50 protein-coding genes, 1 tRNA gene and 1 riboswitch (1 of these 52 only partly in view) are annotated in these 56,616 nt (G+C 66.6%); of the genes, 30 read left to right on the plus strand and 21 right to left on the minus strand.

All coding sequences use genetic code 11. The annotated features are described in order from the left end of the window. Nucleotides 1–158: 158 nt before the first annotated feature. Nucleotides 159–947, plus strand: a complete 789-nt coding sequence (locus tag EWE75_RS01365; RefSeq protein WP_130154916.1) for an SDR family NAD(P)-dependent oxidoreductase — start codon at nucleotides 159–161, stop codon at nucleotides 945–947. A 57-nt stretch (nucleotides 948–1,004) separates the two neighbouring features. Here EWE75_RS01365 and EWE75_RS01370 read toward each other — a convergent pair whose 3' ends face one another. Then, entirely contained in the window at nucleotides 1,005–1,976 is a 972-nt protein-coding gene (locus EWE75_RS01370; RefSeq protein ID WP_130154917.1) for an SDR family NAD(P)-dependent oxidoreductase, read from the minus strand. Between the two features lie 140 nt (nucleotides 1,977–2,116). Here EWE75_RS01370 and EWE75_RS01375 point away from each other — a divergent pair, with 140 nt between their 5' ends. After that, nucleotides 2,117–2,692: a TetR/AcrR family transcriptional regulator gene (locus tag EWE75_RS01375; protein ID WP_206364651.1), complete on the plus strand. Its 576-nt coding sequence runs from the start codon at nucleotides 2,117–2,119 to the stop codon at nucleotides 2,690–2,692. Here the strand turns inward: EWE75_RS01375 and EWE75_RS01380 are convergent. The 4 genes from EWE75_RS01380 to EWE75_RS01395 form a co-directional block, all read right to left on the minus strand. Continuing rightward, on the minus strand, nucleotides 2,679–3,056 hold the full coding sequence (locus EWE75_RS01380; RefSeq protein WP_130154919.1) for a DUF1801 domain-containing protein: 378 nt from the start codon (nucleotides 3,054–3,056) through the stop codon (nucleotides 2,679–2,681). The genes EWE75_RS01375 and EWE75_RS01380 overlap by 14 nt on opposite strands. Further along, nucleotides 3,053–4,174: a DNA polymerase IV gene (gene dinB, locus EWE75_RS01385; RefSeq protein WP_130154920.1), complete on the minus strand. Its 1,122-nt coding sequence runs from the start codon at nucleotides 4,172–4,174 to the stop codon at nucleotides 3,053–3,055. Before dinB ends, EWE75_RS01380 begins: the two co-directional genes overlap by 4 nt. A gap of 197 nt (nucleotides 4,175–4,371) precedes the next feature. Beyond that, a complete protein-coding gene (locus tag EWE75_RS01390; protein ID WP_130154921.1) occupies nucleotides 4,372–5,622 on the minus strand; it encodes an aminotransferase class V-fold PLP-dependent enzyme in 1,251 nt (416 codons plus the stop codon). Between the two features lie 64 nt (nucleotides 5,623–5,686). Beyond that, nucleotides 5,687–6,337: a glutathione S-transferase gene (locus tag EWE75_RS01395; protein WP_130154922.1), complete on the minus strand. Its 651-nt coding sequence runs from the start codon at nucleotides 6,335–6,337 to the stop codon at nucleotides 5,687–5,689. A gap of 57 nt (nucleotides 6,338–6,394) precedes the next feature. Between EWE75_RS01395 and EWE75_RS01400 the strand changes: the two genes are divergently transcribed. Further along, nucleotides 6,395–7,660 (plus strand): polyhydroxyalkanoate depolymerase, encoded by a 1,266-nt coding sequence (locus EWE75_RS01400; RefSeq protein WP_427915758.1) that lies wholly within the window; start codon nucleotides 6,395–6,397, stop codon nucleotides 7,658–7,660. 108 nt (nucleotides 7,661–7,768) lie between these two features. Continuing rightward, the gene (locus EWE75_RS01405; protein ID WP_130155115.1) at nucleotides 7,769–8,371 is read left to right on the plus strand and encodes a peptidylprolyl isomerase; all 603 of its coding nucleotides are present in this window, start codon (nucleotides 7,769–7,771) and stop codon (nucleotides 8,369–8,371) included. Nucleotides 8,372–8,479: 108 nt separating this feature from the next. Here the strand turns inward: EWE75_RS01405 and EWE75_RS01410 are convergent, their stop codons facing one another. The 3 genes from EWE75_RS01410 to EWE75_RS01420 all read right to left on the minus strand — a co-directional run bounded on the left by EWE75_RS01410 (nucleotide 8,480) and on the right by EWE75_RS01420 (nucleotide 12,042). Next, nucleotides 8,480–9,610 (minus strand): aminotransferase class I/II-fold pyridoxal phosphate-dependent enzyme, encoded by a 1,131-nt coding sequence (locus tag EWE75_RS01410; RefSeq protein ID WP_130154923.1) that lies wholly within the window; start codon nucleotides 9,608–9,610, stop codon nucleotides 8,480–8,482. Nucleotides 9,611–9,647: 37 nt separating this feature from the next. Beyond that, nucleotides 9,648–10,736 carry a catalase family protein gene (locus EWE75_RS01415; protein ID WP_130154924.1) on the minus strand — a complete coding sequence of 363 codons (1,089 nt, stop codon included), beginning with the start codon at nucleotides 10,734–10,736 and terminating at the stop codon, nucleotides 9,648–9,650. Between the two features lie 79 nt (nucleotides 10,737–10,815). Continuing rightward, nucleotides 10,816–12,042, minus strand: coding sequence for a flavin monoamine oxidase family protein (locus EWE75_RS01420; protein ID WP_130154925.1), 1,227 nt, complete (start codon nucleotides 12,040–12,042; stop codon nucleotides 10,816–10,818). A 177-nt stretch (nucleotides 12,043–12,219) separates the two neighbouring features. Here EWE75_RS01420 and EWE75_RS24870 point away from each other — a divergent pair, with 177 nt between their 5' ends. From EWE75_RS24870 to EWE75_RS01470, 10 genes are all read left to right on the plus strand, one after another. Then, nucleotides 12,220–12,510, plus strand: coding sequence for a DUF2934 domain-containing protein (locus EWE75_RS24870; protein WP_165388234.1), 291 nt, complete (start codon nucleotides 12,220–12,222; stop codon nucleotides 12,508–12,510). Nucleotides 12,511–12,574: 64 nt separating this feature from the next. Continuing rightward, the gene (glgX, locus tag EWE75_RS01430; RefSeq protein ID WP_130154927.1) at nucleotides 12,575–14,680 is read left to right on the plus strand and encodes a glycogen debranching protein GlgX; all 2,106 of its coding nucleotides are present in this window, start codon (nucleotides 12,575–12,577) and stop codon (nucleotides 14,678–14,680) included. Continuing rightward, nucleotides 14,677–16,458, plus strand: coding sequence for a malto-oligosyltrehalose trehalohydrolase (gene treZ, locus EWE75_RS01435; protein WP_130154928.1), 1,782 nt, complete (start codon nucleotides 14,677–14,679; stop codon nucleotides 16,456–16,458). The genes glgX and treZ overlap by 4 nt, the downstream gene beginning before the upstream one ends. Further along, entirely contained in the window at nucleotides 16,455–18,827 is a 2,373-nt protein-coding gene (gene treY, locus EWE75_RS01440) for a malto-oligosyltrehalose synthase (RefSeq protein ID WP_130154929.1), read from the plus strand. The genes treZ and treY overlap by 4 nt, the downstream gene beginning before the upstream one ends. Nucleotides 18,828–18,876: 49 nt before the next feature. Continuing rightward, entirely contained in the window at nucleotides 18,877–19,782 is a 906-nt protein-coding gene (locus EWE75_RS01445; RefSeq protein WP_130154930.1) for a LysR family transcriptional regulator, read from the plus strand. 131 nt (nucleotides 19,783–19,913) lie between these two features. Continuing rightward, the gene (locus tag EWE75_RS01450) at nucleotides 19,914–20,816 is read left to right on the plus strand and encodes a VOC family protein (RefSeq protein WP_130154931.1); all 903 of its coding nucleotides are present in this window, start codon (nucleotides 19,914–19,916) and stop codon (nucleotides 20,814–20,816) included. Continuing rightward, on the plus strand, nucleotides 20,816–21,265 hold the full coding sequence (locus EWE75_RS01455) for a nuclear transport factor 2 family protein (RefSeq protein ID WP_231708146.1): 450 nt from the start codon (nucleotides 20,816–20,818) through the stop codon (nucleotides 21,263–21,265). Before EWE75_RS01450 ends, EWE75_RS01455 begins: the two co-directional genes overlap by 1 nt. Nucleotides 21,266–21,277: 12 nt before the next feature. Beyond that, on the plus strand, nucleotides 21,278–22,435 hold the full coding sequence (locus tag EWE75_RS01460) for an alpha/beta hydrolase family protein (protein WP_130154932.1): 1,158 nt from the start codon (nucleotides 21,278–21,280) through the stop codon (nucleotides 22,433–22,435). Continuing rightward, nucleotides 22,432–23,211, plus strand: coding sequence for a cyclase family protein (locus EWE75_RS01465; RefSeq protein WP_130154933.1), 780 nt, complete (start codon nucleotides 22,432–22,434; stop codon nucleotides 23,209–23,211). Before EWE75_RS01460 ends, EWE75_RS01465 begins: the two co-directional genes overlap by 4 nt. Nucleotides 23,212–23,215: 4 nt before the next feature. Then, on the plus strand, nucleotides 23,216–24,193 hold the full coding sequence (locus tag EWE75_RS01470) for a fumarylacetoacetate hydrolase family protein (RefSeq protein ID WP_130154934.1): 978 nt from the start codon (nucleotides 23,216–23,218) through the stop codon (nucleotides 24,191–24,193). Between the two features lie 3 nt (nucleotides 24,194–24,196). Here EWE75_RS01470 and acs read toward each other — a convergent pair whose 3' ends face one another. After that, entirely contained in the window at nucleotides 24,197–26,137 is a 1,941-nt protein-coding gene (gene acs, locus EWE75_RS01475; protein WP_130154935.1) for an acetate--CoA ligase, read from the minus strand. A 134-nt stretch (nucleotides 26,138–26,271) separates the two neighbouring features. Between acs and EWE75_RS01480 the strand changes: the two genes are divergently transcribed. Both EWE75_RS01480 and mce read left to right on the plus strand, forming a co-directional pair. Next, nucleotides 26,272–26,799, plus strand: a complete 528-nt coding sequence (locus EWE75_RS01480; protein ID WP_130154936.1) for a hypothetical protein — start codon at nucleotides 26,272–26,274, stop codon at nucleotides 26,797–26,799. A gap of 22 nt (nucleotides 26,800–26,821) precedes the next feature. Continuing rightward, nucleotides 26,822–27,241, plus strand: coding sequence for a methylmalonyl-CoA epimerase (mce, locus tag EWE75_RS01485; RefSeq protein ID WP_130154937.1), 420 nt, complete (start codon nucleotides 26,822–26,824; stop codon nucleotides 27,239–27,241). 59 nt (nucleotides 27,242–27,300) lie between these two features. On the opposite strand, the gene EWE75_RS01490 is transcribed toward mce, so the two are convergent. Then, nucleotides 27,301–28,356, minus strand: a complete 1,056-nt coding sequence (locus tag EWE75_RS01490) for a sugar phosphate isomerase/epimerase family protein (RefSeq protein ID WP_130154938.1) — start codon at nucleotides 28,354–28,356, stop codon at nucleotides 27,301–27,303. A gap of 62 nt (nucleotides 28,357–28,418) precedes the next feature. Between EWE75_RS01490 and EWE75_RS01495 the strand changes: the two genes are divergently transcribed. After that, a complete protein-coding gene (locus EWE75_RS01495) occupies nucleotides 28,419–29,786 on the plus strand; it encodes an L-serine ammonia-lyase (RefSeq protein ID WP_130154939.1) in 1,368 nt (455 codons plus the stop codon). 12 nt (nucleotides 29,787–29,798) lie between these two features. Here the strand turns inward: EWE75_RS01495 and EWE75_RS01500 are convergent, their stop codons facing one another. After that, nucleotides 29,799–30,914, minus strand: a complete 1,116-nt coding sequence (locus tag EWE75_RS01500; RefSeq protein WP_130154940.1) for a Gfo/Idh/MocA family protein — start codon at nucleotides 30,912–30,914, stop codon at nucleotides 29,799–29,801. 103 nt (nucleotides 30,915–31,017) lie between these two features. On the opposite strand from EWE75_RS01500, the gene EWE75_RS01505 reads away from it, so the two are divergent. Together EWE75_RS01505 and EWE75_RS01510 are read left to right on the plus strand one after the other, a co-directional pair. Further along, nucleotides 31,018–32,226 carry an MFS transporter gene (locus EWE75_RS01505; RefSeq protein ID WP_130154941.1) on the plus strand — a complete coding sequence of 403 codons (1,209 nt, stop codon included), beginning with the start codon at nucleotides 31,018–31,020 and terminating at the stop codon, nucleotides 32,224–32,226. Nucleotides 32,227–32,229: 3 nt separating this feature from the next. Further along, a complete protein-coding gene (locus EWE75_RS01510) occupies nucleotides 32,230–33,138 on the plus strand; it encodes an alpha/beta hydrolase (RefSeq protein ID WP_130154942.1) in 909 nt (302 codons plus the stop codon). Between the two features lie 27 nt (nucleotides 33,139–33,165). On the opposite strand, the gene EWE75_RS01515 is transcribed toward EWE75_RS01510, so the two are convergent. From EWE75_RS01515 to EWE75_RS01545, 7 genes are all read right to left on the minus strand, one after another. Next, nucleotides 33,166–35,535, minus strand: a complete 2,370-nt coding sequence (locus EWE75_RS01515) for a beta-glucosidase (protein WP_130154943.1) — start codon at nucleotides 35,533–35,535, stop codon at nucleotides 33,166–33,168. After that, on the minus strand, nucleotides 35,532–36,098 hold the full coding sequence (locus tag EWE75_RS01520) for an NADPH-dependent FMN reductase (protein ID WP_130154944.1): 567 nt from the start codon (nucleotides 36,096–36,098) through the stop codon (nucleotides 35,532–35,534). The genes EWE75_RS01515 and EWE75_RS01520 overlap by 4 nt, the downstream gene beginning before the upstream one ends. Beyond that, nucleotides 36,098–37,195, minus strand: a complete 1,098-nt coding sequence (locus EWE75_RS01525; protein ID WP_130154945.1) for an LLM class flavin-dependent oxidoreductase — start codon at nucleotides 37,193–37,195, stop codon at nucleotides 36,098–36,100. Before EWE75_RS01525 ends, EWE75_RS01520 begins: the two co-directional genes overlap by 1 nt. A gap of 185 nt (nucleotides 37,196–37,380) precedes the next feature. After that, a complete protein-coding gene (locus EWE75_RS01530) occupies nucleotides 37,381–38,784 on the minus strand; it encodes an MFS transporter (protein ID WP_231708147.1) in 1,404 nt (467 codons plus the stop codon). Continuing rightward, nucleotides 38,781–40,475 carry a GMC oxidoreductase gene (locus tag EWE75_RS01535; protein WP_130154946.1) on the minus strand — a complete coding sequence of 565 codons (1,695 nt, stop codon included), beginning with the start codon at nucleotides 40,473–40,475 and terminating at the stop codon, nucleotides 38,781–38,783. The genes EWE75_RS01530 and EWE75_RS01535 overlap by 4 nt, the downstream gene beginning before the upstream one ends. A gap of 5 nt (nucleotides 40,476–40,480) precedes the next feature. Beyond that, nucleotides 40,481–41,113 carry a gluconate 2-dehydrogenase subunit 3 family protein gene (locus EWE75_RS01540; protein ID WP_130154947.1) on the minus strand — a complete coding sequence of 211 codons (633 nt, stop codon included), beginning with the start codon at nucleotides 41,111–41,113 and terminating at the stop codon, nucleotides 40,481–40,483. 13 nt (nucleotides 41,114–41,126) lie between these two features. After that, complete coding sequence (locus EWE75_RS01545) at nucleotides 41,127–43,433, minus strand: TonB-dependent receptor (RefSeq protein ID WP_130154948.1); 2,307 nt, start codon at nucleotides 43,431–43,433, stop codon at nucleotides 41,127–41,129. Nucleotides 43,434–43,840: 407 nt separating this feature from the next. On the opposite strand from EWE75_RS01545, the gene EWE75_RS01550 reads away from it, so the two are divergent. From EWE75_RS01550 to EWE75_RS01580, 7 genes are all read left to right on the plus strand, one after another. Further along, nucleotides 43,841–45,184: an MFS transporter gene (locus tag EWE75_RS01550; RefSeq protein WP_130154949.1), complete on the plus strand. Its 1,344-nt coding sequence runs from the start codon at nucleotides 43,841–43,843 to the stop codon at nucleotides 45,182–45,184. A 32-nt stretch (nucleotides 45,185–45,216) separates the two neighbouring features. After that, complete coding sequence (locus EWE75_RS01555; RefSeq protein ID WP_130154950.1) at nucleotides 45,217–46,167, plus strand: ThuA domain-containing protein; 951 nt, start codon at nucleotides 45,217–45,219, stop codon at nucleotides 46,165–46,167. 59 nt (nucleotides 46,168–46,226) lie between these two features. Then, nucleotides 46,227–47,876, plus strand: coding sequence for a DNA polymerase III subunit gamma/tau (locus EWE75_RS01560; RefSeq protein WP_130154951.1), 1,650 nt, complete (start codon nucleotides 46,227–46,229; stop codon nucleotides 47,874–47,876). After that, nucleotides 47,873–48,196 (plus strand): YbaB/EbfC family nucleoid-associated protein, encoded by a 324-nt coding sequence (locus EWE75_RS01565; RefSeq protein ID WP_069205322.1) that lies wholly within the window; start codon nucleotides 47,873–47,875, stop codon nucleotides 48,194–48,196. The genes EWE75_RS01560 and EWE75_RS01565 overlap by 4 nt, the downstream gene beginning before the upstream one ends. Nucleotides 48,197–48,283: 87 nt before the next feature. Further along, nucleotides 48,284–48,535, plus strand: a complete 252-nt coding sequence (locus tag EWE75_RS01570; RefSeq protein WP_130154952.1) for a hypothetical protein — start codon at nucleotides 48,284–48,286, stop codon at nucleotides 48,533–48,535. A gap of 73 nt (nucleotides 48,536–48,608) precedes the next feature. Beyond that, nucleotides 48,609–48,685: transfer RNA gene (locus EWE75_RS01575), tRNA-Pro, on the plus strand. Nucleotides 48,686–48,760: 75 nt separating this feature from the next. Continuing rightward, entirely contained in the window at nucleotides 48,761–49,975 is a 1,215-nt protein-coding gene (locus EWE75_RS01580; protein WP_130154953.1) for a carboxylate--amine ligase, read from the plus strand. Here the strand turns inward: EWE75_RS01580 and EWE75_RS01585 are convergent. Next, the gene (locus tag EWE75_RS01585; RefSeq protein WP_130154954.1) at nucleotides 49,959–50,507 is read right to left on the minus strand and encodes an arsenate-mycothiol transferase ArsC; all 549 of its coding nucleotides are present in this window, start codon (nucleotides 50,505–50,507) and stop codon (nucleotides 49,959–49,961) included. The genes EWE75_RS01580 and EWE75_RS01585 overlap by 17 nt on opposite strands. Before the next feature lie 93 nt (nucleotides 50,508–50,600). Here EWE75_RS01585 and EWE75_RS01590 point away from each other — a divergent pair, with 93 nt between their 5' ends. Further along, the gene (locus EWE75_RS01590) at nucleotides 50,601–51,563 is read left to right on the plus strand and encodes a polysaccharide deacetylase family protein (RefSeq protein WP_130154955.1); all 963 of its coding nucleotides are present in this window, start codon (nucleotides 50,601–50,603) and stop codon (nucleotides 51,561–51,563) included. Between the two features lie 2 nt (nucleotides 51,564–51,565). On the opposite strand, the gene EWE75_RS01595 is transcribed toward EWE75_RS01590, so the two are convergent. Beyond that, complete coding sequence (locus EWE75_RS01595; RefSeq protein WP_130154956.1) at nucleotides 51,566–51,772, minus strand: hypervirulence associated TUDOR domain-containing protein; 207 nt, start codon at nucleotides 51,770–51,772, stop codon at nucleotides 51,566–51,568. A gap of 119 nt (nucleotides 51,773–51,891) precedes the next feature. Then, nucleotides 51,892–52,117: riboswitch (cobalamin riboswitch) on the plus strand. A 223-nt stretch (nucleotides 52,118–52,340) separates the two neighbouring features. On the opposite strand from EWE75_RS01595, the gene EWE75_RS01600 reads away from it, so the two are divergent. Together EWE75_RS01600 and cobO are read left to right on the plus strand one after the other, a co-directional pair. After that, the gene (locus tag EWE75_RS01600; protein ID WP_165388235.1) at nucleotides 52,341–54,245 is read left to right on the plus strand and encodes a TonB-dependent receptor plug domain-containing protein; all 1,905 of its coding nucleotides are present in this window, start codon (nucleotides 52,341–52,343) and stop codon (nucleotides 54,243–54,245) included. After that, a complete protein-coding gene (gene cobO, locus EWE75_RS01605; protein ID WP_130154958.1) occupies nucleotides 54,245–54,853 on the plus strand; it encodes a cob(I)yrinic acid a,c-diamide adenosyltransferase in 609 nt (202 codons plus the stop codon). The genes EWE75_RS01600 and cobO overlap by 1 nt, the downstream gene beginning before the upstream one ends. Before the next feature lie 14 nt (nucleotides 54,854–54,867). Here the strand turns inward: cobO and EWE75_RS01610 are convergent, their stop codons facing one another. Further along, nucleotides 54,868–55,692, minus strand: coding sequence for an ABC transporter substrate-binding protein (locus EWE75_RS01610; protein ID WP_206364652.1), 825 nt, complete (start codon nucleotides 55,690–55,692; stop codon nucleotides 54,868–54,870). A 68-nt stretch (nucleotides 55,693–55,760) separates the two neighbouring features. Here EWE75_RS01610 and EWE75_RS01615 point away from each other — a divergent pair, with 68 nt between their 5' ends. Further along, nucleotides 55,761–56,616: the 5' portion of a FecCD family ABC transporter permease gene (locus EWE75_RS01615; protein ID WP_130154959.1), read on the plus strand. The gene runs 149 nt beyond the window's last position; only the first 856 of its 1,005 coding nucleotides appear in the window; its start codon is at nucleotides 55,761–55,763; its stop codon lies off the right edge, out of view.

Raw genomic sequence — 56,616 nt, forward strand, 5'->3', positions numbered from 1 at the left:
ATCTGGCACAACTTCGAACAACTCTCGAAAACCACGCACCTGCATCTCCCGGTCTTTCCAGAAGACGCTTCAGAATCCTTTTTCCTGCCCGGCGCTACTCCCTCCAGCTCAAATGCGATTCCCCTGCTTGTCAGGGAGGGGAGAAGAAGGATGAGATCATGGCTGAGAAATTCGCGATCATCACCGGCGCCTCGACCGGCATCGGCTTCGAACTTGCAACGCTCGCGGCGAAGCACGGCTATGACATCCTCGTCGTCGCCGACGAGCCGCTGATCGAAGCGGCAGCGACCGACTTCGAGCAGTTCGGCACCGACGTGCAATGGGTCGAGGCCGATCTTTCGACGATCGAAGGCGTAGATGAGTTGCTGGCGGCGGCGGGCGGCCGCCAGATCGACCTGCTGTGCGCCAATGCCGGGCGCGGGCTTGGGCACGCGTTTCTCGATCAGGATCTCGCCGAGTGGCGGCGCGTGGTCGATACCAACATCACCGGCACCGCCTATCTGCTTCAGAAGGTGCTCACGCCGATGGTAGCGCGCGACGAGGGCAAGGTGCTCGTCACCGGCTCGATCGCCGGCTTTATCCCCGGCGCGTTTCAGGCGGTCTACAACGGCACCAAGGCGTTCGTCGACAGCTTCACCGATGCGCTACGCAACGAGATCGAAGAGTCGAAGGGCGTCACGTTGACCACGTTGATGCCGGGGCCGGTCGAGACCGAATTCTTCGAACGTGGCGACATGCTCGACACGTCGGTCGGCGCAAGCGACAGCAAGAGCGATCCCGCCGATGTGGCGAAGGATGGCTGGGACGCGGTGATGGCGGGCAAGGCCAGCATCGTCTCGGGCTGGAAAAACAAGGTGCAGGCCGCAGTCGCGCACATCACGCCCGCGTCGGTGCTTGCCGAACAGCACCGCAAGATGGCGGAGCCGGGAACGGCCGACAAGGCGTGATGGCGAGAGGCCGCGCCCGCCGTCGCGTGACGGCAGGCGAGGCCTCCTCTCACATCGTCAGAACGTCTCGCCGACCAGTTCCTCGCTCTTCGCCCACAGCGCCCGGGCGTTGTCAGGGTCGATCGCATAGGGGCGCACGCCTTCGCTCATTACGCTGAGCGCGCCTTCGGTAACGTTGGTGGTGACGTGGCAATTTTCACAATACTTCCCGCCGATGTCGTCGGCGTCGCCGACCACGCCAGCCCAGACCGAGGTCGCGGCGCCCTGCGGTATCGTCTTCCAAGCAAAGGCCGGCTTGCCCTCGGCGGCGAGATCCGCGTTGATCTGCGCGGCCATCGCTTCGACCGTGCTATGGTCGAGGTGACGGCCGAGCTCGGTCTGGATGCCGCCGGGATGCACTGCCGCTGCGCGCACGCCACGGTCGCGGTGGCGCCGGTCGAACTCGACCGCGAACAGGATGTTGGCGGTCTTCGCACGGCCATAGGCCACCCACGGATCATAGTCGCCGCGCGTGAAATTGGGGTCCTCGAGATCGACGTTGGCGAAGCGATGCCCTGACGAAGCAAGCGCGACCACACGACCGCCCGGCCGCAGCAGCGAGGCGAGCCGGTTCACCAACACGAAATGGCCGAGATGGTTGGTGCCGAACTGAGTCTCGAACCCATCGGCGGTGCGGCCGAACGGCGCCGCCATCACGCCGGCGTTGTTGATGATGACATCGAAGGGTTTGCCCTCTGCCACCAGCGCATCGGCGGCGGCGCGCACGCTGGCGAGGCTGGCGAGATCGAGTTCGATCAACGCAAGGCTGCCGCCGTTGGCGGCTGCGGCGCGCACCACCTCTGTCGCGCGTTCGGCCTTGGCGAGATCGCGCGCGGCACCCACCACTTGCGCGCCGTGTGAGACGAGCGCCCGCGCGGTTTCGACGCCCAGGCCTGCGGAGACGCCGGTGACGAGGATGCGCTTGCCGGAAAGGTCGACCCCGGCGAGCACGTCGTCGGTGGTGGAGGTCGCGCCAAATTGCTGAGCCATATGCTGTTCCTTTGAAGGCGGGCGACGTTGCCTCTTGCGCTACGCTACGGTATCAGGAGGGCGTCTCCGTTTAAATGCGGAGGGTTCCTCCGTTTTCAAGGGTTCGGCGTAGAAAAGTGGTGATGTCGGCGCAACCGCCTGTGCGAAAACCGCGCGTCGATGCCGAACGCAACCGGCTCAAACTGCTCGCCACCGCGAAAGCTGTGTTCGCGAGCAAGGGCATGGACGTTGGGCTGGAAGAGATCGCACGCGAGGCCGGTTTCGGGATCGGCACGCTCTATCGCCATTTCTCGACGCGCGAGGCGCTGATCGTGCAGGTCTATCGCAACGAGGCCGACCAGCTTGCCGCCGCCGCAGAGCGGCTGGCGATCGAACAGCCACCCGTCGCGGCGTTGCGCGCGTGGATGCTGCTGTTCGTCGAGTATTTTGCGACCAAGCAGATCATCGCCGGCGCGCTCGCGACGATGGTGAGCGGGCGCGAACTCTATGCGACGTCGGGTGGACAGATCACCAAGTCGATGACCCTGCTCACCGACCGCGCCGTCGCCAGGGGCGAGATCCGGCTGACGGTCGAGCCGCTCGATCTGTTGCGCGCTGTGGCCGGCGTCGCCAATGGCGGCGCCGGGTCGGACTGGGAGGCGCATGCGCGCGCGATGGTCGATATCCTGATCGCGGGGCTGCGGGTTCCGGGCGGGGACGTGCCTACGTCCGGTTGAGTGCCGCTGCGGCTTGTATCAGTGCCTTGAACGCCTCGGCATCAAGCGTCTGCCCTTGCGCGATGTCGATCGCGCGGCGGACATTGCCGTCGAGGCTGGCGTTGAACAGCCCGGCGGGATCGTCGAGCTTCGCGCCCTTGGCGAAGGTCAGCTTGACGACGCTCTTGTAGGTTTCCCCCGTGCAGAGCATGCCGCCGTGATACCAGACCGGCACGCCGCGCCACTTCCAGTCTTCGGTCACGTCGGGCAGCGCTTCGTGGATCAGCGCGCGGACATGCGCGAGCATTGCGCCGCGCCAGTCGGCCAGTTCGGCGATGCGCGCATCGATGCGTTCGGAGGGATTGGCGCCTGCGATATCGGTCATGCCTCGTCTTCCGCTATTTCCGCAAAGGATACCGGCCGGGGATCGGGTTCGGCAAGCGCATCGAACAGCGGCAGCGCCTCCGCTTCGGCGCCATCGAAGTTCGAAACCGTCACGCCGACCAGCCGGATTCCCTTCGGCGTCGGCAGCACCGATCGCACCAAGGCGAGGCTGGCTTCGTGGAGGTCGGCGCGGGTGCGGATCGGGCGGGTGGCGCTGCGGCTGCGGGTGATCTGCTGGAAGTCCTGATATTTGATCTTCACCGTCACGGTGCGCCCGAACGCCTGTGCGCTTTCGCACCAGCGCCACACGTCTTCGGCCATTTCGAGTACGCCCGCTTCGATCTCGGCCGGGTCGGTAAGGTCGGTCCTGAAGGTCGTCTCGGAGCCGGAGGATTTGCGCACGCGATCCGGGTTGACCGGGCGATCATCGACGCCGCGCGCGATCGCGTAATACCAGTCCGCCGCGCTGCCGAAATGCTCGGCGAGGAACGCGCGCGATTTGGCGCGCAGATCGGCGCCGGTCTCGATGCCGAGCGCCGCCATTTTCCGCGCGGTGACCGGGCCGACGCCGTGGAAGCGCGACACCGGCAGCGTCTCGACCCAGGCGGCGCCCATGTCGGGCGTGACGGCGAACTGGCCGTTGGGTTTGCGATGGTCCGAGGCGAGCTTGGCGAGGAACTTGTTGTACGAGATGCCGGCGGAGGCGGTCAGCCCGGTTTCCTCGAGGATGCGCGCGCGGATCGCCTTGGCGGTCGCCCAGGCGGTCGGCAGGTTGCGCAGGTTGGCGGTGACATCGAGATACGCCTCGTCGAGCGACAGCGGCTGGATGATGGGGGTGAATTCGGCGAAGATCGCATGGATCTGGCGCGAGACCGATTTGTACACGTCGAAGCGCGGCCGCACGAACACCAGATCGGGGCAGCGCCGCAGCGCCGTGACCGAGGGCAGCGCCGATTTCACCCCGAACGTACGCGCCTCATAGCTCGCCGCCGCCACCACGCCGCGCGCCGAGGCCGAGCCGACCGCGACGGGCTTACCCCTAAGCGCCGGATCGTCGCGCTGCTCGACCGACGCGTAGAAGGCGTCCATGTCGATGTGGAGGATTTTCCGCACGTCCATGTGGCGAGGATAGCGGATAACGAACGGAAGGGGAACGTGGGTGTTGTCCAGCCGCTGCCGTCATCTCCGAGTCGCCCCCAAACGTCGTCCCGGCACCAACCCCAAACGTCATCCCAGCGGAAGCTGGGATCTTTCCGTGCAGGCCGCAGCGCCCGCCCCGGGGAGACCCCAGCTTTCGCTGGGGTGACGATCTTGGGCTAAGCCTTCCGCCCCGCGATCGTCTTCAACGCCACCACCAGCGCGTCCAGTTCCGCTGGCGCGGTATAGATTTGCGGGGTCACCCGCACGCCCTTCACCTCGCCGCGATCGATCGCGACGGTGTAGATGTTGTGGTCCTTGAGCAGCGTCTCCGCCAGCGCGGCCGGTGCAACGCCGCGCACGCCGACGTTGGCGATGGCGCAGGTCCGCTCGGGCGCGCGGGGGGTGTTCAGATATACGCCGGGGATCGCGCGTGCGCGGCTCGTCCAACTGTGCTGGAGGAAGCGCAGCCGTGCCATCTTGCGTTCCGAGCCGATCGCCTGATGGAAGGCGATCGCGCGCGGCAGCGTCAGGTCGCTGTGGATCGGGTGGGTGCCGCGATGGTTGAGCTTGCGGATATCGTCGTCGGCCATACTGGCATCGCCGAACATCGGCCACAGCCCGGCGATACGATCACGCCTGACCCACAGCACGCCGAGGCCGAGCGGCGCCGACAGCCATTTGTGCAGCGAAGCGCCGAAATAATCGCAGCGCAGATCGGCGATCTTGTAATCGAGATGGGCGAAGCTGTGTGCGCCATCGACCATCACCGGCACGCCGAGGCCATGCGCCATGTCGCAGATCGCCGCGACCGGCAGCACCTGTCCGGTGCCGCCGACGATGTGCGAGACCATCAGCAATTTGGTCTTGGGCGTGATCGCCTTGCGGTAGATTGCGATGATCTCGGCGTCGCTCGCCGGATCGAGCGGCAGTTGCACGATGCGGTTGACGATGCCGTGGCGCCGCGCCTGGAGCGCGAACATGTCCATCATCGAGCCATAGTCCTGCGTCGCCATCACCGCTTCGTCGCCGGGCTGCCACGCGATGCCGTTGATGATCGTATCGAGCGATTCGGTGGTGTTGCGCGTGACGACCAGTTCCTCGACCGGCACGCCCGCGAACGCGGCGAGGGCGGTACGCATCTTCACCACGTCGGTATCGAGCTTCGTACGCATGTAATGCGAGGCCTCGCCGTTGATCGCCCCGGCGTTGGCCACGAAGGCGTCGAACACGTCCTTCGGCTGGAAGCAGTAGAAGCCGTTTTCGAGATTGATGAAGCGGTTGTCGGTCGGGAAGTGGGTGCGGATTTCGGCCCAGAACGCTTCGTCCTGCGCAAGCTCAGCGGGCGCGCGCGCGGCGAAACCGGGCGAATCGAGCAAGGCGGCGAGCGACACCGCGCCGGCGGTCTTCAGGAAATCACGCTTGTTCATCGATTATGCCCCCCGGCTGCTTGCTGACCCCGTGATCGCCCCCGGCACCGCCGAGGGCGTGCCTTCAGAACTCCACTTCCAGTTCGATCATCTCGTCCGGCTCGGCGAGCGCGGCGGCGATCCATTCCTGCACCGGCTCCCATGCCAGCACCGTGTCGCGATATTGCGCGGCGAGCGCTGGCAGCGCCACGTTGTAGGTGACGAAGCGCGTCGCCACCGGCGCGAACATCGCGTCGGCGACGGTCGGCGTCGCGCCGAACAGGAACGGGCCGCCGTAGCGCGTCAGGCACTCCTCCCAGATTTCTATGATGCGCTCGATATCGGGTTTCGCGCCCGAGAAGACCTTGAAGCTCTCATGCCGCACGCGCAGATTCATCGGCAGCGCCGAGCGCAGATTGTAGAAGCCGGAGTGGATTTCGCCCGAGATCGCCCGGCAATGCGCGCGCATCGCGAGGTCAGCCGGGTACATGCCCGCATCGGGGAAACGCTCGTTGAGATAGCCGCCGATCGCCAGCGTATCCCACACGCTCACCTCGCCGTCGGTGAGGCGCGGCACGCGGACGGAGGGGGAGAGCAGCAGCAGTTCGGCGCGGGTATCGGCATCGACCGGCACCATCTGCTCCTCGACCTCCAGCCCGGCGAGCTTGCACAGCAGCCAGCCGCGCATCGACCAGGATGAGTAGTTCTTGCTCGAAAGCGTCAGAATCGCGGTCATGCATACCCTCCGCGCAGACAGTGCGCGTAATCACGCTATGGTGCAATGCGGCAAAGCATGGTCAGATGCGCCGCGACTCACAGGGCGGGGACGAAAACGTTGCCAGATCTCTACGGCACCTATCAGGCCTTCACCGACATGATGACCCCCGCGCGGCTGGGCGCGCGGATGCTGCTCGACCAGCGCTGGGCGTGGGAGAGTGAGCCGCTCGGCAGTCGCATCGCCGCGCTCGCGCATCTCGTCGCCGAGACGCAGGTGACGCACAGCGAGCCGCCGTATCGCATCACCGAAGTGATGTCCGGGAATCAGTTGCTTGATGTGGAAGACGCGGTGGTGCTGTCACTGCCGTTCTGCGAGCTGCGCCATTTCGCCAAGGACGACCGCATGAATGGGGGCGGCGCCAAGCCCAAGGTGCTGCTGGTCGCGCCGATGTCGGGCCATTTCGCCACGTTGCTGCGCAGCACGGTGGCGACGCTGCTGCGCGATCATGACGTGTACATCACCGGCTGGCGCAACGCGCGCGACGTGCCGTTGTCGGCCGGAGCGTTCGGCTTCGACGATTATGTCGAATATGTGATCCGCTTTCTCGAACATCTGGGACCGGGGGCCAATATCGTCGCGGTGTGCCAGCCGTGCGTGCAGGCGATCGCCGCCGTCGCGGTGATGGCGGAGGACGATCACCCGTGCCAGCCGCGCACGATGACGCTGATGGGCGGACCCGTCGATCCGCGCGTGTCGCCGACCGCGGTCAACGATCTCGCCATGTCGCAACCCTTGGCGTGGTTTCGCGATACGCTGATCTCGACGGTGCCGTGGCGCTATGTCGGGCGCGGGCGCAAGGTCTATCCCGGTTTCCTCCAGCTTTCCGCCTTCATGGCGATGAACCGGGACAGGCACGTCGCCCAGCATCTCAAGCTCTACCAGCATCTCGCCGAGGGCCGCGATGCCGAGGCGCAGACGATCCGCGATTTCTATGACGAATATTTCGCGGTGCTCGACATGACTGCCGACTTCTATCTCGAAACCATCGACAAGGTGTTCCAGCGCGCGCTGCTGGCCAAGGGCGAACTGACCTATCGCGGCAGCCCGGTCCGCCCCGAACTGATCCGCAAGACCGCTTTGCTCACGGTCGAGGGCGAGCGCGACGATATCTGCGCGGTCGGCCAGACGGCGGCGGCGCATGATCTGTGTGCGTCGCTGCGCCCGCATCTCAAGCGCCATCACCTCCAGCCCGGTGTCGGCCATTACGGCGTGTTCAGCGGCGGTAAGTGGGAACGGCAGATCTACCCGCAGGTCCGCAGCCTCGTGCTGGCGATGCAATAGGCGCGGGGACGAACTCAGCCGTCGTTCAGGTCGAAATCCTCAGGGGTGCCAGTGTTTTACAAATCGGAGTTGTGCGTGCGTTCTCTGTGTCTTGCGGGTGTTGCTGTGATGCTGGGCGCGGCGGCGCCCGCCGAACCGCCGGTGGTGCGGGTGCGGCTCGATACCACCGCCGGGCCGATCACGCTGGCGATCGATTATCGCCACGCGCCCAAGACGGCGGTCAATTTCCTGCAATATGTCGATGACGGCCGGCTCGACGGCACCAGCTTCTACCGCGCCTCGCGCAAGGCCGGGCATCCCGAGTTGGGCTTCGTGCAGGGCGGGATCGGCACCGACGCGCGGCGCAAGCTCGACATGCTGCCGCTGGAGCCGACCAGCCAGACCGGGCTGCGCCATGTCAGCGGCGCGATCTCGATGGCGCGCTATGCCAATCCGGCGTCGGGTTCGGCCAATTTCTCGCTGCTGGTCGGTCCGAGTCCCAATCTCGACGCCAAGCCGGGATCGCCGGGCTATGCGGTGTTCGGCCATGTCCTGAGCGGCATGGACGTGGTGAAACGCATGCTCGTGATGCCAACCGCGCCGGGTGGTGACGAGGACATGAAGGGGCAGATGCTGGTTCGCCCGATCACCATCGTCCATGCGGTGCGGCTGGATGGGACGCCGAAGCCGACCGGGCGGCCGAAGGTGTGGCTGATGTTCAAGGGGCTTTGAGCCGGCGCGCCATCGTCACCCCAGCGTAAGCTGGGGTCTTTGGCGATTAGCGCGGGACAGGAGCCGCGAGAGGCCCCAGCTTTCGCTGGGGTGACGTTCGGGGCCAGGCTATCCCCGCGCCGCGAACCACGGTGTCATCCGCCGCAGCGCCTCTTCGATGCGGTCGGTCGAGACCGCGAAGCTGAAGCGCATGAAGCGGTGCCCGTCGATGGGATCGAAGTCGATTCCCGGCGCGGTGGTGACGCCGGTTTCCATCAGCAGCTTCATGCAGAACGCCATGCTGTCGTCGGTCAGATGGCCGATGTCGGCGTAGATGTAGAACGCCCCGTCGGGCGGCGCGATGCGGCGCAGGCCGAGCGCGGGCAGGGCATCGAGCAGCAGCGCGCGGTTGGTCGCATAGGTGCGGATATGCCCCTCCAGCTCGTCGCGGCAGTCGAACGCGATCAGCCCGGCGTGCTGGGCGAGCGAGGGCGGCGTCAGGAACAGATTGCCCATTCGCGCGCGCGCCGCGTCGATCAGCGCGGGCGGCACCACCAGCCAGCCGAGCCGCCAGCCCGCCATGCTGAAATATTTGGAGAAACTGTTGACGATCAGCGCGTCCGGCTCGTCCTGCAACACCGATCGCGCCGCCGCGCCGTAGCTGAGGCCGTGATAGATTTCGTCCGAGATGATGCGGATGCCGCGCCGACGGCACACCGCCACGATCGCGGCGAGTTCGTCGGGCGCGATGATCGTGCCGGTCGGGTTGGCGGGGCTGGCGAGGATCAGCCCCTGCGGCGCGGGATCGAGCGCTTCGATCGCGGCGGCGGTGATCTGAAAGCGTTCGGCCTCGCCGCAGCCGATCTCGACGGGGTCGAGGAACAGCGCCTTGACCGTATTGCGGTACGAGACATACCCCGGACGGGCGAATGCCACCCGGTCGCCCGGCGCGAACAGGCAGGAGAGCGCGAGCACGAAAGCGGGCGAGGCGCCGCAGGTGAGGATCACCTGTTCGGGATCGACCGGCACGCCGTAGCTGTCGGCATAATGCCGCGCGATTCGGGCTTTGAGCGGGCTGCTCTCCCAATAGCCCATGCCATCGCTATCGAGGATGCGGTGTGCCTCGGCGATCGCCGCCGCCGGCGCGCCGGTCGAGGGCTGGCCGAACTCCATGTGGATCACCGAGCGGCCCTCGGCGGCGAGCTGGTGCGCGGCGCGGCTGATGGCGATGGCGTGGAACGGGTCGATCGTTGCGGTCATGCCGCCTGCTTAACGCGCGCCGTCGCCGACACAAACCCTAGTCGGACAGGTCTTCCAGCATCTTGATAGCGTGGATCGGGCATTGGTTGACGCGCGCGCGGAAGTCGGCCGAATAGTCATACACCTCGCGGCGCACGCGGTTTATCGCGCCGAGCGGCTGGTGCGCGGCGAGGCCGTGCCACGGGCTGTAGGAGAGCAGATCTTCTTCGGACTGGCTGACGCCGTTGCGCCACGATGTCTGCGGCGCGGCGGCGAAGGTGGCGACGGTGACGAATGGGCTTGCGGCTTCGTCCCAGCGCACGGTCGGGTCTTCGACCGGCATCGTCTCCAGATCGGCGCACAATTGCACGCGCACTTCCCAGGTGCCGCACTGCTCGATCATCACGTCGGCGATGTCCTCGCGCAGCGCGTCGGGGCGGTTGTGGACGTTGACGATCTCGCCGGTCCGCTCGGTGAGACTGGGCGAGACCGGCGCGAGCGAAAATTTCGCGATATAGGCGCCGTAGCGATAGGCAGTCTGCGAATAATAGGTCTCGCCAAGCGGATGCACCTCGGGCGCGCCACCGAGTTGTGTGATGAGGGCCGACTTGCCGCCAAGCGCCTCCAGCGCGCCCTCGACGACACGCAACGTTGCCGACAGCGCGACCTTGGCGCCTTCGGCACGGTCGGTCGTCGCGGCGAGCAGTTTGAGGTTCTTGGCGAAGGCGGCGGGGCTGCGCGCGCCGAACACGGGGCCGTTGACCATCAGGAAATCCTGCTCGCCGCCATGTTCGCCCTGGAGCCGCTCGCCTGGAACGCCGAGCACCTTGAGCGCCGCGCCGCGCGGCGAACTCACCGCATCGTCGAGGATGTCGCCGGGCGACGTCGACAGGCGGAGCACCGCTTCGTAGCTACCCGGTTGCGCGAACAACCCTTGCGCGAGTTCGGGCGGGAGGCCGGGCAGGACCGAGACCTCGCCCTTGATGATGCCGTGCCCCTTGGCATGCACGCCGCGCACGGCATGGCCGTAATCCTGCGAGGTCGTCTCAAGGATGTGCCTGAAGCTCGCCTTGAGCGAGGCGACCGCGTCGGCTTCGTCCGGGGAGAGTGTCTCGACCGACGGATCGAAGGGGACGAATGTGGTCACGGCGCGCTCCTGCAAGGCATCACCGTCAACTGCCGCAACGCCTGCCAGTTCCGGGGCATGGGACAAAGGTTGATGCGGATCAGATATTTCGCCGCGCCAGCACCTCCTGCGCCGCGCGGATGCCGCTTTCCCATGCGCCATGCGCAGTCGAGAAATCGGTGGCGTGCGTCGCTTCGCCAGCGAAGACAATGCGATCGCCGATCGGCCGTGCCAGTGTCGCGCGGGCGTGCGCCTGGCCGGGCAGGGCATGGCTGTACGACCCGTTGACCCATGCCGTTCGGCACCATGCGGAAGCGGCGATCGGCCGGAGGTGGCGGCGCACATCGCTTCCCAACAAGGCCGCGAGTTCGTCAGACGCGATTCGGAACGCCTCGGCGATGCCGCCGCGTTCGAGCAGGTCTGCGCCGGGGCCGCCGAAGAAGGCTTCGATCACCGGCTGGCCGAGCGGGCGGATATAATAGCTGCCGGTGTTGGGATCGCGCGGGTTGCCGATCAGGTGGGTCTCGGCTTCGAAATCGTGATCGCCGACCAGTTCGAAGAACAGCTTGTCGGCCAGCCCGAGGGGCAATTGCGTCGCGGCATGGAGATGATCGGTCGCGGCGGCATCGAACGCGATCGTACCGCTGGCGAGCACGTTGGTGGAGGCGGTGACGATCGCCGCGCCCGCCGTCACCGTGCCGCGATCGGTGTCGATCCGCACGCCACGCGGCCCGAGCGCGACGCGCCGCACCGGCGTCGCCAGCCGCAGATCGACCTGCGGCAAGCGCGCGGCGAGCAGCGCGCCATAGCCCTCGCGTACCCGCCAGTTGGCTTCGCTCGCGGCATCGTCATAGGCGAGAAAGTCGGTGATCGAGAGCCGGTCGAGATCGGCGCCGTTCATGTATCCGCTCAGCGCGCGGCAGAAGGGGTTCCATTCCGCGCCCGGCTCCAGCGCATCCGAAGCGCGGTCGCTCGCTGGCGGGGCGTGGTGGAACCGTTCGTCCAGCGCGGCCCAGGCATCGCCTGCGGCGGCTTGCTCCTCGGCGTTGAAGCCGAGACTGCGCCATTGCTGTTGCCATGCCGACGGGCCGCGATCGATCGTGAAGTTCGCGGCTTCGCCCTCGGCGACGAGCGGGTTGCGTTCCGCCGAATGCAGCCAGCCGCAGCCGAGATCGAGCGACATCCCCGCTACGCCGACAGTCCAGCCGCGCCCGCCGACGCGGTCGCTCGCTTCGAGGACCAGCACCGACTGACCCGCCGCGACCAGCGCACGCGCCGCCGCGATGCCAGCCGCGCCGGCGCCGATGATCGCGACGTCATGATCCATGCTGATGCTCCGCTTCGCAGGGCCGGGTATGGGGCCGGCTATATCGATCGCGCGGGAACGCTTGGCAATCGCCGGACGTACCGCGAAAAAATTCTGGATATGTCGGCGAAACGCGCATCTTTATGCGCCGCCGCGCATTGCAGTGAGCGAACCGTCAACACCATCAGGGGGACATTCATGGAACAGGATCGGATCTCGCAAGTCCGCCAGCGCGCGCATGCGATCTGGATCGAGCAAGGCCAGCCCGAGGGCGCCGCCGACCAGCATTGGGCACAGGCCGAAGCCGAGTTCGACACCGCTGAGGCCTCCGCGACGATCACGCCCGCGAGCGCGGACGTTGCCGCGCCTGAAGCCCCTGCCGAACCCGCGCCGGAAACGGTGGCGACGCCGGAACCCCCCGTCGCGGCAGCGCCGGCGGCCAAGAAGCCGGTGAAGCGCAGGGTGAAGCCGCTAACGCCGATCCGCTGAGGTCCGCCCGCGTGTGCGGGCATCCAGCCGTCCCACGCCATCCCGTTGACTGAGGGAGACTATCTTGCGTCCAACTGCCGACCGCCTCGATGGCGGTTCTCCGTATCCGCTTGGCGCGACCTTCGATGGTCTGGGCGTTAATTTCGCGATCTTCTCCGCCCACGCCGAAAAGATCGAACTGTGCCTGTTCGAACCGAGCGGCAAACGCGAGATCGCGCGCTACACGCTCCCCGAATGGACCGACGAGGTTTGGCACGGCTATTTGCCCGATGCGCGGCCGGGCTTGCTGTACGGCTACCGCGCCTATGGCCGCTATGCCCCCGAGGAGGGGCATCGCTTCAACCCCAACAAGCTGCTGCTCGATCCCTATGCGCGCCGGCTGTCGGGCGCGATCAAGTGGAGCGACGTGCTGCATGGCTATCCGGTGCGCGGCCGGCGCGCCGATCTCGGCTTCGACAAGCGCGATAGCGCGCCGGCGATGCCTAAGGCGATCGTCACCAACGACGCGTTCGACTGGTCGCGCGATGTGCGGCCCAATACGCCCTGGTCCGAGACGGTGATCTACGAAGCGCACGCCAAGGGGCTGACCAAGCTGCTCGATCTCGTGCCGCCGCGCGAGCGTGGCACCTTCGCCGCGCTGTCGCATCCGCATGTGATCGACCACCTCAAGCGGCTCGGCGTCACCGCGCTCGAACTGATGCCGATCCACGCCTTCACGCAGGATCGCTTCCTGCAGGAGCGGGGTTTGCGCAATTACTGGGGCTATAACAGCCTGAGCTTCTTCGCGCCCGAACCCGGCTATTTCTCCAGCGATTCGCATGACGAGCTTCGGCTGGCGGTGCGGCGGCTGCACGCGGCCGGGATCGAGGTGATCCTCGACGTCGTCTACAACCATAGTTGCGAGGGCAGCGAACTCGGCCCGACCCTGTCGTGGCGCGGCCTCGACAATGCGACCTATTACCGGCTGGTGCCCGATCAGCCGCGCTATTGCATCAACGACACCGGCACCGGCAACACCTTCAAGCTCGATCATGCGCGCGTCATTCAGATGGTCGCGGATTCGCTGCGCTATTGGGCGACCTCGTTCGGGATCGACGGCTTCCGCTTCGATCTCGGGCTGACGCTCGGGCGGACGGACACCGGCTTCGATCCCAACGCCGGCTTCTTCGATGTGCTGCGGCAAGACCCGATCCTCGGCCAGTTGAAGCTCATCACCGAGCCGTGGGACGTCGGCATGGGCGGCTATCAGCTCGGCAATTTCGGGCCGGGCTTCGCCGAGTGGAACGACAAATATCGCGATACGGTGCGCGGCTATTGGCGCGGCGATCCCGGCAAGCGGGGCGATCTCGCCGCGCGGCTGTCCGGGTCGGGCGATCTGTTCGATCGGCGCGCGCGGCGGCCGTGGGCGAGCGTCAACTTCGTCACCAGCCATGACGGCTTCACGCTCGCCGATCTCGTCTCCTATGAGGAGCGCCACAACGAGGCCAATGGCGAGAACAACAACGACGGCCATGACAACAACATCTCGCGCAACTGGGGCGCCGAGGGGCCGACCGACGACGACGCCATTCTCAAGACGCGCGGCACGGTGCAGCGTTCGATGCTGGTGACGCTGTTCGCCGCGCTCGGCACGCCGATGCTGGTGGCGGGCGACGAGTTCGGACGCACGCAGGGCGGCAACAACAACGCCTATTGCCAGGACAATGAGATAAGCTGGCTCGACTGGAATCAGGCCGACAGCCCCGAAGCCCAATCACTCTATGCCTTCACGTCGCGGCTGATCGCGCTGCGCAAGAAGCATCAGGTGCTGCGCTCGGCCAACTTCCTGTATGGCGAGAACTCGCCCGGTTACGGCATCAACGACATCGAATGGTGGGACGAGCGCGGCAATACGCTCTCGCCCGAGGATTGGGACAATCCCGAAGGCCGCGCGCTGGCGATGCGGCGTGCGGTCGCGCTCGACGATGGGCGGATCGAGGCGATCACGATGTTGATGAATGCGAGCGACGACGCGATCACTTTCCAGTTGCCCGCGCCCTTTTCGGATCGCGAGGTGCTGATCGATAGCGCGCAGCCCGATCTCGAACCGATCGCGATCGGCGATACCTATGCGGTGCAGCCGCATGCCGCCGTGCTGATCCGCTGGCTGGCGGACAAGGAAGACGCATGAGCCTGTGGGGACCGCGCGTTTCGGCGGATGGCGCCACGCTGTTCCGGCTATGGGCGCCCGACCGGGACGCGGTGACGCTGGAGATCGACGGCGCCGCGCCGGTGGCGATGCGCGCGCGCGACGGCGGCTGGTTCGAGGCCGATGCGACCGCGCCGGCGGGCACGCGCTATCGCTTCCGGCTCGACGCCGATCTGGCGGTGCCCGATCCCGCGTCGCGATTGCAGTCGGGCGGCGTGCATGGCTGGAGCGTCGTCGTGCCAACCCCGTTCGTGCCGAGTGCAGTCGAGGCACAGAGCGATGCGTCATCTATCAGTCCCTCGACTTCGCTCGGGACGAACGGTGTGGGGGCGGGGCCGTGGCAGGGTCGTCCGTGGGAAGAGGCGGTCATCCAGGAAGTCCATGTCGGTGTGCTTGGCGGCTATGCCGGTGTCGCCGAAGCGCTGCCGGCGCTGGCCGAGCTTGGCATCACCGCGATCGAACTGATGCCGGTCGCCGCGTTCGCCGGCTCGCGCAACTGGGGCTATGATGGCGTGCTGCCGTTCGCGCCCGCCGAAGCGTATGGCTCGCCGCACGATTTGCGCGCGCTGGTCGATCGCGCGCACGAACATGGGCTGATGATCCTGCTCGACGTGGTCTACAACCATTTCGGGCCGGACGGGAATTACCTCGGCGCGTATGCCGGCGATTTCTTCCATGCCGATCGCGATACGCCCTGGGGTGGCGCGGTGGCGGTCGACCGGCCCGAGGTCGCGGCTTATTTTGTCGAAAACGCGCTGATGTGGATCGCGGACTACGGCTTCGACGGGCTGCGTTTCGATGCCGTCCACGCGATCGGCAACACGGCGTTTCTCGACCGGATGGCGGCGGAGATCCGCGCGCACGTCGCCCCCGAGCGGCATGTCCATCTAGTCCTTGAAAATGAGTCCAACGATGCGGCGCGGCTTGGCGACGATGGCTTCGACGCGCAGTGGAACGATGATTTTCACAACGTCCTTCACGTCCTGCTGACTGGCGAGCGCGAGGGCTATTATGCCGATTTTGCGGAAGGCACGACGGAGAAGCTCGCGCGCTGTCTCGGCGAAGGCTTCATCTATCAGGGCGAGGGGATGCCGCATCAGGATGGTCGCCCGCGTGGCACGCCGAGCGCGCATCTGCCACCGACCGCGTTCGTCGCGTTCCTGCAGAACCACGACCAGATCGGCAACCGTGCGCTCGGCGAGCGGCTGACCACGCTCGTCGCGCCCGAGCGGCTGGCGGCGGCGACAGCGCTGCTGCTGCTCTGCCCGCAAATCCCGTTGCTGTTCATGGGCGACGAGGCGGGATCGCAGACGCCATTCTACTTTTTCACCGATTTCGACGACGCGCTTGCCGATATCGTGCGCGACGGCCGGCGCAGGGAGTTCGCGCATTTCGAGGCGTTCTCCTCCGAATCGGCGCGGGAGACGATTCCCGATCCCAACGCCCACGAGACCTTCGCAGCCTCGCGCCCGATCCCGCACGATGAGGCGGTCCGTTGGCGCGAGCTCTACCGTGAGCTGCTCGCGCTGCGGCATACAGCGATCGTACCCCGTTTGCGTGGCGCCACCGCTGACGGCGCCGAGGTACTGGGCGAGGGCGCGGTTCAGGCGGTGTGGACACTCGGCGACGGTGCGGTGCTGACGCTTGCGATCAACCTCGGCACCGAGCCGGTCTCTGTGCGGAGCGATACACCGCTCTATGCGATCGGCACGCCCGGCGCGCCGGCGAGCTTCGCCGCCTGGATCAAGGACGCCGCATGACCGACTTTCCGCCGCGCGCGACCTATCGCCTCCAGTTCAATCGCGACTTCCCCTTCGCGGCGGCCGAGGCGATCCTGCCGTATCTCGACCGGCTCGGCATCAGCCATGTCTATGCCTCGCCGATCACCGCCGCCGTCTCCGGGTCGCCGCACGGCTATGACGTGATCGATCCGACCCGGATCAACCCAGAACTCGGCGGCGAGGCGGGATTTCGCAGTCTCGTCGGCGCGCTCCGTGCGCGGGGCATGGGCATGGTCATCGATATCGTGCCCAATCACATGGGCGTGGCGGGTGGCGAGAACGCTTATTGGAACGACGTGCTGCGCCACGGGCAGGGCAGCCGCTACGCGCGCTGGTTCGACATCGACTGGAGCGAGCCGCTGCTGCTACCGATCCTCGGTGCGCCGCTTGGCGAGGTGATCGCGGCGGGCGACCTCAAACTGGTCGATGGCGCGCTCCGGTTGTACGGCGCGGACGGGCCGCCGCTTCGGCCTGACGTGGCGGTGGACGGCGATCTGCGCACGTTGGTCGAGGCGCAGCATTACCGGCCCGCCTCATGGCGGACAGCGAACGACCAGCTCAACTGGCGGCGCTTCTTCACCATCAACGATCTCGCTGGGCTGCGTGTCGAAGACCCTGAGGTGTTCGAGGCGACTCACGCGCTGTATTTCCGCCTGTTCGAACAGGGCATGATCGACGGCGTCCGCGTCGATCATATCGATGGCCTCACCGATCCTGCCGGCTATAGTCGCACGCTACGCGCACGCTTCGATGCGATCGGCGGCGGGCGGCGCGCCTATATCGTCGTCGAGAAGATCCTCGCCGAAGACGAGGCGCTTGCGCGCGACTGGGGGCTCGATGGCACCAGCGGCTATGACTTCATGCGCGACGTGACGGGCGTGCTGCACGCGCCGGAAGGCGAAGCGCCGCTCGGCGACCTGTGGGAGAGCATCAGCGACCGCCCCGCCGATTTCGCGGAGGAGGCGCTTGCCGCCCGTCAGCAATTGCTCGCCTGGCAGTTCGCGAGTCAGACCGACCGCTGCGTCGCCGCGTTCGTCGCACTCGCGCGTTCGGCGAGCGCCAGCCACCCTGCGTTCGAGGCGGTGACTCCGGCGATGCTGCGCCGCGCGATCGAGCGGTTGCTGTGGGTGTTCCCGGTCTATCGCAGCTACGGCCTCGGCAATCATGGCCCGGCGAGCGATGGGGCGCTGCTCGACCGCGCGCTGGCCGACAGCGCCGCCTTTTGCCCGCCCGGCGAGGCGGAGATCGCGCGCTATATCGTCGAATGGCTCGCCGGGCGCGGGCCGGGCGATGCCGCGCTTGCGGCGGAGGCGGTGCGCCGTTTCCAGCAACTCTCCGCGCCGATCGCGGCCAAGGCGGTCGAGGATACCGCATTCTACCGCCACGGCGTTTTGCTCTCGACCAACGATGTCGGTTTCGCGCCCGAACACTTCGCGCTCGACATCGCGCAGTTCCACGCCGCGACGGCGGCACGCGGGCGCGACTTTCCGCATGCGATGCTCGCCACCGCCACGCACGATCACAAGCGCGGCGAAGATGTCCGTGCGCGGCTTGCGGTGCTGAGTGGCGTGCCCGATCTGTGGGCGGAACGCGTCGCCGACTGGGTGGCGAGGAGCGGGTCGCACGGGGTCGATCCCGCCGATCGCTACATGCTGTTCCAGACGGTGTTCGGCGCCTGGCCGATCGATGCCGACCGCATCAAGGCGTGGCAGACCAAGGCGCTCCGCGAAGCGAAGCTGCGCTCGTCGTGGGAAGCGCCCGACGCGGATTACGAATCACGCTGCGCCGCATTGGTCGATACCTTGCTGGCTGACGCCGCGTTCATTGCCGATATGGAGGCGTTCGTGGAGCGGCTCGCGCCGGCGGCGACCGCCAATAGCCTCGTCGTCGCGGTGCTGCGCAACACTGTTCCCGGCGTGCCCGATTGCTATCAGGGGTCCGAGCTGGACGACTGGAGCCTGGTCGATCCCGACAATCGCCGCCCGGTCGATTATGCGGCGCGGTCCGCGCTGCTGGAGCGTGACGGCGATCCGCTATCGAAGCTGCATTTGATCGCGCGGCTGCTCGCGGCGCGGCGCGGCTCGCCGGCGCTGTTCGCGGAGGGCGCGTATCGGCCGGTCGAAGTCTCGGGCACGCGCGCCGGGCATGTGCTCGCCTTCACCCGTACCCACGGCGCCGAGCGGTTGGAGTGCGCGGTGGTGCTCAAGGCGGCGTCCGCGCAGATCGCGGCGGGGCGGGCTACACCCGACGCGGATTGGTGGGGGGACACGACCATCGACTTTGCCGACCCCGTGCCGGCTGCGAACCTGTTCGTCACCGCGCCATATCATATCCACATAGCCTCTTAGCGGCGGGGGCATATCGCTCTATGCACGGGCTTCGCAGCCGGAGCCTGTCGTGCGTTTCCAGAATTTCGACCTTAACCTGCTGGTCGCGTTACGCGCGCTGATCGAGGAACGCAGCGTCACCCGCGCCGCTGAACGTGTCGGTCTCAGCCAGCCGGCGATGAGCGCCGCACTCAAACGGCTGCGCGAGGCGCTCGGCGACGATATCCTCGTCGCCAACGGTCGCGCGATGATCCCGACCGCGCATGCGCAGATGCTCGCGCCGATGCTCGACGATCTGCTCGGTGGAATGCAGTCGCTGATCGCCGCCGCGAACGTGTTCGATCCGGCGACCTCGAAGCGGGTGTTCCGCATCGTCGCCTCGGATTACATCACGATGGTGCTGGTCGCGCCGCTGCTCGCCGAACTGGAACGCGACGCGCCGCAGATCGGTATCGAGATCACCCCCGCGCGGGTCGGCGCGGAACTCAAGCTGGCGCGTGGCGAGATCGACCTGATGCTCGGCCCCGAACCGTTCCTTTCGCCCGAACACCCGACCCGGCTGGTGTTCGAGGAACGCTTCGTCGCGGTCGGGTGGCGCGGCAATCCGCGGTTCGAGCACGGCCTGAGCGAGCGCGACTATCTCGATAGCGGGCATATCGCCGTCGAGCTGGGCGGCCATTCGACCAATTTTGCCGAATTCGAGGCGCATCGGCTTGGCTATGAACGGCGTGTCGAGGTGGTCGCGCCGTCCTTCCTCGTCGTGCCGTGGATGCTGCTCGGCACGCAGCGTATCGCGACGATGCATGAGCGGCTGGCGCGCAAGCTGGTCGCCGACCTTCAACTCGTCATCGCGCCGCTGCCAGTGGCTATGCCGCCAATGCTGGAAATGGCGCAATATCATGCCGCACGCGAACGCGATGGCGGGTTGCAATGGCTGATCGATCGCCTGGTAGCGCAAGCCGCTACGCTCGATTGATCCATCCGGCGGATGTTTAAACATCCATACAATCATTTGTTCAAATGGCCGCGACCCCGCTAAACCGACGCGACAACATTGGAGAGGCGCAGTTGCCGCGCCGTACCACTTGATTCGAGAGGGTTCCCGAGATGAGCCGTGTCACAGAAATTCGTTATGTCGGCTATGGCGTCGTCGATTTCGACGCCGAGCGCCGCTTCTATGCCGACGATTGGGGTCTCGCCGAAGTCGCCGCGACCGACGAGGCCGCCTGGTTCAAGACCCACGGCCATGACGAGCATCATGTCGTCCGGCTCCGCAAGGCGGACGTCAACCATGTCGACGTGATCGCGTTCGCAGCCGATACGCGCGGCGATGTCGATGCGCTCCACGACACGGTGGTGGCGGCCGGATGCAAGATCGTCCATGCGCCGCGCGATCTCGACGCGCCGGGCGGCGGCTATGGCTTCCGCTTCTTCTCGCCCGACGGCCTGCCGTTCGAGGTGTCGAGCGACGTCGCGCGCGGCGACGCCCGCGATATCGCGCGTTGGGACGCGCTGCCGGTCAACATCAGCCATATCGTGCTGCACTCGCCCGATCATAAGGCGATGGTGCGCTTCTTCGTCGAGGTGCTCGGCTTCCGCGTGTCGGACTGGCTCGGTGATTTCATGTGCTTCCTGCGCTGCAATTCGGCGCATCACCGCGTCGCGATCCTGCCGGGGCCGCCGTGCCTCAACCATGTCGCGTATGACATGCTCACGGTCGATGACATGATGCGTGGCATCAGCCGGTTGAAGAAGGCGGGCACCGATATCCGCTGGGGGCCGGGGCGACACACCGCCGGCAACAACACGTTCAGCTATTTCACCACGCCGGGCGGCTTCGCGGTCGAATACAGCTCCGAACTGGAGCATGTCGATTTCGAGACGCACGAGGACAAGGTCCACGCGCCCAGCCCGACCGTGATGGACCAGTGGGGCACCGGCGTCGGCGGTCCGCAGACGATGCCGCATCCCGCGCCCGATCCGTGCCTGTTCCAGCCGGCGGCGATGTAATGCGGCTGCGCGCCGGCATGGCCGCGATGCTGTGCATGGCGGCGGTTCCCTGCGATGCGCGCCCCGCCGCGCACGCGGGCGACCGCAACCGCGCGATCATGGCCGATTTCGCCCACCGCTTCTACGACTTGCATGATGTGCGCGGTGCGTTCGAACGCTACGTTGCGCCGGATTATGTGCAGCACAACCCGGGCATCGCCGACGGTCGCGCCGCCGCGGTCGCGGCACTGGCGCCGATGTTCGCCAAGCCGGGCGGTCGCTTCGAAGTGAAGCGCATCCTCGTCGATGGCGACATGGCGGCAGTTCACCTGCGCGGCAGCGCCGACCCGACCAAGCCGGGCGCGGCGGTGGCGGATTTCTACCGGCTCAGGAACGGCAAGATCGTCGAGCATTGGGACGTGATCCAGCCGATCGCCGCCAGCACGGCCAATCCTCACCCCTATTTCTAAGAACGGCAGGCAATGGCGCTTCTCGAACTCTTCCCCAATTACATCTGGAATCTGTCGGTCGCGATTGCGCTCGAAAGCGGCGGGCGCGTCGGCGAGATCGTCGATATGTGCCAGCCGATCCGCGATGCGGCGGCGAACGGCGCCGATGCCGGCACGCCTGCGTTCATGGCGCAGTGGGTGGCGATGGCGGACAAGCTGATCGGTCTCGCCGCCGAGGACGAGGCGCGCGGGCGTGGCTTCTCCGCCGCCGCCAAGCTCGATCGTGCGGCTTTGTACCTCATCACCGCCGAGCGGATGCAGGGCCACGGCCATCCCGGTCGCAAGGAAACCTACGCCAAGGCGCTCGCGACGTTCGACAAGGCGACGTTGCTGGGCAAGGCCAACCGGGAGCGGGTTGAGATCCCGCTCGAAACCGGCACGATGCCGGCGCTGTGGACGCGCGCGCCGGGCGAGGGGCCGCATCCCGCCGTCGTGTATTGCAACGGCCTCGATAGCTGCAAGGAACTGCTGTTCTGGTCGTGGCTGCCCGATGCGCTGGCGCGGCGCGGCATTTCGACGTTGTGCGTCGATCAACCCGGCAGCGGCGAGGCATTGCGCCTCCAGAATCTGTCGGTCGATCCGCACAGTGAGCATTGGGCGTCTAAGGCGGTCGATTGGCTTGAGATCCAGCCCGATGTCGATGCCAAACGGATCGGCATGACCGGCATTTCGCTCGGCGGCCATTTCGCGCCGCGCGCGGTCGCGTTCGAACCGCGCTTCGCCAGCGGTGCGGTATGGGGCGCGAACCACAATTGGGCCGAGGTCCAGCAGAAGCGCTTGCGGCGTGAGGGCGAGAACCCGGTGCCGCATTATTGGGCGCATGTGATGTGGGCGTTCGGCGCGACGGACATGGAGGATTTCCACGCCAAATCCGCCGCGATGACGCTCGACGGGGTGATGCAGCGGATCACCGTGCCGTTCCTCGTCACCCACGGCGAGAAGGACCGTCAGATCGCGCTCGATTACGCGCATCAGGCCTATGACCAGCTCACCAGCAGCCCGCAGCGCGAATTGAAGATCTTCACCCCGCGCGAGGGCGGCGTCGAGCATGTCGGCGCCGACAACATGGCCTATGGCCGCGACTATATCGCCGACTGGTTCGCCGATACGCTGGGAGGGCACACCGCATGAGCCGCCGTTTCGTCGATCTGTCGATCACGCTCGAAAACGACGTCATCACTGATCCGCCGTTCATGCGGCCCAAGATCACCTATCAGACGCACGGTGAGACCGTCACCGAACTCCAGCATTTCTTTCCCGGCGTGACGGCGGACCAGACGCCGGACGGCGCCGGTTTCGCGGCGGCGGAGATGGTGACGATGTCGACGCACAACGGCACGCACCTCGACGCGCCCTATCACTTCCACCCGACGATGGACGGCGGCGAACGCGCGATCACGATCGACGAAGTGCCGCTCGACTGGTGCTTCCGCCCCGGCGTAAAGCTCGATTTCCGCCATTTCGACGACGGCCATGTCGTGACGGCGGAAGAGGTGGAAGCGGAACTGGCGCGGATCGACTATGATCTTCAGCCGCTCGACATCGTTTTGGTCAACACCCGCGCGGGCGGCGCGCTCGGCGATCCCAATTTCGTCAACATCGGCTGCGGCATGGGGTACGAAGCGACGATGTACCTTACCGAGCGCGGCGTGCGCGTGACCGGCACCGATGCGTGGAGCTGGGACGCGCCGTTCAGCTACACCGCGAAGAAGGTCGCCGAGACCGGCGACACGTCGCTGATCTGGGAGGGGCATAAGGCTGGCCGCGACATCGGCTATTGTCACCTCGAAAAGCTGCACAATCTCGAGGCGCTGCCGGCGCACGGCTTCACCGTCTCGTGCTTCCCGCACAAGGTTAAGGGCGGCTCGGCCGGCTGGACCCGCGCCGTCGCGATCTTCGAGGAATAAGCGCATGCGCCTTGCCACCCGCCGCGACGGTTCGCCCGACGGCGAACTGATCGTCGTCTCCACAGACGGCGCGCGTTGCCGCTCCGCCGGACCGGATTTGCCCAATCTGGTTGCCGCGATCGAACGCTGGGACACGGCCGAGCCGGCGTTGCGTGCGCTCGCCGATGTGCTGGAGGCAGGCGAGGGCGATCCGCTCGATGCCGCGACCCTCGCCGCGCCGCTACCGCGCTCGTGGCAATGGCTCGACGGCTCGGCCTTCGCGACGCATGGCGAACTGATGCAGGTCGCGTTCGGCCTGGACCCGGTGCCGACCGATCGCCCGTTGATGTATCAAGGCATCTCCGATCGCTTCTACGGCCCGCGCGACGACGTACCGTTTCCCGATCCGGCGCTCGGCATCGATTTCGAAGGCGAGTTCGGCGTGATCGTCGATGCGGTGCCGATGGGCGTCTCGCCCGAACAGGCGGCGGCGCACATCCGGCTGATCGTCCAGATCAACGACTGGTCGCTCCGCGCGGTCGCGCCGATCGAGATGAAGACCGGGTTCGGCTGGGTGCAGGCCAAGCCACCGTGCAGCGTCGCGCCGTTCGCGGTGACGCCCGATGCGCTCGGCGCCGACTGGCGCGACGGGCGGGTGGCGATGGATTTGCTGGTCGATTGGAACGGCGAGCGCTTCGGCGCAGCCAACGGCGTGGAGATGCAGTGGAGCTTTCCTGAACTGGTCGCCCACGCCGCACGCACGCGCGATCTGGTCGCCGGGACGATCATCGGTTCGGGCACCGTCTCGAACGCGAATTATGCCGAGGTCGGCTCGTCTTGCATCTCGGAACGCCGCGCGATCGAGATCATCGCGAGCGGTGCGCCCGCCACGCGCTTCATGGCCGACGGCGACACGATCCGCATGGAAGCGCGCGCGGGCAATGGCGGCGCGCCGTTCGGGGTGATCGAACAGCGCGTCGCGGTGCGCGGACAAACAATCTAACCGTTATCCGACCCGGTTCGCCACCAGATCATCGACCACCGCCGGATCGGCCAGCGTCGATGTATCGCCGAGCGCGGAGACATCGCCTTCTGCGATCTTGCGCAGAATGCGGCGCATGATCTTGCCGCTGCGCGTCTTGGGCAGGCCGGGGGCGAATTGCAGCTTGTCGGGGGTGGCGATCGGGCCGATCTCGGTGCGGACCCATTTGACCAGATCGCGGCGCAGATCGTCGGACGGCGTCTCGCCGGCGTTGAGCGTCACATAGGCATAGATGCCCTGACCCTTGATCTCGTGCGGCATGCCGACCACCGCCGCCTCGGCGACCTGCGGGTGTAGCACCAGCGCGCTTTCGACCTCGGCGGTGCCCATGCGATGTCCGGACACGTTGATGACATCATCGACGCGCCCGGTGATCCAATAATAGCCGTCTTCATCGCGTCGGCAGCCATCGCCGGTGAAATATTTGCCGCGATAGGTGGTGAAATAGGTCTGGAAGAAGCGGTCGTGATCGCCCCAGACGGTCCGCATCTGGCCGGGCCAGCTCCGCGCGATGACGAGATTGCCCTCGGTCGCGCCGGTCAGCACCTGGCCCTCGGTGTCGACGATCTGGAGATCGACGCCGGGCATCGGCTTGGTCGCCGAGCCGGGCTTGAGCGCGGTCGCGCCGGGCAGGGGGGCGATCATCGCGCCGCCGGTCTCGGTCTGCCACCAGGTATCGATGACCGGGCAGCGGCCCTCGCCGACGATATCGTGATACCAGCGCCAAGCCTCGGGGTTGATCGGCTCGCCGACCGTGCCGAGCAGCTTGAGCGACTTTCGGCTGGTCTTGGTGACGAATTCGTCGCCGTCTTTCATCAGCGCGCGCAAGGCAGTGGGGGCGGTGTAGACGGTGTGGACCTGATGGCGGTCGCAGACCTCCCAGATGCGGCTCGCGTCGGGCCAATTGGGCAGGCCCTCGTACATCAAGGTCGTCGCGCCATTGGCGAGCGGGCCATAGATAACGTAGCTGTGCCCGGTCACCCAGCCGATATCGGCGGCGCACCACCAGACATCGCCCGCGCGATAATCGAACGCCAGTTCGTGGGTCAGGCTCGCCCACAGCAGATAGCCGCCCGAGGTGTGCAGCACGCCCTTGGGCTGGCCGGTGGAGCCCGAGGTGTAGAGCAGGAACAACGGGTCTTCGGCGCCCATCGGTTCGGGCGGGCAGACGGTCGATACGCTCGCCGCCGCCTCGTGATACCACACGTCGCGGCCCGGCTGCATCGTCACCGCGCCGCCGGTCGCGCGCACCACGATCACCTGCTTGAGGGCAGGCGCGTGCGCGGCGCAGGCATCGACATTGGCCTTGAGCGGCACGGCCTTGCCGCCGCGCCGGCCTTCGTCGGCGGTGATGACGATGCGGCTGTCGCAATCGGTGATCCGGCCGGCCAGCGCCTCGGGCGAGAAGCCGCCGAACACCACCGAATGAATCGCGCCGACTCGCGCGCAGGCGAGCAGGGCGAACGCCGCCTCGGGAATCATCGGCAGATACACGGTGACGCGGTCGCCCTTGGCGACGCCCTGCGCCTTCAGCACGTTGGCAAAGCGGCAGACTTCGGTGTGCAACTCGGCGTAGGTGAAGCGGCGCGGCTCGGCCTTGGGATCGTCCGGTTCCCAGATCAGCGCGATCTGGTCGGCGCGCTTGGCGAGATGGCGGTCGATGCAATTGGCCGCGACGTTGAGCTTGCCGTCGGCGAACCATTGGATGTGGAAATCGGCCTCGTCGAACGACCAGTCGCCGGCGATCTCGGGCCGCTTGATCCAGTCGAGCCGGCGCGCCTGTTCGAGCCAGAAACTGCCCGGATCAGCGAGCGAGCGGCCATAGAGCTTGTCATACCCCTCGGCATCCACGCGCGCGCGCTTCGCCCACTCTGCGGGCACGGGGTAAAGGCTCTGTTCTGACATACCGATCTCCTGAGCAGCCCTTTGCCGATGAGGGGGCCGCGTTGCAAGCAGCCGCGCGTGCGGCGGTCTTGTTTTGGCGCCGCGCATTTGCCAAGCGTGCGCCACCGCTATCGCGGGGGACGAAAGGGCGAACCATGATCCTGATGTTGTTGCTCCAGGCCGCCGTGCCGGAACCGGCCGGCTGGACGACCGTGGCGAAGATCGATCCGACGACGCATCTCGGCTCGACCTCGGTCTCGACGCACAGCGCGGATGGCAACGCGCGGCTGGTGGTGCGGTGCGACCGTAGCGCGCCCGGCACCAACGCGGTTTCGGTCCAGTTCATTCCCAAGCCGCCGTTCGCCAAGGCATCGCCGCGCCCGGTGACGATCACTGCCGACAATGGCCCGGCGCTCGGCATCAACTGGGAGTTTCCCGGCGGCGGCGCGTACACCGCGCAGGATGGGGTGGTGACGACGCTGACGGTGGCGATCGCGCATGCCAAGTCGATCAAGGTCCGCGCGATCGATCCCGCCAACCTGCCGGTCGATGCGGTGTTCGCCGGGCCGGGCAGCGAAGCGCCGATCCGCCAGACGGTCGAGGCGTGCGGCTATGTGTTTGGCCAAATGCCCGCGCCGCCGCCGCCACCGCCCGCCGCGAAGTCGGACGACGCTGACAATTGATTCATAAAACGGGGAGAGAGACATGAAGCTCGGACGGCTCAATCATATCGGCGTGGCGACGCCATCGATCGACGCGTCGATCGCGCTCTACCGCGACGTGCTCGGCGCGACGACGATCGGCGAACCGTTCGATCTGCCCGCGCAGGGCGTGAAAGTGTGCTTCGTCGATACCCCCAACGCGCAGATCGAGCTGATCGAGCCGCTCGGCGAAGCGTCGCCGATCCACGGTTTCATCGCCAAGAACCCGGCGGGCGGGCAGCATCATGTCTGCTACGAGGTGCCCGACATCCACGCCGCGAAGACCTGGTTCGAGGGCAAGGGCGCGCGCGTGCTCGGCGAACCGCGCATCGGCGCGCATGGCACCTTGGTGTTCTTCGTCCACCCCAAGGACATGGGTGGCGTGCTGACCGAAATCATGGAGACGCCCGCAGGCACGCATTGATCGGCGTGCCCGTTCCACGGTGATCCTGCGGGGTCACATGGAACGGGTTCGCCCCAGCGTTAGCCGATTCCCATGATCCGCGCGTTGAGCGCGCGGTCGCTGCCGCCGGCGGCGAAATCGTCGAAGGCGTGGTCGGTCACGCGGATGATGTGCTTGGCGATGAACGGCGCGCCCTCGGCCGCGCCTTGCTCGGGATGCTTGAGCGCGCATTCCCATTCGAGCACCGCCCAGCCGGCGAAATCATATTGCGCCATCTTCGAAAAGATCTGCGCGAAATCGACCTGCCCGTCGCCGAGCGAGCGGAAGCGACCGGGCCGATCGACCCAGCGCTGATAGCCGCCGTACACGCCCGAGCGCCCGTTCGGGCGGAATTCGGCGTCCTTGACGTGGAAGCACTTCACGCGCTCGTGATAGATGTCGAGGAAGGCGAGATAATCGAGCTGTTGCAGCACGAAATGCGACGGATCGTAGAGGATGTTGGCGCGGGGATGGTTGCCGACTCGCTCCAGGAACATCTCGAACGTGACACCGTCGTGCAGATCCTCGCCGGGGTGGATTTCATAGCCGATATCGACACCGTTCTCATCGAACACGTCGAGGATCGGCTTCCAGCGCCGCGCGAGTTCGTCGAACGCATCCTCGACCAGACCGGCGGGGCGTTGCGGCCACGGATAGATATAGGGCCAGGCCAGCGCGCCCGAGAAACTCGCGTGGGTGGTGAGGCCAAGCCGGCGGCTGGCGCGCGCGGCGAGATGCATCTGCTCGACCGCCCATTGCTGCCGCGCCACCGGATTGCCGCGAACATGCTCGGCGGCGAAACCGTCGAACTGCGCGTCATAGGCCGGATGCACCGCGACGAGCTGGCCTTGCAGATGGGTCGATAGCTCGGTCAGCGTCAGGCCCTTGCCGGCGAGCAGACCGAGCACTTCGTCGCAATAGTCCTGACTGTCGGCCGCCTTGGCGAGATCGAACAGACGCGCGTCCCAGCTCGGGATCTGCACGCCCTTGTAGCCGAGGCCAGCCGCCCAGGTGGTGATGCTGTCCAGCGTGTTGAACGGCGCGGCATCGCCCGCGAACTGGGCGAGGAAGATCGCCGGTCCCTTGATGGTCTTCATGCTGTGGTCCTCGTGTCAGAAAAGGGAAGCTTGTGGGGCGCCAAGCTGATAGGCGGCGCAGCATGGTCAGCAGCACCTTCGACCTGTTCAAGATCGGCGTGGGTCCGTCGAGTTCGCATACGATGGGGCCGATGCGCGCCGCCGCCGATTTCGCGCGCCTTGCGGGCGAGGGCACGGCGCGCGTCGAAGTGCTGCTGTTCGGCTCGCTCGCGCTGACGGGCAAGGGCCATGCCACCGATCGCGCGATCCTGCTCGGCCTTGCCGGGCATGTCCCTGCGACGATCGACCCCGATGTCGCCGATACCGAGGTCGCCGCGATCCGCGCCAACCGGCGGCTGATGCTCGGCGGCACCCGCGAGGTCGCATTCGACGAAGCCACCGACCTGCTGTTTCGCCCGCGCGAACGGCTCGATTTTCACAGCAATGCGATGACCTTCGCCGCGTTCGACGCGAGCGGCGCGGAGACGCTGCGCCGCACCTATTATTCGATCGGCGGCGGTGCGGTGCTCGATCAGGACGAGATCGGCCGCAATGCCGCGCCCGAAGGCGGCTGGGACGTGCCCAACCGCTTCCGCTCGGGTGACGAGCTGCTCGCGCTCGCCTTGCGCACCGGCAAGACGATCGCGGCGCTGATGCGCGAGAATGAGGAAGCCACGCTTGCGCCCGAGGAAGTCTCGGCGCGGCTGGCGGAAATCCGCGACGCGATGGCGGCGTGTATCGATCGCGGTATCCGCTCCGACATGGCCGAACTGCCCGGCGGCTTGCGCGTCAAGCGGCGCGCGCCCGGCATCCACCGCACGTTGGTCGCGCGGCAGGAACGCGCGCTCGCCGATCCGCTGACGGTGATCGACTGGATCAACCTGTGGGCGCTCGCGGTGAACGAGGAGAATGCCGCGGGCGGCAAGGTCGTCACCGCGCCGACCAACGGCGCGGCGGGAATCGTGCCGGCGGTGCTGCGCTATTACGAACGCTTCGCGCCGAGCGCGACGCCGCGCGGGGTGGAGGATTTCCTGCTGACGGCAGCGGCGATTGGCTTTCTGTTCAAGGAGAACGCCTCGATCTCGGGCGCCGAGGTCGGCTGTCAGGGTGAGGTCGGCGTCGCCTGCTCGATGGCGGCGGCTGGGCTGGCTGCCGCGCTGGGCGCGACCCCGGAGCAGATCGAGAATGCCGCCGAGATCGGCATGGAGCACAACCTTGGCCTCACCTGTGATCCGGTCGCCGGGCTGGTGCAGGTGCCGTGTATCGAGCGCAATGCGGTCGGCTCGATCAAGGCGATTGAGGCGACCCGGCTGGCGATGCTTGGCGATGGCACCCACCGCGTCAGTCTCGATCAGGTGATCGAGACGATGCGCCGCACCGGGCTCGACATGTCCGAACGCTACAAGGAAACCTCGCTCGGGGGCCTTGCCGTCAACGTCGTCGAGTGTTGAGCCGGGCATTGCTCAGACGCCGAATGGCACCCAGCCGGCGCGATCGCGGCTGGCGGCGACTGCGATCGCGATGAACGCCATGCCGCGCAGGCCATCTTCGATGCCGGGCAGCAGCGGTGCCGGCTCGCCGCGCAGCAGCGCCGCGAAATCCCGGTAGAGATTGGCGAACGCCTCCAGATAGCCCTCGGGATGCCCGCCCGGCGTGCGCGTGCGCGCCGCCGCGTCGGCGCCGAGCAACCCGGTGCCGGCGCGCACCACCGAGCAGCCGCCATCGAGATCGTAGAGCGTCAGGCTGTTCGGCTCTTCCTGCTTCCAGACGAGGCCGCCCCGGTCGCCATAGGCGCGGATGCGCAGGCCGTTGAGTTCGCCAACCTCGATCTGTGAGGCGAGCAGCACGCCGCGCGCGCCATTCTCGAAGCGCAGCAGCACGGTGCAATCGTCGTCGAGCGCGCGGCCCGGGACCACCGCCGCCAGATCGGCGAGCAGTTCGGTGACGCGCAAGCCGGTCACGAACTCGGCGAGCTGGAGCGCATGCACGCCGATGTCGCCGATGCAGCCGCCTTCGCCCGCGCGCGCCGGATCGACTCGCCACTCGGCCTGCTTGCCGCTCGCTTCGCCGGCCAGCCAGCCTTGCGGATATTCGACCACGACCTTGCGGATCGTGCCGAGCGCGCCCGCCGCGATCCGCGCGCGCGCCTCGCGCACCAGGGGATAACCCGAATAGGTGTAGGTAAGCGCGTAAGGGAGGCCGGCTGCGCGCACCACATCGGCCAGTTCGTGCGCTTCCGCCAGCGTTGCAGTCGCCGGCTTGTCGCTCAGCACCGGGATGCCGGCGGCGAGCGCGGCGCGCGCAGCGGGAAGGTGATGGTGATTCGGGCTGACGATCGTGACGAAATCGACCCCGTCCGCGCGTGCCGCCTCGCCCGCGATCAGCGTTGCAACGTCGGCATAGGCGCGACTCGGATCGATCCGGTATTGTTCGCCCGCCGCGCGCGAACGGCCGGCGTCGCTGGAGAAGGCGCCGGCGACCAGCTCGATCTCGCGGTCGAGCTCGGCGGCGATGCGATGGACCGGGCCGATGAACGATCCTGGGCCGCCGCCGATCATCCCCATTCGTAACCGTCGCATCCTTACTCTCCAAAGTTATATTTGTAATTCGTATTCTATTTTGTTAGCGCCAGGTTCGTCAAGCAGCGAGGCGGCATCAGTCCGTCCGATCGGAGGGATATAGATGCGCGCGATACGCTCCTTCTTCACAGGTCTCACGCTCCGTCCGCAAGGGGTTACGGTGGTGGCGGCGGGATTTCTGCCGATCTTCGCGATCGTCTCGATGTTCCCGATCGTCGCGGCGATGATCCAGCATTTCGCCGACGATCCCGACGCCAAGACCAAGGTGCCGCTGATGGTGACGGCGCCCGGCCTCACCATCGCGATCCTCGCACCGTTCATGGGCTTCTTCGTCGATCGCTTCGGCAGGCGGCCGCTGCTGCTCGGCTGCACCTTGCTCTACGGCGTGTTCGGCACCTTGCCGTTCTTCCTCCAGAGCCTCGATGCGATCCTCGCGACGCGGCTGATGCTGGGCGTGTGCGAGGCGGGCATCCTGACGATCGTCAACACGCTGATCGGCGATTACTGGGATGATCGCGGGCGGCGCAACTGGCTGTTTCTGCAAGGCATGGCTGGGCCGTTCCTGGCGTCGGGCGTGATCTTGCTGTCGGGCACGGTCGCCTCGATGCGGTGGAATGGCGGGTTCCTCGTCTATCTCGTCGCCTTCCCGATCTTCTTCGCGATGGTGCGCTATTTGTTCGAGCCGAAGCCGCCCGAAGCGACGGTCGACACGGCCGAAGCCCCGCCGGCGAGCGCGTTTCCGGTCGCATCGGCGGCGGTGGTCGCGGTGGCGACGCTGTTCTGCGCGGCGCTCTATTACGTGTTCATCGTCAACGGCAGCATCGTATTCCAGGAAATCGGTATCAACGATCCCGGCGCGGTCGGGCGGATGACCGCGATCCCCAGCCTGTTCATCATGCTCGGCGCGGTGATCTTCCGCTTGCTCTCCGGGCGCGGCAACGCCGTGCAGATCGCGACCTTCCTCGGGCTGATGGGGCTGGGCCTCGCCGGGCTAGGATTGGCGCGGACGGTTCCGGTGCTGTTCGCGTCGCTGTGCCTCCAGCAGACCGCCGCCGGTATGGCGGTGCCGACGCTGATCGCCTGGGCGCAGACCAAATTCCCGTTCGCGCATCGCGGGCGCGGCATGGGCATCTGGAGCAGCGCCTTCTTCCTCGGGCAGTTCGTGTCGCCGCTGATCGTCCACCGGCTCGATCTCGTCGCCGGATCGATGCAGGGCGCGTTCCTGATCACGGGCATCGCGTCGCTGGTGATTACGCTGGTCGCGCTCGCGGCATCGCTGCGCGGCCGTACGCCCGCGCTGGCGGCGCGCTGAGCGATGCGAGTCACGCTCGCGGCGCTCGCGCTGTTCGCCGCAGCGCCCGCGATCGCCGCCGATGCGGCCCCGGCGTTCACGATCGCGCTGGCACATCGTCCCGAGGTGCCGGCTGAAATCGCGCTTGGCACGCCAAAGAAACCCGCGATGCCGCCGGAACAATGGCAGTGGATCAACGGCGATCTCGGCGTCCGCAACGTTTCCGAGGCGACGCTGACCCCGGTGCTGCCAGCCGCCGGGGCCGAGACCGGCGCGGCGGTGATCGTCGCGCCGGGCGGCGGTTTCCTCGGCCTGGCGATCGATACCGAGGGCTACCGAATTGCGCATTGGCTCGCCGATCATGGCATCGCCGCGTTCGTGCTCAAATATCGCACGCTCGCGACGCCGGCCGATTTCGCCACCTATCGTCGCGAGATGATCGCGGTCCGTACCGGCACCGGCCCGGCGAGCTTTCGCCCACCGGCGGGCACGCCCCCGGAGGCGCTTGCCGACGGCATCGCCGCGCTGAAACTGGTTCGCGCCCGCGCCGCCGAATGGCGTGTCGATCCGGCCCGGATCGGTATGATGGGCTTTTCGGCCGGCGCCTTCACGACGCTGAGTGTCGCGCTCGCCGGCGATCCCGCCGCGCGGCCGGCGTTCATCGCGCCGATCTACGGACCGCTCGATGCCGTGCAGGTACCCGCTGGCGCGCCGCCCATGTTCGTCGCGTTGGCGAGCGACGATCCCTTGTTCTGGAAGGGTGGCACCGGCCTGATCAAAAGCTGGTCGAAGGCGCACGCGCCGGTCGAGTTCCACCTCTATCAGCGTGGCGGCCACGGCTTCGGGCTTGGCGCGGCGGGAACCACCACGACCGATTGGATCGAGGGTTTCCGGCGCTGGCTGGAAGCAAACGGGATGTTGCGGACACGGTGAAATCCTCCGCTCACGCGGAGGATTTGCTTACCGCGAGAGCGTAACTACCAGCCCAGCATCCTCGGCATCGCGGGCGACGCGCAGCGCGATCGCGCCGGTCATCTCCGTCCAGCCGTCATCACCCCACAGCCGCAGCAAGCGGGGTTCGATAGCGATCTCGACGGGCCGTTCCTCGCCCGGCGCGAGCGTTACCTTGGCGAAGCCGAGCAGCGCGCATTCGGGCGTGTCACGGTACACCTGCACGACGTCCGCGCCGGGGCGGTCGGACAGGTTGCGCACCAGCACCGAGGCCACATCGCCATCGACGCGCGCGTCCGACCAGTCGAACCGCGCATAGCCGAAGCCGCTGCCGAGCGCGTGGCGCGCCGGCGTGCCGTTGGCGATCAGCCCGCGATAGCCGAAGCGTGTGCCCTCATCATAGGCGAGCCGCCCGTCGGCATCGGGGGTGAGCGCATAGCCGCAATATTCCGACTCGGCGCGGGCGATGCTCACCGGCATGCGTCCGCCCGGCTCGCGGTCGCCCGCCAGCACGCTTGCGAGCGCGGGGGCGAAGCCCTGGCCCGGATACCAGGCCACCATCAGCGCGGCGACCTGATCGCCCCATTCAGCATCGAAGGCATGGCCGACGTTGACGATCGCGGCGGTGCGCGGGTTTGCAGCCGCCACTGCCGCGATCAGCGCGAGCTGCTCGGGCGCGAGTTTGGTGTCGGGGCGGTCCTTGCTTTCGACACTCGAATCGGAGGTTTCGCCGACGATCAGGAACACCGCGTCGGCGTCGCGCGCCGCTGCGACCGCACGGGCGAGCATCGCCGCCGGGCTGTCGGGGGTGCGGAGGCCGTACCACAGGCCATGCACGCGCGCCGGCGTATAGCCGAACTCGACGGTGACGATCACCTCCTGTCCGGCCGAAAGCATGACCTCGACGCTGTCGGCGTCGCCGCTTTTCAGCGCGCCCATCACGTCCTTGGCGGGCAGTTCGCGGCCGCCGCGCAGCACTTCGCGCCCATCGACGAGCAGCCGGGCGAGGCCGGTCGCGCCGAGGTAGAAACGATGCGCGCCATCGGCCTCGGCGCGGAACCGGCCGCTTGCGCGCACCGATCCGGGCTGATCGAACCGGCCCTGATCGTGGACGCCGACGAACCATACCAGCGAGTTGGTCGCGCGCGTCTCGCTGAAGCGGGGTTCACCCGAGCAATCTTTGCTGTCGAAATAGTCGAGCGTCATGCCGCTCGCGCAGCCGTCGCCGATGTCGCGCCCCGGTGTTACCGGCATGGCGGGCAAGCGCGGTTGCGGATCGACGCCGGGTTCGAACACGATCTCGCACTCAGCGCCGTAGCGCGCGCGGATCGCGGCGATCGGCGTGGGCGTGTCGGGCGAGACCGAGATCTTGGCGAAGGTGCCGCCCTGATAGCAAGGCGCGGCGGCGTTGGGGCCGATCACCGCGATTCGCTTCACCGCGTTGGGCGCGAGCGGCAGCAGATCGCCTTCGTTGCGCAGCAATACGAAGCCTTCGGCGGCGGCCCGTTCCAGAACCTCGGCGGCCTCTTCGGGCGCGGGCGGAGTCTTCGGCCCGGTCACGCGCCGCGCGGTCGCGGCGACGCGCGCGGCGGCATCCTGCACGCGCGCGGGATCGACGCGACCGGCGGTGACCGCCTCGGCGATCTTCGGCCCCATGAAGCGCGCCGGGCCGGGCATTTCCAGATCGAGTCCGCTGGTGATCGTGCCCTCGGTCGAATGCGTGCCGAACCAGTCGCTCATCACCAGATAGGGGAAGCGCCACTCGTCTTTTACGATGCGCGTGATGACGTGCGCCTGTTCCGAGCACCAGTCGCCGTTGACGCGATTGTACGCGGCGAGCATCCCGACGCAGCCGGCGGCGGCGGCGAGTTCGAACGGCAGCAGATACACTTCGCGCAGCGTGCGTTCATCGACGCGCACATCGACGAAATCGCGCCCGGTTTCGCTGTCGTTGCAGACGAGATGCTTGGCGACCGATCCGGTGCCGGTCGATTGCAGCCCGGTGATCCACGCCGCGCCGAGCACGCCCGCCAGCAGCGGATCTTCCGAGAAATATTCGAACGCGCGACCGGCAAGCGGGCTGCGCGCGAGGTTGATGTTGGGCGCGAGCACCGCATCGACCTTGCGCGCGACCGCGTCGCCGCCGATCATCCGACCGACTTCCGCGACCAGCGCGACGTTCCAACTCGCGCCGAGCGCGGTGGGGCAGGGGCTGAGCAGCGAGACTTCGCGCTCGTCGATCCGCCCGCTGGCGATTCCCATCGGTCCGTCGGCCATGCTGAACGACGGGATGTCCGCATCGGCAACCGCAACGCTCGTCCACATCGTCGCGCCCGCCGTCAGCGTGGCGGCTTCGGTCAGGGTCAATTCGCGGGTCATGCCGTTTCCGTTCGTCCGAATGTCATGATCTGGCGCGCCTGCAATGCCACCTGCGCGGCGATGCCGGCATCGACGAGCGTGCCATCCGCGCCGAATGGCTTCTGCTCGATCGAGTTGATCGCGATCCCGACCGGCGTTGGCCAGCCGCGCATCGCGTGGACAATGCCACGCAGCGCGGCGAGCGTGACACCGCCGGCCTGCCATCCCGCCGCCGAGACGATCAGCCCGATCGGCATTCCGTCGAAATAGACGCGCGCGTCGCCGCGCGTGTCTTCGAGCAGGTCGATCGCGTTCTTGACGAGGCCGGAGACGCCGCCGTGATAGCCGGGGCTGGCGATCACCAGCGCGTCAGCCGCGCGCACCGCCGCGACCAACGCTTGCTCGGCGGCGTTGCGGGTCGGCGCCTCGGGGTTGAAGTGCGGCAGTTCGCTCAGCGCGATACCGTCGAACATCACCGTCTCCGCGCCCAGCGCCGCACACTCCGCCAACACCGCGCGCGCGAGCATTTCGCTCGATGAGCGCGGCCTGAGCGTGCCGCCGATGCCGACGACCCGGCGCGCCATCAGGCGAACGCGGGCATGACCTTGCTCGAAAGCAGGTCAAGCGTCTGGTTGGCGAAAGCGAGCCGCTGCTCGGTGAGCGGGCCGGTGGTGGTGCCGCACAGCACGTTGCCGATGCCGAGTTCCTGATACGGCTTGAGGTGCTCGATCACCGTTTCGGGCGAACCGTACAGGCACCATGTGCCGATCCAGCCCTCGTCGAGCGCGTTGACGTTGACGTCCTTCTTCTTGTTGGCGTCGTCGGTTTCCGCGCGGCGGTTGAATGCGTTCTCGCGGTCGACCGCGTCCTGATAGCCTTTCAGGATGATCTCCAGTTCTTCGCGCGCCTGCTCGTCGGTCTCGGCGATGTGGACACACTGATAGGTGTGCGTCGTCCAGTCGAGCGCCGCCGTGATCTTGGCTTCGTCATGCCCGGCCTCATCGAGCAGGCGCCGATAGTTGCCGAAATGCTTGGTAACGTGCGCGAGCGGCTCGGTGCCGTAGATCTGCGGCGGGGTGAACGCAGGGATGAACGCCGGCCAGGCGTTCTCGGCGGCACGGCGCGCGCTCGATTCGCGGAACGCGACCGGCATCAGCCGGGCGTGGTGTTCGCCGTACGGCGTCGGGGTGATGCGCTGGAGCACGCGGCCCTGATACGGCCCGTTGTCGATCACCACGGCGGGATCGTCCATCCGCTTCGCCCAAAGCTGCTCGGCGGTCGCAAGGTTCTGCTCGGCGAGCGCGCTGGCTTCCTTGTAGTTGACCGCGAAGCCGATCATCTCCTCGGGCGTGGTGCCCGATCCGATGCCGACCAGCAGCTTGCCCTTGGTGAGATGGTCGAGCACGTTGACCCGCTCGGTGAAGCGCACCGGATGATGCAGCGGCACGGACACCACCGAGAAGCCGAAATACATCTCGGGCATCCGCGCCGCGAGATAGGCGGCGAGCAGGAAGCTGTCGCTCGCGATCGGCATGTAGCCGTTGAAATGGTGGTCTGGCATGAAGATCGCCGAGAAGCCGAGATCGCCAGCGCGTTCGGCGTGGCTGATCAGATCGGTGATGAGGCGACCGTCTTCTTCGGGCTTTGTCGAACGAGCGTTGAGGAACACCGAAAAGCGCATTTTTCCCCTCCTTCATTTTAGAATTAGCGTTCTTATTTTGATAGGGTCGGAGAGGCGCTTCTGTCAAGCGTTTGAAAGCAGGATGTTGGCGCTCAAATGCCGTTTTTCCTCAGCGTGATGAGAAGGTAATTCTAATATTCGAGAGGACGCGGATGCCCGGCCTGAAACGTGGAGAAGTTGCATCGTCAGGCCGGTTCGAAGATCGCGCGCGGCAGGCTCGCCGCGCACAGCGCGCACGCCAGCAACAGCACTTCGATGACGATGATCGCGCCGCCGAGGGTGCGTTCGCCGCCGATCGCGAAGAAGGCGCCGCCGACCAATGCCACGCCGAACGCGCCGCCGATCTGCTGCACGGTCTTGAGGATGCCGCTTGCCGCCCCGGCATGGTTGCGTTCGACCCGTGAGACCGCGATCGGCGCGATCGGTGCCGACACCATGCCCATGCCGACGCCCGCGACGAGCACCAGCGGCAACAACGTCCAGAGATCGTGCGTACCGCTCGCGATCCAGCCGAGCGTGCCGCCGTAGAACAGCGCGAGCAGCCCCGCGCCGCCGACGATCAGCCACTTGCCCGCGCGCCGTGCGTAGGTGCGCCCCAGCACCGCCATGCCGAACATCACGCCCGCGCTGAACGGTACGTGGATCAGCCCGGCCTGAAGTGGCGTGAACCCCGACAGTTTCTGGAGCGTGTAGGCGAACAGAAACAGAAAGCCGGTGTTGGCGGCGGAAAAGGCCAGTGCGATGCCGAGGCCGTTGCGGAACACCGCGTTCGACAGCAGCGCCGGATCGAACACCACCGGCAATCGGCGCGCCGCGCGCCGCTTGAGCAGCCGCCACATGAAAACGAGCAGCGCCACACCGCCGAGCAGCAACAGCGCGCTGCTCGCTCCGAAGGCGGCATGTTCGCTTTGGACGAGCGGAAAGAACAAAGCCGCCAGCGCCACGCCGAACAGCGCCGTGCCGATCAGGTCGATCCGCACGCGATCCTCAGCACGGTGACGCGGCAGCAGCCACCAGCCCGCGACGATCGCGAGCACGCCGACCGGCCCGTTGATGAGGAACACGGTGCGCCAGCCCAAGCCACCGATGTTCGCGGCGATCAGCACCCCGCCGAGGATCGGCCCCGAGATCGCCGCGAGGCCGCCGATCACCCCGAACCAGGCGAGGCGCGAGATGCGTTCGACTGGCGTGTACAGCAACTGTATCATCGTCAGCACTTGCGGCGCCATGATTGCACCGGCGGCGCCTTGCGCCACCCGCGCCGCGATCAGCGCGTCCGCGCTACCCGCCGCGCCGCATGCGAGCGAGGCGAGCGTAAAACCGGCGACGCCGAGCAGGAACATCGCGCGCCCGCCGAACAGATCACCCAATCGTCCGCCGAGGATCAGCAGAACCGAGAAGGCGAGCGCATAGCCCGCCACGATCCACTGCGCCGCCGCGCCATCGCCGCCGAAATCGCGCTGGATCGCGGGGAGGGCGGTGTTGACGATCGTCAGATCGACAATCTCCAGCACCAGCCCGATAACGAGCGTGAAGAACGCGAGGCTCTTCTGCCGCGGCGTCATCGCCGCGGGGTCGATCGCGCTCAAATCTTTCCTTCTTTCAGCATCGTCACCGCCGCATCGGCCGCGCGTGCGGTTAGCGCCATATAGGTGAGCGACGGGTTCTGGCACGCCGAGCTGCTCATCTGCGCGCCATCGGTGACGAACAGATTGGCGATCTGATGCGCCTGGCTCCAGCGGTTGAGCACCGAGGTCGCCGGGTCCCAGCCCATGCGCGCGCCGCCCATCTCGTGAATCGCGGTGCCGCCGGGGCCGGGGCGGTCGAAGCCGAACATCACCTGCCCACCGGCCGCGGTCAGCATCTCCGACGCCTCGGCCTTGGCCTGCGCGAGCGCGGCCATTTCTTCCTTGCCGAACGCGAAGGCGACGTTGAGCTGGGGGATGCCGTGGGCGTCGGTCTTGACGGGATCGAGCGTCAGCCGATTGGTGACGCGCGGCACACAATCGGCGAAGCCGACCAGCACCATCCGCCACGGCCCGACCTCGCGCATGCGGGCCTTGTAATCCTCGCCGATGCCGGCCTCGCGCTTGGCGCGTGTCCAGGTGCTTTGCAGCGCGCCGCCCTGAAACGAGAAGCCGCGCGTGTGGCCGATGCCGTCCATCACATCCATGTTGCGGTAGCGCGGGATGATCGCGCCGGTCGGACGGTTGCCGAAGCTGGTATGGCCCTCGAAGCCCGGCATCATCGCCGCCGCCGACAGCGTGTTGGCATGGTCCATGATATGCGTGCCGAGCACGCCGCTGCCGTTGGCGAGGCCGTGCGGCATCGCCTCACTGGTCGAGTTGAGCAGCAGATGGTTCGAGTTGAACGATCCGGCGTTGAGGAACACGATCCGCGCGGTCGCCTGCTTGCGCGTGTTGTCGGTGGTGTCGAACCAGCGCACCCCGGTCACGCGCTTGGTCGCCGGATCGTAGTCGATCTTCTCGACGATCGCGTCGGTGATGAGCGTGAGCCGCCCGGTTTTCTTCGCGGCGGGCAGGGTGCTCGACTGGGTCGAGAAATACGCGCCGTAGGAGCAGCCGCGCGCGCAGATGCTGCGGGAGTGGCAGGCGCCGCGCCCTTGGTCGGGCTTGGGCTCGGTCAGATTGGCGGTGCGGCCGATCGTCAGCACGCGGCCCGGATAGCGCTCTGCCAGCACGCCGCGCACATGCTGCTCGACGACATTGAGCGCCATCGGCGGCTGGAACTTGCCGTCGGGAAGCTGCTTCAGCCCCTCGGCCGCGCCCGACACGCCGATGAACTCCTCGACCTTGTCGTACCACGGCGCGAGATCGGCATAGCGGATCGGCCAATCGGTGCCGTGGCCGTCGCGCTTGTTCGCGCCAAAATCATAGTCGGACCAGCGGTACGATTGCCGCCCCCATGTCAGCGATCGACCGCCGAGCTGATAGCTGCGGAACCAGGTGAAATCGCTGCCCGGCGCGGTGGCATAGGGGTTTTCGGCGTCGTTGACGAAATGCCCTTGCGTGAATTCGGTGAAATGCCGGTTGAGCGCCTGAACCGGATATTCCTCGCGGTAGAGTTCCGCGTCGCCGAGGCCCCGGAACGGCATGTCCCACGGCGCCTTGGTCTCGGTCTCGTAATCGACCTGATGCTCGATCTTGCGCCCGCGCTCGATCATCAGCACGCGCAGGCCCGCTTCGGTCAGTTCCTTGGCCGCCCAGCCGCCGGTGATGCCGGAGCCGACCACGATCACGTCGAATTCAGGAGTGTTCATTTGGGTCATCCGAAATCGACCGCGCTCCAGTCGCTGGAAAAAGCGGGGGTGTGCGGGGCGAGCGGCACGTCCCCGTCGTAGCGACCGGGATCGAGCACATAGCGCAGTTCGCGCGACCCGCCCGCCTGCGAGGTGTAATAGCCGGTCAGGATCAGCGCCTTGATCGCGCGCCACGGGTGTTTGTCGGCGCCTTGCGCGAACGCTTCGGCATCGAGCCGGGCGAGCGCGGCGCTTTGTTCGGCGGGTGTGCGCGCCAGCCAGTCGCTGCGCCCGCGCGCATCGAGCGCATCCTCGAGCCAGTCGAGGAAACGAAGCGACCCGTCCGGTCGCTGGAAGCGCGCGACTTGCGGCATCCCGGCGGCGCCGCTCGGCGCGCGCGTGCCGTCGAGCCCGTGCGCCAGCGCGAGGATGACGAAATCGCCAACCCCCACGTCGGCCGCGCCCGGTGTCGCCGTGCGCGGGATGACGTGCTGGCTGGCGGCGGTGATGATCGCGCGCTGCCGGTCGGTCGGTGCGTCGTCTGGCGACAGTGCCGACAGCGACACCACCGCCGCCGGCACGCCGATCGCCGCAGCGAGCAAGGCAATGCCGCCGATCAGCTCACGCCGGTTCCACTGCTTCGCCTCACTCACGGTCATTTCTCCTGATCGATCAGAAGTCGATCGACAGCCGTGCGCCGTAGGTGCGCGGCGCGCCGAACTGCCAGACATAGATATCGTCCGTGCCGGCTGCGACATAAGACGAATAGACGAGCGGTCGGATGTTCTCCAGATTGCGCGCGAACACTTGCAGGCCGTATTTGCCATTGGCGGGCTTGTATTCGATGCTCAGGTCGGTCTGCGTGAAAGCAGTCTGTCGCGAGTCCCGGTAATTGTAGAAGTCGAGATAATAGTCGCTCTTGAAGCGCGAGTACGCCCGCGCGGTCAGACGGCCGGCCGGGCCGAGATCGAACACATGATCATAGCCGACGCCGATCACGACCTGCGGCGCTTGGGGCAGACGATTGCCCTTGAGATTGGCGTTCTCCGCCGTGCTTAATGCCGCATTGCCCGGATTGGTGGTATCGAGCACCGAATAGGACGCGATGAAAGTGTCGTAGCGCGCATGCAGATAGTTGAACGAGGCAGTGAAGGTGTCCCTCGGCGAGAGGCGGATCGTCGATTCAGCCTCAACGCCCCAAACGGTGGCGTTGCCGGCATTGAACGTCTGCGCACCGGTCACGTTGTTGAGCAGAACGTCGTTCTGAAGATCCTTATAGTCATAATAGAAGCCTGCCAGATTGAACGTGTTATGGCTGCTCGGGCCATAATTCAGCTTCAGGCCGCCTTCGTAGGCGGTGTTGCTTTCAGGCCGGAACGTCGCGCCGCTGCCGTCGAAGCCACCCCCCTTGTAGCCGGTCGAAACCTTGCCATAGATCAGCGTGTCGGCGTTGGGTTTGTAGTTCAGTCCGCCCAGCCAAGTGATCTTGTCGCCGGAATAGTGCAGCGGCACCGCAACCGACGGTGTGCCCGTCAGCTCGACGTAGCCCGAGTTGAACACGAAGCCGTAGTTGAAGAAGGTCGCGCTGCGCGTATCCTTGGTATAGCGCACGCCACCGACGGCGGTGAGCTGGTCGGTAAAGCCGTATTCCGCTTGACCGAACGCCGAGTAGTTCTGGCTGTTGGTCGGATGGACTGGATAGGTGATGTACGAGCCCTTGGTGTTGCCGGGCGGTCCGATGAACGGACTGTACAGGCCGCCGTTGGTGTTCTGCAGTTCCTTGAAATAGAAGCCGCCGAACTGCCACTTGAAGCGGCCTTCCTCGCCGTTCAGGCGCAGTTCGTGGCTCTGCGTCTTCACAGATGCGCCATAGTTGGAGAAGGCATAGGCTGGCGCGAGCGAGTTGAAGCCCGTGTTCGAGGTCTCGCGGTAGCCGCCGGTGTAGGTCAGCGTCGCCGGGCCGAAATTATAGGCGACGCGACCGCGGAAGGCGGTCGATTCCTGGTCGAACTTGCCGACGCCGGTCAGCGGCATGTCGTAATTGCCGCGGTTGATCTTGCTGAGGAAGTTGGTGTTCTGCGGAACGCACTGCACGCCCGGCGTGATCGGCCCAACCTCGACGAAGCCGCTCGCCGAGCAGCCGCCGGCGGCGTTGAGATCCTGATATGCCTGTACCGCCGGGATGATGTGCATCTCGTCGTGCTCGACCGAGGCGTTGATCTCGAGACCCGCAAGCGGCTCCAGCCGCAGCGAGCCACGCACGCCCCAGGTATTGTCGTTGCCACTGCGATGCCCGCCGTCGTTCGACTGGAATTGCGGCAGCGAGATCGGCGTGTTGGGGCTGTAGATATAGCCGTCGTGATAGGAATAGGTGCCCGACACGCGGAACGCACCGACATCGCCGAGCGGCACATCGACGCCGCCCTCGGCGATCACCGCATTGTAATTGCCGTAACTGACCGAGCCGTTGACGCGGAACGCGTCGCCGGGCTTGCGCGTGATGAAATTGACCGCGCCGGCGGTCGAGTTGCGGCCATACAGCGTGCCCTGCGGGCCGCGCAGCACCTCGACGCGTTCAAGATCGAAGATCGCCGCGTTCAGAATGGTCGGGCGGTTGATGTACTCGCCATCGACGTTGACCGCGACTGACTGGTCCTGCGCCTCGTTGTTGCTGAGCGTACCGATGCCGCGAACGCTGACGCGGGTGTTGGTGGTGTCGCTCGTCACCTGAAGCGCGGGCGAGACTTTGGCGACCGAGGTGAAATCGGTCACGCCCTGCGACTTCAGTGTATCGCCGCTGATCACCGAGATCGCGATCGGCACGTTCTGCACGCTCTCGGCGCGGTTCTGTGCGGTGACGATGATGTCCGGGACCGTTTCGTTGTCCGGCGAAGCGGTGGGCGCCTGTTGCGCCATCGCGGCGCTGCTCGCCAGCAGGCTTGCTCCAGCCATCAGAACCCGAATTGAGTTGTAGCGCATGTGAACCATCCTCCCCAAAAGCGATGACTGTCGTCATTCGAAATAAAATAATGGTTCCAATAATCCGCGATTCGCGAGGGTGTCAAGCCGGGGCGCAATGACATGGATCAAAAAGACGCAAAAGCGCGCCTTATGCTGCATTGCAGCAATTTTTGTGCGGGCGCGAAGTCGCTTTTCCGCTCGACATACAGAATTGAGGTTCTAATTATAAATGAGAGCGCGGCGCGGGCGGATCGGGCAAAATCGACCGGGCGCTGACACACATGTGTTGAGTGCCAAGCGCCAGGGGAGAGGTCGAATGACCATGCACGTTTCGCCGAAAGTATCGCCGTGTGTCGAGGGAATTTTCGCGGAAGACCATCCGGCCATTCCCGATCGTATCCGCGTGACGCTGGAGGGCTGAGCCGATGCGCGCGGTCGTGACGGGAGCGCCCAAGCTGGGGTTCGTCGAGAAGCTCAGCTACGGGTTCGGCGATTTCGGCTACAGCCTGGCCTATAATATGGTCAGCGCATTCCTGCTGTATTATTACACTGTCGTGCTCAAGCTGCCGGCGGCGGCGGTGGGAACGTTGTTCCTCACCGCGCGGCTGCTCGATGCGGTGATCGACATCGGTGTCGGCATCCTCGTCGATCGCACCCGCACGCGCTGGGGGCGGACACGCCCGTACTTCCTGTTCACGGCGCTGCCCTATTGCGGGATCTTCCTCGCCATCTTCCTGGTGCCGGACTGGGGCATGGATGCGCAGCTCGTCTGGGCGTTCGTCACCTTCAACCTGCTCGGCGTGCTGATGTCGTTCGGCTCGATTCCCTATACCGCGTTGATGCCGATGATGACCGAGGCGACCGACGAGCGCCTCAAGCTTGGCAGCATGCGTTCGATTGGCACGTCGGTGGCGGTGATCCTCGGCACGGCGGCGACGATGCCGCTGGTGGGCCTGTTCGGCGGCGGCAACGAACGGCGCGGGTTCCTGCTGGTCGCGGTGCTGTTCGCGGGCCTGTCGCTGGTCGCGCTGACCGCTTTGTTCCGCAATTGCCGCGAGCGCGTTCACGATGCCGCGCCGGTCGGCATGCCGGTGTTCACCGGCATCGGCGAGATGCTGCGCAACCGCGCCTGGTGGGTCTGCTTCCTGTTCGCCTTGCTGTATTTCGTTCGGTTCGGCGCGATGATCTCGGTAACGGCCTTCTTCGCGATCCATGTGCTCGGGCGGCCCTGGATGATCTCGGTGATGCTGCCGGCGATCTCGGGGCTGCTGCTGCTTTCGGCGTTCCTCGCGCCGCCGATCCTGTCGCGGGCCGGCATTCGTAAGGGCTGTTTCGGCGCGCTGGTGCTGTCGATCGCGCTGTTCGCGGCGCTGCCTTTCACCGAAGCGAACCCGGCGGCGTTCCTGTCACTCTATTTCGCCGCGTCGATCGCGACGTCGATGACGATCACCGGCATCTTCGCGATGGCGGCGGAGGCGGTCGATTACCACGAAGCGCGGTTCGGCGTGCGCAATGAAGGGTTGCTGTCCTCCGGGATCAGCCTCGCCACCAAGATCGGCATGGCGATGGGCACCGCCGCGATCGCCTATGCGCTCGCCTTCGCCGCCTTCACGCCCGACCATGTCAGCGATGCGGCGCGGGCGACAATCCGCTGGTCCTATTACGGCTGGCCGATTGTGCTGCTGGTGCTTCAGGCGGTGGTGATCCTGTTCTGGCCGATGAACACGGCCAGCGCGAAAGACCGCCAGCGCAAACCGCTTACCGCCTGAGTGTTGAACCACAAATAAACGGGAGAGACGGCATGAAGTACCGAATGATGACGGCTGCGTTACTGGCTTTTGGTGTCGTGCCTGCCGGCGCGCAGGTAATTGTCCACCCCAACTACCGCCCGCCGGAGACCGTGCAGCGCGTCGCCATCCCGGCCGACCCGACCGAAAAGCGCATCCGTGTGCTCATCATCAGCGGCCAGAACAGCTACGAGCATGACTGGACCGGCATCGACAACATGCTGCGCACGATGATGCAGGACACGGGCCGCTTCGACGTCCGCGTCAGCGAGGATTTCGACCAGGGCAATCTCGCGATGCTGAAAGGCTATGACGTGGTGCTGCTCAACTATTCGAGCCGCTGGGTGTATGACGATCAGAAGGAACACCGCTGGTCGCCCGAGGCCGAAAAGGCGCTGTTCGATTACGTCAAGCAGGGCGGCGGGCTGGTCGCCTACCATTCGTCCTTCACCTGGGGCTACAACTGGCCCGAGTATAAGGCGCTGGTCGGCGGCGTCATGGACCCGATCCACGGCAGCCGTCGTGCGCCGCCGGGCGCGTTTCCGATCCACATCGTCGACCGCGACAATCCGATCACGGCGGGGATGCGCGAGTATATCTGGACGTACAATGACGACATGTACACCAACATGAGCTTCGCCCCGGATGCCAAGATCCATGTCCTCGCCACCGCGCATGATTCGTCGGCGGCTTACGACCCCAAGCTGACCGGCCCCAAATATCCCGCCGCCGCCTACACGCCCGAAAAGCTCAAGGCGATGAAGGGCATGGACGCCGATCATCCGCAGGTGTGGACGCAGGATTACGGCAAGGGCCGCGTCTTCTCGATCACGCTTGGCCATGACGAGGTCTCGCTGCACTTCCAGCCGCTCCAGACGTTGCTGCTGCGCGGCACCGAATGGGCGGCGACCGGCAAGGTGACGCTGCCGGTGCTCGAAGAGGCGAAGGACTACCCGACCAAATGAGGTAACGCGGGGGCCACCAAAGCTTCGACAACGCACACGGCCGTGCCTACATAGCCGCCATGTCCGACTCCTTCGATCTTGGTGAACCCCCGCAGCCCAAAGCCGAGGCGTACCGCGTCCTCGCGCGGAAATACCGGCCGCAGACCTTTGCCGAGCTGATCGGCCAGGATGCGATGGTGCAGACGCTCGGCAACGCGATCAAGCGCGATCGGCTCGCGCACGCGTTCCTGATGACCGGCGTGCGCGGGGTCGGCAAGACATCGACCGCGCGGTTGATCGCCAAGGCGCTCAACTGCATCGGGCCGGACGGGCAGGGCGGACCGACGATCGACCCGTGCGGCGTGTGCGAGCCATGCCGCGCGATCGCGGAAGGGCGCCACATCGACGTGATCGAGATGGACGCGGCCAGCCATACCGGCGTCGACGACGTCCGCGAGATCATCGATGCAGCGCGCTACGCTGCGGTGTCGGCGCGGTTCAAGATCTACATCGTCGACGAAGTCCACATGCTCTCCAAGAACGCCTTCAACGCGCTGTTGAAGACGCTTGAGGAGCCGCCCGCGCATGTGAAGTTTCTGTTCGCCACCACCGAGGTCAACAAGGTGCCGGTGACGGTGCTCTCGCGCTGCCAGCGATTCGACCTGCGGCGCATCCCGGCCGAGAAGCTCGCCGAGCATTTCGCCTATGTGTCGCAGGCCGAGGGGGTTGAGGCCGAACCCGAAGCGCTGGGGCTGATCGCGCGCGCGGCGGAAGGGTCGGCGCGTGATGGGCTTTCGATACTCGATCAAGCGATTGCGCATGCCGGCCAGGAAGGCGGCGGCGTGCGCGCGGATGCGGTGCGCGACATGCTCGGCCTGTCCGATCGTGGCGCCACGCGCGACCTGTTCGCCTTGCTGCTCGCCGGCGATGGGGCGGGGGCGCTGGCGTCGCTGCGGCGGCAATATGATCTCGGCGTCGATCCGCTGAGCGTGTTGCGCGGGCTGCTCGAAACCGTCCACGGCGCGACGCTGGTCAAGCTCGGTGCCGGTATCGACGCGGGCCAGTCGGTTGAGGAGCGCGACGCGCTCGCGGGCTGGGCGAGCGGGCTGTCGTTCGCGGCGCTGCACCGGCTTTGGCAATTGCTGCTCAAGGCGCATGAGGAGGTCGGCCGCGCCGCGCTGCCGATCGAGGCATGCGAGATGGCGTTGCTGCGGCTGGTCCACGCCTCGACGCTGCCCGATCCGGGCGAACTCGCGAAGATGCTGGCGGAAGGCCGCGTCTCGATGGCGGCACCGGTCGCGCCCGCCGCCGCGCCAACGCTTGCCCCGGCCGCCGAGGCGGCGTTGCCGGACACGATCGCGGCGCTTAGGACGTATCTCGACGACAATGGCGAGCAGGCGCTCGCCTCGAAAGTCTATTTCAGCGCGAGTGTCGTCCATTTCGCCGCGCCCGAGGTTGTGCTCAGCTCGGCGCGTCCGATTTCGGCCGATCTGGTCCGCGATCTCAACATCGAGTTGAAGCGGTTGACCGGCAAGGTCTGGAAGGTGACCACCGCCGACGTGCCGGGCACGCCGACGCTGCGCGAGCAGGACGACGCCGACAAGGAGAAGCGGCGTCTCGAAATTCTGGCGATGCCAGTGGTAAAAGCCGCGTTCGAAGCGTTTCCCGGTGCGGAACTCCTGCCCGACGAACTCGATCGCATCATAGCCCTGCAACGGAGTGAAGCATGAACAATCTCGAAGACATCATGGCCATGGCGCAGAACGTCCAGGCCGAGCTTGAAAAGGCGCAGGCCGGCCTCGACACGATCGAAGTTCAGGGCGCGGCTGGTGGCGGTCTCGTCACGGTCACCGCCTCGGCCAAGGGACGGATCATCGGGCTGAATATCGATGAGTCGCTGCTCGCGGTGAGTGAGAAGCAGATGCTGGAGGATCTCGTCATCGCCGCGTTCAACGACGCGCGCGCCAAGGCCGACGCGGCATCGGGCGCGGCGATGGCGAAGATGACGAGTGGCATCCCGCTGCCGCCGGGCTTCAAGCTGCCGTTCTGATTGGCCTTTTCCGACCGGCCGGTCCGATTCGGGAACAATCGCGCGCGCCTCCTCGTTTTGTAAACACATAGGACGAGGAGCCGAGCGATGAGCGATGACCGTGTGACCGACACCCCGCATACCACCATCATCGAGCGACGCGGCAGCGGCGCGACGTGGCTGATCGCGATCGTTCTGGCGTTCGCGCTGGTGATCGGTTCGATGTTCCTGATGAACAAGAGCCGCAACGACACGATCCGCACCGATGCCGTCTCCGGCGCTGCCAAGGATATCGGCGATAGCGCCAAGAAGGTCGGCGATTCGGCCGCGAAGACCGCTGACGGCGCCACCCAGCCGTAAACAGTCCACAGCCGTTCGCGATTGAGCGCTTGCTCTTCGCGAACCGCTTCGCCTAAAGGGGCGCCTCCCGCGTCGGGGAGTGGCGCAGTCTGGTAGCGCGCCTGCTTTGGGAGCAGGATGTCGCAGGTTCGAATCCTGTCTCCCCGACCATTTTCTTAGTCCGTAGGGGCCTCTGTGCGCGGACCGGCTTGCCAAGCTTACGGGCGGGCGGCAGGGTCGATCGCGATGAGCCGCCCGCATCCTCTCCCGCCCGCGATCGTTCTGGGGGTGGATACTGCGATCGGGCTGACCGTTGTGCGTGAATTGGGGCGGTTCGGCGTGCCGGTCATTGCGATCGGGCGATCGGCCTATTCGGTCGGTGGCGCGTCGCGATACAGCTCGCGGTTCGTGCTGCGGCCCAAGGATCGCGCGCTGGCGGAATGGCTGCCCGATCTGATCGCCGAAACCGGCGCCGCTGCGCTGTTCTCGATCAGCGAGGGCGATCTGCTCGAACTGTCGAGCCTGCCGGAAACGATCGGCGCATGCCGGGTGCTGACGCCGCGCAAGGCCAAGCTCGACATCGTCCTCGACAAACTGAAAACGCTCGATGCGGCGCGTGCGGTCGGCATTCTCACGCCCGAAAGCTGGCAACCGCGTGTTGGCGAGCCGCTCGCCGAGCGGGCGGCGACGCTTGCCTATCCGGTGGTGCTGAAATGGAGCGATCCGCCGGCGATGTTCGCACGGCTCGACGCGGCGGGTATCGCGTTCGAGAAAGCGGACTATGCGCGCACGCCGGACGAGCTGTTGCGACGGCTCGCGCGCTACGAAGCGCTCGGTGACTATCCGATCGTACAGACTTGGGTCGGTGGCTATGGCTTCGGCCAGATGCTGATGATGGCGGACGGCGCGGCGCGGCTGCGCTTCCAGCATCGGCGTTTGCGGGAGTTTCCGGCGAGCGGCGGCGTCTCGACCCTGTGCGCGACCGTGCCGGCCGATCTGCACCGCGAGCAGATGGCGAAGTCCGAGGCGTTGCTCGCCGCGATCGGCTGGGACGGGCCGGCGATGGTCGAATATCGCCACGATCCCGCGACCGGGCGCTATTGGCTAATGGAGATCAACGGCCGCTTCTGGGGGAGCCTGCCGCTCGCCAGCCAGGCGGGCGCGTGCTTCGCGTGGGAGCAATATCGCCATGCCGTGCTGCGCGAACCCGCCGGTGGGACGATCACATATCGCCCGCGCCGCGCGCGCTATGCCATCCCCGACACCAAGCGGCTGGTCCAGATTCTGCGCGACCCCGACATCGCTGGTGCGGGGCGACCGCCGTTCAGCCGGTGGCGGGAGGCGGCGTCCTACCTTGCCGAGTTCCTCAACCCGCGAACCGGCTATTACATATGGTCATGGTCCGATCCCAAGCCGCTGCTGCGCGACGTGACCGGCATCCTCGCTAAGCTGAAGCGTTAGGGAAGGCGGCGGCAAGCACGGGGATCGCGGTGGCGATCCGCTCCAGGCAGACGCGCGTATAGGCGTCGCTGAGCTGATAGGGATCGTGCAGATGCGGCGTCGCGGGCCGCGTGTAGCGGCCGAGCAATGTGCGCGGCACTGCCGCCAGCGCCGGATCGACGGCGAGCTTGCGGAGATGTCGGGTTTCCATCGCGAGCAGCAGATCGCCCTCTTCGGGCGTGTAATCCTGCACCCGCAGCGAGCGGTGCGCGCCGAGATCATGTCCCATCGTCGCCGCCGCTTCCGCGACCGGAGGATGCGCGGGCTTGTCGTTCGCGGTCGACAGGCCGAACGAAGCGGTGGTGAGGCCGTGTTTGCGCGCCAGCACGTCGGCGAAGGCGCTTCGGCAGATGTTGCCGTGGCAGACGAACACCAGCCGGCGGATCGCGGCGGGATCGGGCAAGAACACGCCGCCGTCGCCGATCGCCAATTCGGCCCGCGTCAGCGCGAGCCGGACCAGCCCGCGAAACGTGCCGTAGCGAGTGTCGATCATCTCCATACAAGCGTGGCGGATAGCGCCGAGGCGTTAAGGAGCGGATAAGCGCACACGCGATGTTAACGCCGCGCTGGCATCGCTGGCGCACATATGGCCGAAGTCCTTGTCACGATCGACACCGAACTGTCCTCGCGCCTGCACCGGCACGGGGCGAGCCTTGCCGACAATCTCGATCGGTCGATCGCGGGGCGGGTCGGCGATGCGGCGTATGGCGTCGGTTGGCAAATGGACGAACTGGAGCGCGCCGGGTTGAAGGGCGTGTTCTTCGTCGATCCGATGCCAGCGCTCGCGCACGGCCCGGAGTTTCTCGCGCCGATGATCGCACCGATGCTCGCGCGCGGGCATGAGGTGCAATTGCACATCCATACCGAGTGGCTCGAATGGGCGTCGCACGCCCCGGTCGGCGGACGTGGGCGGAACATCGGCGATTTCGAACTGGCCGAGCAAATCACCTTGCTGACGCTTGCCCGCGACCTGCTCACCGCCGCCGGCGCGCCACGCCCGACGGCGTTTCGCGCGGGCAATTACGGCGCGGACGATCGCACCATCGCCGCGCTGGCGACGCTCGGCATGACGTGGGACAGCAGCGTCAACATCGGCTGCCCCGACGATAGCTGCCGGGTCAGCCGCAAGACGCACGCGCCGGTCGGTCTCGGCGGCGTGGTCGAACTGCCGGTGTCGGGTCTGTTCGACCGGCCTGGGCATTTCCGCCCGGCACAGATCTGCGCGCTGTCGGGCTGGGAGATGCGCGCGGCGCTGCGTCATGCCGCAGCGGGGGAGAACCCGTTCGTCATCGTGACTCACAGTTTCGAGATGCTCTCGCGCGACCGCAAGCGGCCCAACCGGATGGTGATGCGCCGCTTCCGCGCGATGTGCGAGGCGATCGCGCGCGATGCGGGCTTACGCAGCGCGGGGTTCCGCGATCTCGATCCGGCTGCGGTACTGGCGAACGCGAAGACGGCGCGACCATTGCTCGCGGCCAACCGGGTTCGCACTGCGGAGCGGATGGTGGAACAGGCGGTCGCCACCGCGCTCTACGAGCGCGCGGCCTGACCTTAATCGCGCTTGAGCGCCTCCGGCTTGTGCGCGGCTTGCTTGCCCGCTTCGGTTTCGACGATGAACTGTGGGTCGTCCTTGCTGGCGGCGACGTTATGACCCTTGATTTTGGTCTCGGTGGTCTGTTTCTTTACCACCGTGCCGTGCGCGGTGCCGCCGTGGCTCTTCCACGAGACTTTGTCGCCTTTCTTCAGATGAATCGCCATCGCGCCGCTCCTTGCTGTCGGTAAGACGGGGCAGGCGCCGCTTGGGTTCCACGCGATCGATTCCGGTTGGCGGCATTGGCTATCTGTCCTAAGCGCCGGGCCGAGCGGGTTGGTGACGATCCGCTCATGATCGCGTCGGTGCCCCGAGAGGGGCTGAAAACGGGAATATGGTGCGGGCCGCCCGGTCCAAATCCATAGCTGTCCCTGCAACTGTAAGCGGCGAGCGCGATGCACTGGCCCGGACACGTCCGGGCGGCCACTGGCGGATGCCAAACATCCGCTGGGAAGGTGTGCATCAAGCCCTGACCCGTGAGCCAGGAGACCTGCCGGCGTCGTGGTCGCTCTTGCCAAGGTCCAGGAACAGGCCGTGGCACGGTCCTCCGTCTGAGCGACGAACGGGTTCCGGCGAAGCATGGCTTTGCCGAACCCGGACCCTGCGGCCGGGGCCGCAAGGGTCGCGTGGTGTCAGGCGCCGATCGGCGTCCGCCTGACGCACATGCGATCGGTCGTTCGCGCCAGCGGACGGCTCGCCCCAGCCGCGCTTCGCTCGACGCCCGGGGGTAAGACGATGAAGAACACCATGATGTCGCTGATCGCTGTGACGGTCGCCACACCAGCACTCGCGCAAACCGCGCCCGACGATGCCACCGATAGCGTGACGGACACCGTCGTCGTCACCGCCGCCCGCGCCGCCGGCGGCATTTCGACCGCGACGCTCGGGTCTTCGGCGACATTGCTGTCGGCGCAGGATCTCGCCGACCGCCAGACGGTGATCGTCTCGGACGTGCTGCGCGACGTGCCCGGCGTGTCGGTCAACCGCACCGGCGCGGTCGGCGGGATGACGCAGGTGCGGATTCGCGGCGCCGAGAGCAACCACACGCTCGTGCTGATCGACGGCATCGAGGCGGCTGATCCCTATTATGGAGAATATGATTTCGCCTCGCTGGTTGCCGATCCGGGCGCGCGTGTTGAAGTGCTGCGCGGCGAGCAGAGCGCGCTCTATGGATCGGACGCGATCGGCGGCGTCATCAACTACATCACCGCGAGCGGACGCGAGATGCCGGGCTTCGCCGGCAATATCGAGGCGGGATCGTTCAACACCGTCAACGGCGCGGCGCGCGGGGCGGGCACGGTCGGCGATTTCGACTATGCGGTCGGCGGCTCGTATTCGGGGATCGGCGGCTATGTCGTCGCGCCGGACGGATCGCGCCCGATCGGCTCGAAGATCGGCACGGTCAACGGCAAGTTCGGCTACAGGTCCGGCGGCTTCGCGCTGCGCGGCGTGGTGCGCTATACCCATATCGATGCGGACGTGAACGATCAGGATTATGTCGTCACCGGCAATGCGATCGATTCCGGCGGCAATTATCTCAACGATGCGGTCTACGCGCTGGTCGGCGCGCATTACGATACCGCCGACGGGCGGTGGAGCAACGACCTGAGCGCGCAAGTGCAGGATTCGCAGCGCCACTATTTCGACGACACTGGTGCCGAGACCACCGGCGACACCGGCCGGCGCAAGAAGGTGTCGTTCGTCTCCGCACTCAAGTTGGGCGACGATGCGGTCAGCCATGTCATCACCGGCGCGGTCGATTACGAGCATGAGGAATATCGCGGCACTTCGGCGTTCATCACCGGCAGCAATCCGTTCAACAGTACCGAGAATTGGGGGCTGGTCGGCCAGTATCAGCTTACCATCGGCGGGCGGCTCGGCCTCGGCGGGGCAGTGCGCCACGACATCAACCAGCGGTTCCGCGATACGACCACATGGCATTTGCAAGCGAGCTACCGCTTCGACAGCGGCACGCGAATCCATGCGGCGGGGGGCACGGGCGTGAAGGCGCCGGTCTTTTCCGAACTGTTCGGCTATGCGCCGACCAGCGGTTTCGTCGGCAATCCCAACCTCAAGCCCGAGCAATCGACCGGCTGGGAGGCGGGCGTCGAGCAATCGTTCCTCGCCGGGCATGGCCGCATCGACGTGACCTATTTCAACGCGGTGCTGCGCCACAAGATCGTCAGCACCTTCGATCCGGTCTATACCGTCATCAACGCGACTGGATCGTCGCCGCATCAGGGCGTCGAGGTGTCAGCCAATGTCGATTTGCCGGCGGGGTTCCGGTTCGACGGCAGCTACACCTATCTCGACGCGCATGACGAAGCCGATGTCGTGCTGACCCGCCGCCCGTCGCACATTGGCAGCGCCAACCTCGCGTGGCGCGCGAAGACCGATCGCTTCGGCGCGAACCTGACGGTGCGCTACAATGGCGACTCGCGCGACACCAATTTCGCGACCTTCGCGACCGAGACGTTGAAGGCGTATACGCTGGTGAACTTCGGTGCGGACGTGACGCTCGCGCGCGGGGTGTCGCTGTTCGGGCGGGTCGAGAATCTGCTCGATACCGATTACCGCGAGAATGTCGGGTTCCGCAGCCCGGGCCGTGCCGGCTACGGCGGCATCAAGGCGCGGATCTGATGCGCGAGCGGACCGAGGCAGAGCACGCCGCCAAGATGCGCAAGCGCCAGGCCGCGCACGACAAGATCGTTGCGGCCAAAACGGTCGAGAAGGGGCTCGTCATCGTCCATACCGGCACCGGCAAGGGCAAGACCACCGCTGCGCTCGGCATGGTGGTGCGTGCGATCGGGCACGGGCAGAAGGTCGGCGTCGTCCAGTTCGTCAAGGGCGCGATGGCGACAGGCGAGAAAGCGGTGTTCGATCGCTTTCCCGAGCTTGTCGAGTTCAAGCCGATGGGCGAAGGCTTCACCTGGGACACGCAGGACCGTGCCCGCGACATCGACGTCGCGCGCACCGCCTGGGAAGAGGTCAAGCGGATGATCGCCGATCCGAGCTATGCGATGGTGGTGGCGGACGAACTCAACATCGTCCTGCGCTACGATTATTTGCCGCTGGACGAGGTGCTGGCGACGCTCGCCGCCAAGCCGGCGATGACGCATGTCGTCATCACCGGGCGCAACGCGCCGCAACCGCTGATCGACGTGGCCGATCTCGTCACCGAGATGACCTTGGTGAAACATCCGTTCCGCGAGCAGGGCGTGAAGGCGCAGGCGGGCGTGGAGTTTTGACTCTCCCCAAGGGTTTAGCGCGCGCGGGTTGCCGCGATTTGCCGCGCGAGACTCTGTGCCGCCAGCACATAGGCGGGGCCGCCGCATACCGTCCACGCTTGCGGCAGGCGCAGGCGCGGGATGCGGGCGAGGATCGGATGGTGGAGCATTTCGGTGCCCTGATCGACGATGCGTTCGGAACCGGTCTCGACGATCAGATAGTCTGGTTTCGCGGCGACCAGTTCTTCGAGCGACACTTGGGACAGCACGGGCTTGCCGAGCTTGGCGGCGAGGTTGGTCAGGCCGACGCGCGTCATCATCTCATCGACCAGCGTGCCGGTGCCGGTCATGTACCCGCGCCGCTGGTAATAGGCGGCAACCGGGTGGCCGGGCGCACGCGGCAGCGCGGCGAGATCGCGGTTCATGCGCGCGATCAGCGCTTCGCCGCGTGCGGGATGGCCGATGGCGCGCGCGACCTGACGGATTTGCGCGACGATATCGGCGTAGCTGTTCGCCCATGCGAGATCGACCACGGGATAGTGGTGCGGCGCGAGCACCGCCATCATGCCGCCCTGGAAGGACGGCGCGCCGACGATCAGATCGGGGTCGATCGCGAGGATTTCCTCGGCGGACTGGCCGAGGATATGCAACCCGCGCGTGCGGGCGGCCACGGCGGACATCTCGGCATCGGGCGCGTTGCGCGTCAGCCCGGCGATCTGGCCGCGATCGGCGAGATCGACCAGCAACTGATCGGCGCACAGGTTGAGCGAGACGATCCGGCGCGGCGTGTGTGCGGGCGGCGGCGCGGCTGCCGTCGCACCGAGCGCGAGCAGTATCGACAAAAGGCGACGGCGCATCATCGCGACGCCCATAAGCGAACGCATCGGCGACACAAGTCAGGCGATCCCCTGCCACGGGGGTTGGCGTGATGGCCGCCACGCCGCGCGGCAGGCGATCGGCGCTGATCGGCGGCCTGATCGCGCTGATGATCGTCGCCGCGATCGGCTCGCTGGCGCTGGGATCGGTGCCGCTCGCCCCGGCGCGCGTGCTGGCGGCGCTCGCCGGGCGGGGCGATCCGGTCGCGACCGCGATCGTGATCGAATTGCGCCTTCCCCGCACGATCCTCGGTCTCGCCGTCGGGGCGATGCTCGGGCTGGCCGGGGCGGCGTTGCAGGGCTATCTGCGCAACCCGCTCGCCGAACCGTCGGTGCTCGGCGCCTCCAACGCCGCAGCGCTCGGCGCGGTTGGCGCGATCTATTTCGGACTCGCCGAACTGAACCCGCTGGTGCTGCCGGTACTGGCGATCGCTGCGGGCCTCGTGTCGCTGGTTATGCTGTTCGCGCTGGCGGGCCGGTCGGAAAGCCCGCTCACGCTGATCCTCGCCGGGATCGCCGTCTCGACTTTGGCGGGGGCGGCGATCAGTCTCGCGCTCAACCTGTCGCCCAATCCGTTCGCGGCGATGGAGATCATGACGTGGCTGCTCGGCAGTCTCGAAAACCGATCGTTCCAGCACGTCTGGATCGCACTGCCGTGCATCGCTGTGGGCGCGGCTTTGCTGCTGTTCGACGGCCGCGCGCTCGATGCGCTGACGCTCGGCGAGGATGGAGCGCGTGCGCTCGGCGCCGATCTGCGTGCGACGCGGTTGCGACTGCTGCTCGGCGTCGCGATCGGCGTGGGCGGGGCGGTGGCGGTGTCGGGGTCGATCGGCTTCGTCGGGCTGATCGTGCCGCATCTGGTGCGCCCGCTCACCGACCGCAGCCCCTCGGCGATCCTGCTGCCCTCGG

This window comes from Sphingomonas populi (genome assembly GCF_004208535.1).
GTDB lineage: Bacteria > Pseudomonadota > Alphaproteobacteria > Sphingomonadales > Sphingomonadaceae > Sphingomonas > Sphingomonas populi.

Excerpts from the sequence above, each read along its gene's own strand:
- EWE75_RS01395 (WP_130154922.1), bottom strand. The coding sequence starts at position 6,337 with ATGACCGCGATTCTGACGCTTTCGAGCAAGAACTACTCATCCTGGTCG.
- EWE75_RS01510 (WP_130154942.1), top strand. The coding sequence starts at position 32,230 with ATGCGAGTCACGCTCGCGGCGCTCGCGCTGTTCGCCGCAGCGCCCGCG.
- EWE75_RS01405 (WP_130155115.1), top strand. The coding sequence starts at position 7,769 with ATGCTGGGCGCGGCGGCGCCCGCCGAACCGCCGGTGGTGCGGGTGCGG.
- EWE75_RS01570 (WP_130154952.1), top strand. The coding sequence starts at position 48,284 with ATGAGCGATGACCGTGTGACCGACACCCCGCATACCACCATCATCGAG.
- EWE75_RS01455 (WP_231708146.1), top strand. The coding sequence starts at position 20,816 with ATGCGGCTGCGCGCCGGCATGGCCGCGATGCTGTGCATGGCGGCGGTT.
- EWE75_RS01420 (WP_130154925.1), bottom strand. The coding sequence starts at position 12,042 with ATGGATCATGACGTCGCGATCATCGGCGCCGGCGCGGCTGGCATCGCG.
- EWE75_RS01380 (WP_130154919.1), bottom strand. The coding sequence starts at position 3,056 with ATGACCGATATCGCAGGCGCCAATCCCTCCGAACGCATCGATGCGCGC.
- EWE75_RS01480 (WP_130154936.1), top strand. The coding sequence starts at position 26,272 with ATGATCCTGATGTTGTTGCTCCAGGCCGCCGTGCCGGAACCGGCCGGC.
- EWE75_RS01365 (WP_130154916.1), top strand. The coding sequence starts at position 159 with ATGGCTGAGAAATTCGCGATCATCACCGGCGCCTCGACCGGCATCGGC.
- EWE75_RS01390 (WP_130154921.1), bottom strand. The coding sequence starts at position 5,622 with ATGAACAAGCGTGATTTCCTGAAGACCGCCGGCGCGGTGTCGCTCGCC.
- EWE75_RS01515 (WP_130154943.1), bottom strand. The coding sequence starts at position 35,535 with ATGACCCGCGAATTGACCCTGACCGAAGCCGCCACGCTGACGGCGGGC.
- EWE75_RS01520 (WP_130154944.1), bottom strand. The coding sequence starts at position 36,098 with ATGGCGCGCCGGGTCGTCGGCATCGGCGGCACGCTCAGGCCGCGCTCA.
- EWE75_RS01505 (WP_130154941.1), top strand. The coding sequence starts at position 31,018 with ATGCGCGCGATACGCTCCTTCTTCACAGGTCTCACGCTCCGTCCGCAA.
- EWE75_RS24870 (WP_165388234.1), top strand. The coding sequence starts at position 12,220 with ATGGAACAGGATCGGATCTCGCAAGTCCGCCAGCGCGCGCATGCGATC.
- EWE75_RS01450 (WP_130154931.1), top strand. The coding sequence starts at position 19,914 with ATGAGCCGTGTCACAGAAATTCGTTATGTCGGCTATGGCGTCGTCGAT.
- EWE75_RS01495 (WP_130154939.1), top strand. The coding sequence starts at position 28,419 with ATGGTCAGCAGCACCTTCGACCTGTTCAAGATCGGCGTGGGTCCGTCG.
- EWE75_RS01540 (WP_130154947.1), bottom strand. The coding sequence starts at position 41,113 with ATGACCGTGAGTGAGGCGAAGCAGTGGAACCGGCGTGAGCTGATCGGC.
- dinB (WP_130154920.1), bottom strand. The coding sequence starts at position 4,174 with ATGGACGTGCGGAAAATCCTCCACATCGACATGGACGCCTTCTACGCG.
- EWE75_RS01595 (WP_130154956.1), bottom strand. The coding sequence starts at position 51,772 with ATGGCGATTCATCTGAAGAAAGGCGACAAAGTCTCGTGGAAGAGCCAC.
- EWE75_RS01470 (WP_130154934.1), top strand. The coding sequence starts at position 23,216 with ATGCGCCTTGCCACCCGCCGCGACGGTTCGCCCGACGGCGAACTGATC.
- EWE75_RS01560 (WP_130154951.1), top strand. The coding sequence starts at position 46,227 with ATGTCCGACTCCTTCGATCTTGGTGAACCCCCGCAGCCCAAAGCCGAG.
- EWE75_RS01370 (WP_130154917.1), bottom strand. The coding sequence starts at position 1,976 with ATGGCTCAGCAATTTGGCGCGACCTCCACCACCGACGACGTGCTCGCC.
- EWE75_RS01535 (WP_130154946.1), bottom strand. The coding sequence starts at position 40,475 with ATGAACACTCCTGAATTCGACGTGATCGTGGTCGGCTCCGGCATCACC.
- EWE75_RS01550 (WP_130154949.1), top strand. The coding sequence starts at position 43,841 with ATGCGCGCGGTCGTGACGGGAGCGCCCAAGCTGGGGTTCGTCGAGAAG.
- treY (WP_130154929.1), top strand. The coding sequence starts at position 16,455 with ATGACCGACTTTCCGCCGCGCGCGACCTATCGCCTCCAGTTCAATCGC.
- EWE75_RS01600 (WP_165388235.1), top strand. The coding sequence starts at position 52,341 with ATGAAGAACACCATGATGTCGCTGATCGCTGTGACGGTCGCCACACCA.
- cobO (WP_130154958.1), top strand. The coding sequence starts at position 54,245 with ATGCGCGAGCGGACCGAGGCAGAGCACGCCGCCAAGATGCGCAAGCGC.
- EWE75_RS01555 (WP_130154950.1), top strand. The coding sequence starts at position 45,217 with ATGAAGTACCGAATGATGACGGCTGCGTTACTGGCTTTTGGTGTCGTG.
- EWE75_RS01460 (WP_130154932.1), top strand. The coding sequence starts at position 21,278 with ATGGCGCTTCTCGAACTCTTCCCCAATTACATCTGGAATCTGTCGGTC.
- acs (WP_130154935.1), bottom strand. The coding sequence starts at position 26,137 with ATGTCAGAACAGAGCCTTTACCCCGTGCCCGCAGAGTGGGCGAAGCGC.
- EWE75_RS01400 (WP_427915758.1), top strand. The coding sequence starts at position 6,395 with ATGGTCAGATGCGCCGCGACTCACAGGGCGGGGACGAAAACGTTGCCA.
- EWE75_RS01585 (WP_130154954.1), bottom strand. The coding sequence starts at position 50,507 with ATGATCGACACTCGCTACGGCACGTTTCGCGGGCTGGTCCGGCTCGCG.
- EWE75_RS01565 (WP_069205322.1), top strand. The coding sequence starts at position 47,873 with ATGAACAATCTCGAAGACATCATGGCCATGGCGCAGAACGTCCAGGCC.
- EWE75_RS01545 (WP_130154948.1), bottom strand. The coding sequence starts at position 43,433 with ATGCGCTACAACTCAATTCGGGTTCTGATGGCTGGAGCAAGCCTGCTG.
- EWE75_RS01590 (WP_130154955.1), top strand. The coding sequence starts at position 50,601 with ATGGCCGAAGTCCTTGTCACGATCGACACCGAACTGTCCTCGCGCCTG.
- treZ (WP_130154928.1), top strand. The coding sequence starts at position 14,677 with ATGAGCCTGTGGGGACCGCGCGTTTCGGCGGATGGCGCCACGCTGTTC.
- EWE75_RS01610 (WP_206364652.1), bottom strand. The coding sequence starts at position 55,692 with ATGATGCGCCGTCGCCTTTTGTCGATACTGCTCGCGCTCGGTGCGACG.
- EWE75_RS01580 (WP_130154953.1), top strand. The coding sequence starts at position 48,761 with ATGAGCCGCCCGCATCCTCTCCCGCCCGCGATCGTTCTGGGGGTGGAT.
- EWE75_RS01525 (WP_130154945.1), bottom strand. The coding sequence starts at position 37,195 with ATGCGCTTTTCGGTGTTCCTCAACGCTCGTTCGACAAAGCCCGAAGAA.
- EWE75_RS01465 (WP_130154933.1), top strand. The coding sequence starts at position 22,432 with ATGAGCCGCCGTTTCGTCGATCTGTCGATCACGCTCGAAAACGACGTC.
- EWE75_RS01490 (WP_130154938.1), bottom strand. The coding sequence starts at position 28,356 with ATGAAGACCATCAAGGGACCGGCGATCTTCCTCGCCCAGTTCGCGGGC.
- EWE75_RS01500 (WP_130154940.1), bottom strand. The coding sequence starts at position 30,914 with ATGCGACGGTTACGAATGGGGATGATCGGCGGCGGCCCAGGATCGTTC.
- EWE75_RS01410 (WP_130154923.1), bottom strand. The coding sequence starts at position 9,610 with ATGACCGCAACGATCGACCCGTTCCACGCCATCGCCATCAGCCGCGCC.
- mce (WP_130154937.1), top strand. The coding sequence starts at position 26,822 with ATGAAGCTCGGACGGCTCAATCATATCGGCGTGGCGACGCCATCGATC.